This is a genomic window from Zoogloea sp. GW822-FHT05C07, from assembly GCF_058800215.1.
In genome coordinates this window covers 4,076,898-4,134,568 of record NZ_CM179510.1, presented here as the reverse complement: position 1 = coordinate 4,134,568, position 57,671 = coordinate 4,076,898, and the positions used below count along the sequence as shown (strand labels likewise).

The 57,671-nt window shown below is 64.9% G+C and carries 46 protein-coding genes, 3 tRNA genes, 2 rRNA genes and 1 pseudogene (2 of these 52 cut by a window edge); 37 read left to right on the top strand and 15 right to left on the bottom strand.

The window, feature by feature from the left end; translation table 11 throughout:
* From AC3QL2_RS19050 to AC3QL2_RS19025, 6 genes are all read right to left on the bottom strand, one after another.
* Window positions 1-2,517: ribosomal RNA gene (locus tag AC3QL2_RS19050) — 23S ribosomal RNA — on the bottom strand; it reaches 366 nt to the left of the window's first position.
* A gap of 236 nt (window positions 2,518-2,753) precedes the next feature.
* Window positions 2,754-2,829 (bottom strand) — tRNA-Ala (locus AC3QL2_RS19045).
* 10 nt (window positions 2,830-2,839) lie between these two features.
* Window positions 2,840-2,916: transfer RNA gene (locus AC3QL2_RS19040), tRNA-Ile, on the bottom strand.
* A 137-nt stretch (window positions 2,917-3,053) separates the two neighbouring features.
* Window positions 3,054-4,591 (bottom strand): 16S ribosomal RNA (locus AC3QL2_RS19035).
* The 16S and 23S rRNA genes sit together here with 2 tRNA genes alongside, the layout of an rRNA operon.
* 386 nt (window positions 4,592-4,977) lie before the next feature.
* A protein-coding gene (locus AC3QL2_RS19030) for an IS5 family transposase (RefSeq protein WP_493240282.1) occupies window positions 4,978-5,798 on the bottom strand; the annotation gives its coding sequence in 2 pieces (ribosomal slippage) (window positions 4,978-5,450 and window positions 5,450-5,798; 822 coding nt in all).
* 109 nt (window positions 5,799-5,907) lie between these two features.
* Window positions 5,908-6,534, bottom strand: a complete 627-nt coding sequence (locus AC3QL2_RS19025) for a pseudouridine synthase (protein WP_493236252.1) — start codon at window positions 6,532-6,534, stop codon at window positions 5,908-5,910.
* A gap of 330 nt (window positions 6,535-6,864) precedes the next feature.
* Between AC3QL2_RS19025 and AC3QL2_RS19020 the strand changes: the two genes are divergently transcribed.
* The 3 genes from AC3QL2_RS19020 to AC3QL2_RS19010 all read left to right on the top strand — a co-directional run bounded on the left by AC3QL2_RS19020 (window position 6,865) and on the right by AC3QL2_RS19010 (window position 9,366).
* The gene (locus tag AC3QL2_RS19020; protein WP_493236251.1) at window positions 6,865-8,283 is read left to right on the top strand and encodes a circularly permuted type 2 ATP-grasp protein; all 1,419 of its coding nucleotides are present in this window, start codon (window positions 6,865-6,867) and stop codon (window positions 8,281-8,283) included.
* A gap of 2 nt (window positions 8,284-8,285) precedes the next feature.
* Window positions 8,286-9,236 carry an alpha-E domain-containing protein gene (locus AC3QL2_RS19015; RefSeq protein WP_493236250.1) on the top strand — a complete coding sequence of 317 codons (951 nt, stop codon included), beginning with the start codon at window positions 8,286-8,288 and terminating at the stop codon, window positions 9,234-9,236.
* Window positions 9,237-9,289: 53 nt separating this feature from the next.
* A tRNA-Pro gene (locus AC3QL2_RS19010) sits at window positions 9,290-9,366 on the top strand.
* Window positions 9,367-9,452: 86 nt separating this feature from the next.
* On the opposite strand, the gene AC3QL2_RS19005 is transcribed toward AC3QL2_RS19010, so the two are convergent.
* Window positions 9,453-10,601 carry a TIGR03088 family PEP-CTERM/XrtA system glycosyltransferase gene (locus AC3QL2_RS19005; protein WP_493236249.1) on the bottom strand — a complete coding sequence of 383 codons (1,149 nt, stop codon included), beginning with the start codon at window positions 10,599-10,601 and terminating at the stop codon, window positions 9,453-9,455.
* Between the two features lie 131 nt (window positions 10,602-10,732).
* Between AC3QL2_RS19005 and AC3QL2_RS19000 the strand changes: the two genes are divergently transcribed.
* Window positions 10,733-11,329: a DUF938 domain-containing protein gene (locus AC3QL2_RS19000; RefSeq protein WP_493236248.1), complete on the top strand. Its 597-nt coding sequence runs from the start codon at window positions 10,733-10,735 to the stop codon at window positions 11,327-11,329.
* Window positions 11,330-11,386: 57 nt separating this feature from the next.
* Here AC3QL2_RS19000 and pyrF read toward each other — a convergent pair whose 3' ends face one another.
* Window positions 11,387-12,205 carry an orotidine-5'-phosphate decarboxylase gene (gene pyrF, locus AC3QL2_RS18995; protein WP_493236247.1) on the bottom strand — a complete coding sequence of 273 codons (819 nt, stop codon included), beginning with the start codon at window positions 12,203-12,205 and terminating at the stop codon, window positions 11,387-11,389.
* Between the two features lie 443 nt (window positions 12,206-12,648).
* Here pyrF and AC3QL2_RS18990 point away from each other — a divergent pair, with 443 nt between their 5' ends.
* Window positions 12,649-13,875 carry a porin gene (locus tag AC3QL2_RS18990; RefSeq protein WP_493236246.1) on the top strand — a complete coding sequence of 409 codons (1,227 nt, stop codon included), beginning with the start codon at window positions 12,649-12,651 and terminating at the stop codon, window positions 13,873-13,875.
* 125 nt (window positions 13,876-14,000) lie between these two features.
* Here AC3QL2_RS18990 and AC3QL2_RS18985 read toward each other — a convergent pair whose 3' ends face one another.
* Window positions 14,001-14,501, bottom strand: coding sequence for a hypothetical protein (locus AC3QL2_RS18985; RefSeq protein WP_493236245.1), 501 nt, complete (start codon window positions 14,499-14,501; stop codon window positions 14,001-14,003).
* A gap of 307 nt (window positions 14,502-14,808) precedes the next feature.
* On the opposite strand from AC3QL2_RS18985, the gene AC3QL2_RS18980 reads away from it, so the two are divergent.
* On the top strand, window positions 14,809-16,911 hold the full coding sequence (locus AC3QL2_RS18980) for a TonB-dependent receptor family protein (RefSeq protein ID WP_493236244.1): 2,103 nt from the start codon (window positions 14,809-14,811) through the stop codon (window positions 16,909-16,911).
* Between the two features lie 101 nt (window positions 16,912-17,012).
* Here AC3QL2_RS18980 and thrC read toward each other — a convergent pair whose 3' ends face one another.
* Both thrC and AC3QL2_RS18970 read right to left on the bottom strand, forming a co-directional pair.
* Window positions 17,013-18,452 (bottom strand): threonine synthase, encoded by a 1,440-nt coding sequence (gene thrC / locus AC3QL2_RS18975; protein WP_493236243.1) that lies wholly within the window; start codon window positions 18,450-18,452, stop codon window positions 17,013-17,015.
* Window positions 18,453-18,508: 56 nt separating this feature from the next.
* The gene (locus tag AC3QL2_RS18970) at window positions 18,509-19,621 is read right to left on the bottom strand and encodes a hypothetical protein (protein ID WP_493236242.1); all 1,113 of its coding nucleotides are present in this window, start codon (window positions 19,619-19,621) and stop codon (window positions 18,509-18,511) included.
* 100 nt (window positions 19,622-19,721) lie between these two features.
* Here AC3QL2_RS18970 and AC3QL2_RS18965 point away from each other — a divergent pair, with 100 nt between their 5' ends.
* Window positions 19,722-20,906, top strand: a complete 1,185-nt coding sequence (locus AC3QL2_RS18965; protein ID WP_493236241.1) for an HPP family protein — start codon at window positions 19,722-19,724, stop codon at window positions 20,904-20,906.
* 6 nt (window positions 20,907-20,912) lie between these two features.
* Here AC3QL2_RS18965 and AC3QL2_RS18960 read toward each other — a convergent pair whose 3' ends face one another.
* From AC3QL2_RS18960 to AC3QL2_RS18950, 3 genes are all read right to left on the bottom strand, one after another.
* A complete protein-coding gene (locus AC3QL2_RS18960; protein WP_481114977.1) occupies window positions 20,913-21,179 on the bottom strand; it encodes a DUF2249 domain-containing protein in 267 nt (88 codons plus the stop codon).
* A 231-nt stretch (window positions 21,180-21,410) separates the two neighbouring features.
* Window positions 21,411-21,824, bottom strand: coding sequence for a c-type cytochrome (locus AC3QL2_RS18955; protein ID WP_493236240.1), 414 nt, complete (start codon window positions 21,822-21,824; stop codon window positions 21,411-21,413).
* 139 nt (window positions 21,825-21,963) lie between these two features.
* Window positions 21,964-22,863 carry an alpha/beta fold hydrolase gene (locus AC3QL2_RS18950; protein ID WP_493236239.1) on the bottom strand — a complete coding sequence of 300 codons (900 nt, stop codon included), beginning with the start codon at window positions 22,861-22,863 and terminating at the stop codon, window positions 21,964-21,966.
* 118 nt (window positions 22,864-22,981) lie between these two features.
* Between AC3QL2_RS18950 and pqqA the strand changes: the two genes are divergently transcribed.
* The 13 genes and pseudogenes from pqqA to AC3QL2_RS18885 all read left to right on the top strand — a co-directional run.
* Entirely contained in the window at window positions 22,982-23,056 is a 75-nt protein-coding gene (gene pqqA, locus AC3QL2_RS18945) for a pyrroloquinoline quinone precursor peptide PqqA (RefSeq protein ID WP_139379539.1), read from the top strand.
* 119 nt (window positions 23,057-23,175) lie between these two features.
* Complete coding sequence (gene pqqB, locus AC3QL2_RS18940) at window positions 23,176-24,093, top strand: pyrroloquinoline quinone biosynthesis protein PqqB (protein ID WP_493236238.1); 918 nt, start codon at window positions 23,176-23,178, stop codon at window positions 24,091-24,093.
* On the top strand, window positions 24,090-24,818 hold the full coding sequence (gene pqqC / locus AC3QL2_RS18935) for a pyrroloquinoline-quinone synthase PqqC (protein ID WP_493236237.1): 729 nt from the start codon (window positions 24,090-24,092) through the stop codon (window positions 24,816-24,818). The genes pqqB and pqqC overlap by 4 nt, the downstream gene beginning before the upstream one ends.
* Window positions 24,815-25,099, top strand: coding sequence for a pyrroloquinoline quinone biosynthesis peptide chaperone PqqD (gene pqqD / locus AC3QL2_RS18930; RefSeq protein ID WP_493236236.1), 285 nt, complete (start codon window positions 24,815-24,817; stop codon window positions 25,097-25,099). Before pqqC ends, pqqD begins: the two co-directional genes overlap by 4 nt.
* On the top strand, window positions 25,096-26,226 hold the full coding sequence (pqqE, locus tag AC3QL2_RS18925) for a pyrroloquinoline quinone biosynthesis protein PqqE (protein WP_493236235.1): 1,131 nt from the start codon (window positions 25,096-25,098) through the stop codon (window positions 26,224-26,226). Before pqqD ends, pqqE begins: the two co-directional genes overlap by 4 nt.
* Window positions 26,227-26,373: 147 nt before the next feature.
* Window positions 26,374-26,853 (top strand): hypothetical protein, encoded by a 480-nt coding sequence (locus AC3QL2_RS18920; RefSeq protein ID WP_493236234.1) that lies wholly within the window; start codon window positions 26,374-26,376, stop codon window positions 26,851-26,853.
* A 42-nt stretch (window positions 26,854-26,895) separates the two neighbouring features.
* On the top strand, window positions 26,896-27,402 hold the full coding sequence (locus AC3QL2_RS18915; RefSeq protein WP_493236233.1) for a GNAT family N-acetyltransferase: 507 nt from the start codon (window positions 26,896-26,898) through the stop codon (window positions 27,400-27,402).
* Between the two features lie 128 nt (window positions 27,403-27,530).
* Entirely contained in the window at window positions 27,531-33,077 is a 5,547-nt protein-coding gene (locus AC3QL2_RS18910; RefSeq protein WP_493236232.1) for a CHAT domain-containing protein, read from the top strand.
* An 84-nt stretch (window positions 33,078-33,161) separates the two neighbouring features.
* On the top strand, window positions 33,162-34,733 hold the full coding sequence (locus tag AC3QL2_RS18905) for a peptide chain release factor 3 (protein ID WP_493236231.1): 1,572 nt from the start codon (window positions 33,162-33,164) through the stop codon (window positions 34,731-34,733).
* 287 nt (window positions 34,734-35,020) lie between these two features.
* Window positions 35,021-35,662 (top strand): hypothetical protein, encoded by a 642-nt coding sequence (locus tag AC3QL2_RS18900; protein ID WP_493236230.1) that lies wholly within the window; start codon window positions 35,021-35,023, stop codon window positions 35,660-35,662.
* Between the two features lie 431 nt (window positions 35,663-36,093).
* Entirely contained in the window at window positions 36,094-37,359 is a 1,266-nt protein-coding gene (locus AC3QL2_RS18895; protein ID WP_493236435.1) for an IS256 family transposase, read from the top strand.
* A gap of 251 nt (window positions 37,360-37,610) precedes the next feature.
* A complete protein-coding gene (locus AC3QL2_RS18890) occupies window positions 37,611-38,051 on the top strand; it encodes a hypothetical protein (protein ID WP_493235154.1) in 441 nt (146 codons plus the stop codon).
* Window positions 38,052-38,087: 36 nt separating this feature from the next.
* Window positions 38,088-38,228 (top strand): annotated as a pseudogene (locus AC3QL2_RS18885) (hypothetical protein); the annotation flags it as partial.
* Between the two features lie 147 nt (window positions 38,229-38,375).
* Here the strand turns inward: AC3QL2_RS18885 and AC3QL2_RS18880 are convergent.
* On the bottom strand, window positions 38,376-40,142 hold the full coding sequence (locus AC3QL2_RS18880) for a PQQ-dependent methanol/ethanol family dehydrogenase (RefSeq protein WP_493235155.1): 1,767 nt from the start codon (window positions 40,140-40,142) through the stop codon (window positions 38,376-38,378).
* A 544-nt stretch (window positions 40,143-40,686) separates the two neighbouring features.
* Here AC3QL2_RS18880 and AC3QL2_RS18875 point away from each other — a divergent pair.
* The 17 genes from AC3QL2_RS18875 to cysE all read left to right on the top strand — a co-directional run.
* The gene (locus AC3QL2_RS18875) at window positions 40,687-41,472 is read left to right on the top strand and encodes a quinoprotein dehydrogenase-associated SoxYZ-like carrier (protein WP_493235156.1); all 786 of its coding nucleotides are present in this window, start codon (window positions 40,687-40,689) and stop codon (window positions 41,470-41,472) included.
* Window positions 41,469-42,428, top strand: coding sequence for a quinoprotein relay system zinc metallohydrolase 1 (locus AC3QL2_RS18870; RefSeq protein ID WP_493235157.1), 960 nt, complete (start codon window positions 41,469-41,471; stop codon window positions 42,426-42,428). Before AC3QL2_RS18875 ends, AC3QL2_RS18870 begins: the two co-directional genes overlap by 4 nt.
* On the top strand, window positions 42,425-43,237 hold the full coding sequence (locus AC3QL2_RS18865) for an energy transducer TonB (protein WP_493235158.1): 813 nt from the start codon (window positions 42,425-42,427) through the stop codon (window positions 43,235-43,237). Before AC3QL2_RS18870 ends, AC3QL2_RS18865 begins: the two co-directional genes overlap by 4 nt.
* Window positions 43,234-44,694: a HAMP domain-containing sensor histidine kinase gene (locus AC3QL2_RS18860; RefSeq protein WP_493235159.1), complete on the top strand. Its 1,461-nt coding sequence runs from the start codon at window positions 43,234-43,236 to the stop codon at window positions 44,692-44,694. Before AC3QL2_RS18865 ends, AC3QL2_RS18860 begins: the two co-directional genes overlap by 4 nt.
* Entirely contained in the window at window positions 44,691-45,332 is a 642-nt protein-coding gene (locus AC3QL2_RS18855) for a response regulator (RefSeq protein ID WP_493235160.1), read from the top strand. The genes AC3QL2_RS18860 and AC3QL2_RS18855 overlap by 4 nt, the downstream gene beginning before the upstream one ends.
* A 50-nt stretch (window positions 45,333-45,382) precedes the next feature.
* Window positions 45,383-45,901 (top strand): SRPBCC family protein, encoded by a 519-nt coding sequence (locus AC3QL2_RS18850; protein WP_493235161.1) that lies wholly within the window; start codon window positions 45,383-45,385, stop codon window positions 45,899-45,901.
* Between the two features lie 8 nt (window positions 45,902-45,909).
* Entirely contained in the window at window positions 45,910-48,036 is a 2,127-nt protein-coding gene (locus AC3QL2_RS18845; RefSeq protein ID WP_493235162.1) for a 4Fe-4S binding protein, read from the top strand.
* Window positions 48,037-48,132: 96 nt separating this feature from the next.
* Window positions 48,133-49,290 (top strand): ABC transporter permease, encoded by a 1,158-nt coding sequence (locus AC3QL2_RS18840; RefSeq protein ID WP_493235163.1) that lies wholly within the window; start codon window positions 48,133-48,135, stop codon window positions 49,288-49,290.
* Window positions 49,287-50,009, top strand: a complete 723-nt coding sequence (locus AC3QL2_RS18835; RefSeq protein ID WP_493235164.1) for an ABC transporter ATP-binding protein — start codon at window positions 49,287-49,289, stop codon at window positions 50,007-50,009. The genes AC3QL2_RS18840 and AC3QL2_RS18835 overlap by 4 nt, the downstream gene beginning before the upstream one ends.
* On the top strand, window positions 50,006-50,989 hold the full coding sequence (locus AC3QL2_RS18830; RefSeq protein WP_493235165.1) for an efflux RND transporter periplasmic adaptor subunit: 984 nt from the start codon (window positions 50,006-50,008) through the stop codon (window positions 50,987-50,989). The genes AC3QL2_RS18835 and AC3QL2_RS18830 overlap by 4 nt, the downstream gene beginning before the upstream one ends.
* Entirely contained in the window at window positions 50,986-52,494 is a 1,509-nt protein-coding gene (locus AC3QL2_RS18825) for an efflux transporter outer membrane subunit (protein WP_493235166.1), read from the top strand. The genes AC3QL2_RS18830 and AC3QL2_RS18825 overlap by 4 nt, the downstream gene beginning before the upstream one ends.
* Before the next feature lie 122 nt (window positions 52,495-52,616).
* Window positions 52,617-53,429, top strand: coding sequence for a peptidyl-prolyl cis-trans isomerase (locus tag AC3QL2_RS18820; RefSeq protein WP_493235167.1), 813 nt, complete (start codon window positions 52,617-52,619; stop codon window positions 53,427-53,429).
* Window positions 53,430-53,690: 261 nt separating this feature from the next.
* Window positions 53,691-54,014 carry a HesB/IscA family protein gene (locus AC3QL2_RS18815; RefSeq protein ID WP_374480880.1) on the top strand — a complete coding sequence of 108 codons (324 nt, stop codon included), beginning with the start codon at window positions 53,691-53,693 and terminating at the stop codon, window positions 54,012-54,014.
* Between the two features lie 15 nt (window positions 54,015-54,029).
* The gene (gene nifU, locus AC3QL2_RS18810; RefSeq protein WP_493235168.1) at window positions 54,030-54,944 is read left to right on the top strand and encodes a Fe-S cluster assembly protein NifU; all 915 of its coding nucleotides are present in this window, start codon (window positions 54,030-54,032) and stop codon (window positions 54,942-54,944) included.
* Window positions 54,945-54,949: 5 nt separating this feature from the next.
* A complete protein-coding gene (gene nifS / locus AC3QL2_RS18805) occupies window positions 54,950-56,167 on the top strand; it encodes a cysteine desulfurase NifS (protein ID WP_493235169.1) in 1,218 nt (405 codons plus the stop codon).
* Window positions 56,160-57,353, top strand: a complete 1,194-nt coding sequence (gene nifV, locus AC3QL2_RS18800) for a homocitrate synthase (protein WP_493235170.1) — start codon at window positions 56,160-56,162, stop codon at window positions 57,351-57,353. Before nifS ends, nifV begins: the two co-directional genes overlap by 8 nt.
* A 109-nt stretch (window positions 57,354-57,462) precedes the next feature.
* A protein-coding gene (gene cysE, locus AC3QL2_RS18795) for a serine O-acetyltransferase (RefSeq protein WP_493240416.1) crosses the window boundary here: on the top strand, window positions 57,463-57,671 show its start. Its footprint extends 472 nt past the window's final position; only the first 209 of its 681 coding nucleotides appear in the window; the start codon lies at window positions 57,463-57,465; its stop codon lies off the right edge, out of view.

Genomic DNA, 57,671 nt, shown 5'->3' with positions numbered 1-57,671 from the left:
GACCGGCTACAGCCCCAGGATGTGATGAGCCGACATCGAGGTGCCAAACTCCGCCGTCGATGTGAACTCTTGGGCGGAATCAGCCTGTTATCCCCAGAGTACCTTTTATCCGTTGAGCGATGGCCCTTCCATACAGAACCACCGGATCACTATGACCTGCTTTCGCACCTGCTCGACTTGTCGGTCTCGCAGTCAAGCCTTCTTTTGCCATTGCACTATCAGTACGATGTCCGACCGTACCTAGAAGACCTTCGTACTCCTCCGTTACCTTTTGGGAGGAGACCGCCCCAGTCAAACTGCCTACCATGCACGGTCCCCGATCTGGATTCACAGACCTAGGTTAGAACCTCAACGACACCAGGGTGGTATTTCAAGGACGGCTCCACCAGAACTAGCGTCCTGGTCTCAGCGCCTCCCACCTATCCTACACAAGTCCCGTCAAAGTCCAATGCAAAGCTACAGTAAAGGTTCATGGGGTCTTTCCGTCTAGCCGCGGGGAGATTGCATCTTCACAAACACTTCAACTTCGCTGAGTCTCAGGAGGAGACAGTGTGGCCATCGTTACGCCATTCGTGCAGGTCGGAACTTACCCGACAAGGAATTTCGCTACCTTAGGACCGTTATAGTTACGGCCGCCGTTTACCGGGGCTTCGATCAAGAGCTTGCACCCCATCACTTAACCTTCCGGCACCGGGCAGGCGTCACACCCTATACGTCCACTTTCGTGTTTGCAGAGTGCTGTGTTTTTAATAAACAGTCGCAGCCACCGATTCTCTGCGGCCTCTTCGCCCTTCGGATGTACTCCTACAAGCTACCGAGGCATACCTTCTCCCGAAGTTACGGTATCAATTTGCCGAGTTCCTTCTCCTGAGTTCTCTCAAGCGCCTTAGTATCTTCTACCTGCCCACCTGTGTCGGTTTGCGGTACGGTCACTCTATGACTGAAGCTTAGAGGCTTTTCCTGGAAGCAGGGTATCAATCACTTCGGTCTCAAAGAGACCTCGTCGTCACGCCTCAGCTAAGCTCTCCGGATTTGCCTAAAGAGCACGCCTACACGCTTAAACCGGGACGTCCAACACCCGGCTGACCTAACCTTCTCCGTCCCCCCATCGCATCATAGAGCGGTACAGGAATATTGACCTGTTTCCCATCGACTACGCATTTCTGCCTCGCCTTAGGGGCCGACTCACCCTGCGTCGATGAACGTTGCGCAGGAAACCTTGGGCTTTCGGCGAGGGTGCTTTTCACACCCTTTATCGCTACTCATGTCAGCATTCGCACTTCTGATATCTCCAGCATCCTTTACAAGACACCTTCACAGACTTACAGAACGCTCCCCTACCATCTCTTACGAGATCCGCAGCTTCGGTTCATGGCTTGAGCCCCGTTACATCTTCCGCGCAGGACGACTCGACTAGTGAGCTATTACGCTTTCTTTAAAGGGTGGCTGCTTCTAAGCCAACCTCCTAGCTGTCTATGCCTTCCCACCTCGTTTTCCACTTAGCCATGTATTTGGGACCTTAGCTGGCGGTCTGGGTTGTTTCCCTCTTGACGATGGACGTTAGCACCCACCGTCTGTCTCCCGTGTATCACTTTCCGGTATTCGGAGTTTGCTATCGCGGGGTAGATCGCAATGACCCCCCCAACGATTACAGTGCTCTACCCCCGGAAGTGTCCGCACGAGGCACTACCTAAATAGTTTTCGGGGAGAACCAGCTATTTCCAAGTTTGTTTAGCCTTTCACCCCTATCCACAGCTCATCCCCTAATTTTTCAACATTAGTGGGTTCGGACCTCCAGTGCGTGTTACCGCACCTTCATCCTGGCCATGGATAGATCACTTGGTTTCGGGTCTACGCCCAGCAACTGAATCGCCCTTATCAGACTCGCTTTCGCTACGCCTCCCCTATCCGGTTAAGCTTGCTACTGAACGTAAGTCGCTGACCCATTATACAAAAGGTACGCAGTCACCCCTTGCGAGGCTCCCACTGTTTGTATGCATGCGGTTTCAGGATCTATTTCACTCCCCTCCCGGGGTTCTTTTCGCCTTTCCCTCACGGTACTGGTTCACTATCGGTCGATCACGAGTATTTAGCCTTGGAGGATGGTCCCCCCATCTTCAGACAGGATTTCACGTGTCCCGCCCTACTTGTCGCACGCTCAGACCCGCCGGCTACTTTTCACATACGGGGCTATCACCCACTATGGCCAAGCTTTCCAGCTTGTTCTGTTAAGTAACCGGTTTAGTCGTGCAGGCTCATCCCCGTTCGCTCGCCACTACTTGGGGAATCTCGGTTGATTTCTTTTCCTCGGGGTACTTAGATGTTTCAGTTCTCCCGGTTCGCTTCCACTGACCTATGAATTCAGTCAGGGATACCTCAAAAGAGGTGGGTTTCCCCATTCGGATATCGGGGGATCAAAGCTCCATTGCCAGCTCCCCCCCGCTTTTCGCAGGCTTGCACGTCCTTCATCGCCTGTGATCGCCAAGGCATCCACCACATGCACTTTGTCGCTTGATCCTATAACGTTGCACTCTGATTGCTCAGAGACAAAGCTATCGACGAACTCGCGCTTGTGCGCATCACCACTGTGCTGGTTCAAAGCCAGCAGTGATGCAAATGCAATCACACAACCCATGTAGCCTCTGTCTCATCAACAGACGCTACACACTTCTTCCACTTTGTTAAAGATCGAACAGTCTTACTGGCAAAAACCAGAACAAAGCACACGCACCGTGCTGCTTTGTTCTGATCTCTGGTGGAGGCAGTCGGGATCGAACCGACGACCCCCGGCTTGCAAAGCCGGTGCTCTCCCAGCTGAGCTATGCCCCCTTTGATCGCTTGGTGGGTCAGGTAGGAATCGAACCTACGACCCCCGCCTTATCAAGACGGTGCTCTAACCGACTGAGCTACTGACCCCCATTACTGTTTCGAGGATCAGCCCAGACAGCCCGACATCAGCCCGCGATGTCTCACTGCCTGACGCCCAGCCTCTCACTGTTCTTTAAAAAACAACCGATAGGTTGTGGATACTCGATTCAGAGGTTTTTCTCTAGAAAGGAGGTGATCCAGCCGCACCTTCCGATACGGCTACCTTGTTACGACTTCACCCCAGTCATGAAGCTCACCGTGGTAAGCGCCCTCCTTGCGGTTAAGCTACCTACTTCTGGTAAACCCCACTCCCATGGTGTGACGGGCGGTGTGTACAAGACCCGGGAACGTATTCACCGCAGCATGCTGATCTGCGATTACTAGCGATTCCGACTTCATGGAGTCGAGTTGCAGACTCCAATCCGGACTACGATCGGCTTTCTGGGATTGGCTCCACCTCGCGGCTTGGCAACCCTCTGTACCGACCATTGTATGACGTGTGAAGCCCTACCCATAAGGGCCATGAGGACTTGACGTCATCCCCACCTTCCTCCGGTTTGTCACCGGCAGTCTCATTAGAGTGCCCAACTTAATGCTGGCAACTAATGACAAGGGTTGCGCTCGTTGCGGGACTTAACCCAACATCTCACGACACGAGCTGACGACAGCCATGCAGCACCTGTGTCCAGGCTCTCTTTCGAGCACCAAGCCATCTCTGGCAAGTTCCTGGCATGTCAAGGGTAGGTAAGGTTTTTCGCGTTGCATCGAATTAATCCACATCATCCACCGCTTGTGCGGGTCCCCGTCAATTCCTTTGAGTTTTAACCTTGCGGCCGTACTCCCCAGGCGGTCAACTTCACGCGTTAGCTGCGTTACTCAATGAGTCTCCTCACCGAACAACTAGTTGACATCGTTTAGGGCGTGGACTACCAGGGTATCTAATCCTGTTTGCTCCCCACGCTTTCGTGCATGAGCGTCAGTACTGGCCCAGGAGGCTGCCTTCGCCATCGGTGTTCCTCCGCATCTCTACGCATTTCACTGCTACACGCGGAATTCCACCTCCCTCTGCCGTACTCGAGTGATGCAGTCACAAACGCAGTTCCCAGGTTGAGCCCGGGGATTTCACATCTGTCTTACATCACCGCCTGCGCACGCTTTACGCCCAGTAATTCCGATTAACGCTCGCACCCTACGTATTACCGCGGCTGCTGGCACGTAGTTAGCCGGTGCTTCTTCTGTCGGTACCGTCATCCCCCCGAGGTATTAACCCGAAGGATTTCTTTCCGACTGAAAGAGCTTTACAACCCGAAGGCCTTCTTCACTCACGCGGCATGGCTGGATCAGGCTTTCGCCCATTGTCCAAAATTCCCCACTGCTGCCTCCCGTAGGAGTCTGGGCCGTGTCTCAGTCCCAGTGTGGCGGATCATCCTCTCAGACCCGCTACGGATCGTCGCCTTGGTAGGCCTTTACCCCACCAACTAGCTAATCCGACATCGGCCGCTCGTATAACGCGAGGTCTTACGATCCCCCGCTTTCCCCCTCAGGGCGTATGCGGTATTAGCGTAACTTTCGCTACGTTATCCCCCATTACACGGCACGTTCCGATGCATTACTCACCCGTTCGCCACTCGCCACCAGGCCGAAGCCCGTGCTGCCGTTCGACTTGCATGTGTAAAGCATGCCGCCAGCGTTCAATCTGAGCCAGGATCAAACTCTTAAGTTCAATCCAAAAACTCCAGAAACCTGACGATTTCTGCAGATACTTCAATTTCTTTGTGGCTTCTGATATAAATCAGTCACCCCTCAAAACCGAGCACCCACACCTATCGGTTGTTCATCTTTTTAAAGAACTGCTGCAGAAGCAGCGAAGAGGTGCGCATTATACAGAGCCTTTTAACCCTGTCAAGCAGTTTGTTTCAGCACTTCGAAACAAACTGCTTAACGCGCCAGCACCGAAACACACAAACCGCTTCAGCACCGCCTCCTCACCCCGTAGCGCCTACTTCGTAACGCGCTGCAGCGAAAGAGCTGCGCATTATAAAGAGTTATCGGAATGCGTCAACACTATTTGGAAAAATAATTTCACGTACAGGATCGCACTAAGAAGACCTAACAAAATGAGTTTTCCGCGCAGTTCAGTTTTCGCCAGCAAATAAGGCTGCAGGCGATCTTGATAAAGGCTTCGTGAATGACGGCCAATCGCTCGAATCGAACCCGCAGGCGTCGGTAATTGTGGAGCCAGCCGATGGTTCGCTCGACCACCCAGCGGGTTTTGCCCAAGCCGCTGCCGTGCGGCGTGTTGCGCCGGGCGATCTCGGTCTTGATGCCTTGAGCGTGAAGGGGCCGGCGGTACTTGTCGTGATCGTAGCCACGGTCGGCCTGGATGATGCGGGGCTTGGAGAGTGGGCGCCCCCGCTTGCCACGAATAGGTGGAATGGCTTCGACCAAGGGCAAAAGTTGGGTTACGTCGTTGCGATTGGCGCCGGTCAGGATGACCGCCAACGGAATGCCCTGCGCTTCGGTGATCAGGTGGTGCTTGGAGCCGGGGCGTGCGCGATCGGTGGGATTGGGTCCTGTTTTTGACCCGCACCCACAGCACGAATGGAGGAAGAATCGACGATGCAACGGGACCAATCGATCCTGTCGGCCGTGCGTAAGCGAGCCAGCAGTACCTCATGCAGCCTGTCCCAGACACCCGCTTCCTGCCAGGCACGCAGGCGCCGCCAGCAACTCATGCCCGAGCCGCAGCCCATTTCCTGGGGCAGCATCTCCCAAGGGATGCCGCTTTGCAGGACGAACAGGATGCCGGTCAGAACCGCTCGATCATCGAGCGGCTTGCGCCCCGGATACTTGTTCCGACGGGGCTTGGCGGGAGGTAGCAACGGTTCGATCAAGGCCCACAGATCGTCGTCGAGAAGTGCTTTGGCCATGTCCTCTATTCAAAGAAACAAGGCCGAGGTTAACGAAATTCGACCATCGTGAACAGGGGCGAATGGGTCTTTTTGTTAGAGCTTCTAAGAAGCTGGCGATCGAACGACCTCAAAACGGCGGCTCACTCGCAAAACGTAAGAGCTGGCCATTCACCGGGTGCGGAACGGCAAGGCCAGCCGCATGTAGCAGCAAACGCGACGTCGCCGTTCGCTCAGCTACGCCGGCATACAGATCATCGCCAAGAATGGGGTGCCCGATTGCCATCATATGTACACGTAGCTGATGAGATCTCCCCGTGACAGGAGTAAGTTCAACACGACTTGTGCCGGATGCAATATCACGCCCCAGAACTAGGTAGTGCGTTAACGCGGGCTTACCCAGTTCCCGATCAATTTTTTGCCTGGGCCGGTTCGGCCAATCCACGATGAGGGGGAAGTCCACTACCCCCTCATCCTCATCCAACCCGCCCGCAACAACCGCAACATACCGCTTGCCGACCAGCCGCTGCTGAAACGCGATACTCAGCTGTCGCTCCATATCCCGCCCCATTGCCATGACAACCAACCCTGACGTTGCCATGTCCAAACGATGAACAATGCGAGCGGCGGGATAGACAGCCTGCACGCGAGACGCAAGACAATCCATGCGTTCAGCCCCACGCCCGGGCACCGTAAGCAACCCAGCCGGTTTGTCCAGCACGAGGAGGCTTTCGTCCTGAAATACAACCCTCGGCATCCCGAGGGGAGGAGCATAGACGACGGGGGAAGGCGACAACGCAGCACTACACATCAAGATCCACCCTCTTTAAGCGGGAGCTGGATTCTGGCACACCTCGCCTTCACGACGCGCCCAGCACGACCCAAAACCCCCTCGAACATCCACCTGGAACATGCGCACCGAATTGCGGCACAGGCAAATCCCCATGACAGTGCCAACGCACCGAAGCAGTGCATTTTGTTTGAGTCGAACTGTAAACCCTTTTGTTTACTATGATTTTTTATTTGGCATGCTTTTAGCTATACCAAAAGTGGTATCTCTGCTTCACAACACAATAGGCGAGCGCTAATGGCCATCACAAAATTCTTCAATGAAATGACAGCGGATGATGGGAGTGTCCGCGCGCATTACGCTGGCTATGCCGCGTGGTTGAAAGATACTCCGGCGGACCGCATTGAACGCAAGAGAGCAGAGGCGGACGCCCTCTTCCACCGATACGGCATCACCTTCGCTGTTTACGGCGAAGAGTCGGGTACGGAGCGCCTGATCCCATTCGACATCATTCCCCGCATCATCCCGGCAAAGGAATGGAAGAGCCTGGAAGCGGGCCTGCGTCAACGCGTCAAAGCGCTGAACACCTTCATTCACGATATCTACCACGACCAGGAAATCCTGAAAGCCGGGCACATTCCCGCCGACCAGGTACTGAAGAACGCACAGTACCGCCCGGAAATGCAGGGCGTTAACGTCCCTTGCGACATCTACGCACACATTGCGGGCGTCGACGTCGTACGCGCCGGTGCCGGCGAGTTCTACGTACTTGAAGACAATCTGCGGGTGCCGTCGGGCGTGTCGTACATGCTCGAAGACCGCCGCATGATGATGCGCCTCTTCCCCGAGCTCTTCGCGAGGCACCGCGTAGCCCCGGTCGAGCACTATCCGGACATGCTGCTGCATACCCTGCGTAGCGTTGCTCCGGTTGGCGTGGCAGACCCCACAGTAGTCGTGATGACGCCCGGCGCATATAACAGTGCGTATTTCGAGCATGCCTTCCTGGCACAGCAGATGGGCGTGGAACTGGTGGAAGGACAGGACCTCTTCGTCGAGGACGAGCAGGTCTTCATGCGCACAACCCAAGGCCCGCGCCGCGTTGACGTGATCTACCGCCGCGTGGATGACGACTTCCTGGATCCCCAAGCATTCCGCAAGGACTCCATGATCGGCGTTCCCGGCCTGCTGAAAGCCTATCGGGCCGGTCGCGTCACCCTCTCCAACGCCATCGGCACAGGCGTGGCGGACGACAAGTCCATCTATCCTTACGTTCCCGAGATGATCCGCTTCTACCTCGGCGAAGAGCCCATCCTCAACAACGTTCCGACCTACATGTGCCGCAAGCCCGAGGATCTGGCCTATACCCTCGCCCACCTGCCCGAACTTGTCGTGAAGGAAGTGCACGGCGCCGGCGGCTACGGAATGCTGGTCGGCCCTGCGTCCACCAAGGAGCAGATCGAGTCGTTCCGCAAGCACCTCGAAGCCAATCCTGAAAAGTACATTTCACAACCCACACTGGCTCTTTCGAACTGCCCGACCTTCGTCGAAAGCGGTATCGCACCACGTCACCTGGATCTACGCCCGTTTGTGCTGTCCGGCACCGAGATCCAGATGGTCCCGGGTGGTCTGACTCGTGTCGCCCTGCGCGAAGGATCGCTGGTGGTGAACTCCTCGCAAGGCGGGGGCACCAAAGACACCTGGGTACTGGAGGCCTGACAATGCTGAGCCGCACCGCTGACCACCTGTTCTGGATGGCGCGCTATATGGAACGCGCCGAAAACACCGCCCGTATTCTGGACGTCACCTACCGGTTATCACTCCTTCCCCGGAACGGCGAGGACGTGGAGCCCATGTGGGCGGGCATGCTGAAAATCATGGAGCTCCAGGACACCTTCCTGGCCAAGCATCCGCGCCACACCACCGAGGCCGTCCTCGAATTCATGATTTTCGACAGGGACAACCCCGGCAGCATCTACCGCTGTCTGCGTGCGACCCGCGAGAACGCCCACGCCGTTCGCGGCACACTGACTTCCGAGCTCTGGGAAACATCCAACGAGACCTGGCTCAAGATGCGGGATTTCAATCCAGCCAAGCTCTGGGAGAACGGCCCTGGCGCATTCTTCGAATGGGTGAAATACCGGTCCCATCTGTCGCGCGGCGTCACCATCGGAACCATGCTGCAAGACGAGTCGCTACGCTTCATCCGGCTCGGGACCTTTCTCGAACGAGCAGACAACACCGCACGGATCCTGGAGGTCAAGTATCTCAACCTGCTGCCTGGCTCCGACGAGGACACCACACAAACCAACGACTATTACCAGTGGAGCGCCCTGCTGCAGTCCGTCTCGGCCTTCGAGGTGTATCGAAAGGTCTACCGTGACCAGATCACGCCGCTGCGGGTTGCCGAACTCCTGATCCTGCGCGCCGACATGCCCCGCTCGCTGGCCCGCAGCATGAAGGAAGTCTACTCAAACCTGACGCGCGTCTCGAACGCACGCTCGGCGGAAACCGAAAGACTTGCCGGCGAACTGGAGTCCCATCTGCGCTTTGGCCGCATCGAGCGCATCTTCGAAGTCGGCTTCCGCAATTACCTGGAAGACTTCCGCGATCGCATCTTTGATCTTGGCTGCCGCATTTCCGAAGACTTCCTCATCCCGGCATGCGCATGAATGCAATTAGGGCTTGGCAAAGCCAGAATACATGTCTATAATGCGCAGCTTGTCGGGGCGTAGCGCAGCCTGGTAGCGCACTTGCATGGGGTGCAAGGGGTCGCGAGTTCGAATCCCGCCGCCCCGACCATTGATTCAAACAAAAAGCCAATCTTTCGAGATTGGCTTTTTGTTTTTCTGCGCAGGATTTTCGCTCACGCAGAAACCCTGCGCCGCTCAGCGATCCTCGGTGAGCTTCCCTTCGTAAAGCGCGAGGTAGTTGCCCATCATCGCATCCATGCTGAAATTGGCGAGGACGCGTTTGCGTCCGGCAGCTCCCATCACACGCGCACCGGCAGCATCCTTGAACAACGCATCGAACGCTGCCCCCATCTTTTCCGGATCGAGCGCAGGGACGAGCAGGCCGGTTTGCCCATCGACGACGAGCTCCGGATTGCCTCCGACTGCCGTGGCGATAACGGGCAAACCGGAGGCCATGGCTTCCAACAAGGTATTGGAAATCCCTTCCGCCTGGGAGGGCAGCACGAAAACGTCGAGGCCGCGCATGATCTCTGGCACATCGGAACGCTCGCCCGCCATCCAGACGACGTCCACCACTCCCTCGCTCTTCACCAATTCCGCAAGATTTGCCGCCAGCGGCCCATCGCCAACGAGAATCAGACGCGCACGCCGGACAGCTTCCGGATTCGCCCGCACGAACGCCGCAAAGGCGCGAACGAGGGTCGGCTGATCCTTTACAGCCTGCTGCCGGCCAACGGTTCCGAGCACAAACAGCTCGGGATCGTTGAAAGGCGAACCGGCAATCTCCCGCCGCGCCACCGCAGGCACGAAACGGTCGGCATTCACCCCGTTGCAGATGCGCCGGATTCGCCCGGCCTGGATGCCAACCCGGTCGACGAGATAGGACTCAATCGTCCGCGACAGCGCAATATACTTGCTGACGAACGGAGAATAGACCTTGCGCAGGAGCTGGTATTTGCGACTCCGGCCATCAGGGTCGGAGTTATCCCAGCCGTGCTCCCCGTGCAGCCTCAAGGGCACGCCAGCCAGCCAGGCTGGGATGACCATCTCGAGCGCCGCAAGATTGCGGGTATGAACGACGGCCGGCTTGAGTTGCCGAAGCATCCGGTAGATTTTCGGATACAGCTTGAAACCGTGCCCCGCCCCCTTGTTGATCGACACGAATTCCACATCGCTGCGCTGTATGCGCTGGCAGAAGGACGGGGAGCAATAAGCCAGAGCAACGATCATGTGCCGGAAGCGCTCGACCGGCATCCGGTTGATCAGGTTTACGATACCGTTCTCGAGACCACCGACATCGAAACTGTAGACAATGTGAATAATCAGGGGGCGACTGTCGCTCATCTTTTCAGGCCTGGATACTCTCCGAATCAGGCGCCGACTATAGCAGGTCGCCCGCAGCCTATTCCGGACGGATTTCCTGAAAATCGGCAATTAGCGCCAGCCGGCCCCTGCGCCAACGGACACCAGAACAAATGATCAGCGACAAACCCTATGCGCCCGCATGCGACCGCAACCGTGACCCCATCCTTGACGTATTACGCATCCGCTTTGCCGGCTGTCGACATGTCCTGGAAATCGGTTCGGGAACAGGCCAGCATGCGGTCCACTTTGCCGCAGCGCTGCCTCAACTGATCTGGCAGACCAGCGATCGGGCCGAGAATCTGCCAGGCGTCCTGCAATGGCTGGCCGAGGCCGCCCTGCCGAACACCCCTGCACCGCTCGAGCTGGACGTGTGCGGGCCGTGGCCGGCAAGCCGGTTCGACGCCGTATTCACCGCCAACACGCTGCACATCATGAGCTGGGACAGCGTCCAGGCCTTCTTCCGGTCGCTTCCCCGTGTGCTCACGCCGGACGCACGACTGAGCATCTACGGCCCGTTCAACTATGGCGGGCAGTTCAGCAGCCCGAGCAACGCCGAATTCGACGCAAGCCTGAAGGCCATGCATCCCGAACGCGGCATCCGGGACTTTGAAGCGGTCAACGCCCTGGCCGAGGCCGCTGGCCTCGAACTCATTGCCGACGAGGTGATGCCCGCCAACAACCGCTGCCTGAGCTGGCAGCGGCGCTGATACTCACGGCCCCGCGGCCACCAAGCTCGGCGGCCGTCACATGGATGCGTGCAGTGCTCAGGACCGGTACTGGTTGACCTCGTCCCGCGTGGCCAATGCCACCTGGCGGGCCTGGGCCGCATAGTCCTCACCACTCCCCGCATACAGGATGGCCCGCGACGAGGAGATCATCAGCCCCGTACCGACAGCCGTCCGGCCGGCCTTGACGGTCGCCTCCACGTCTCCGCCCTGGGCGCCGATGCCCGGCACCAGCAGCGGCATGTCACCGACGATGCGGCGCACGTCAGCCAGTTCCTGCGGGAAAGTGGCGCCCACGACCAGCGCATTCTGCCCATGCACGTTCCACTTGCCGGCGACGAGTTCGGCCACGCGCTGATAGAGCCTGGCCCCACCTTCCACGGTGAGGTTCTGCAGGTCCGATCCGCCCGGATTCGAAGTGCGGCACAGCACGATCAGGCCTCGATCGGGATACTCAAGGTAAGGCTCGACGGAATCGAAGCCCATATAGGGATTCACCGTCAGCGCATCCGCCGCGTAGCGCTCGAAGGCTTCCCGTGCGTACTGCTGGGCCGTCGCGCCGATATCGCCACGCTTGGCGTCGAGCACCACCGGCACCTCCGGGTATTTCTCGTGAACGTAGGCGATCAGGTCCTGCAGCTGGTCCTCGGCCCGCAGCGCCGCGAAGTAGGCGATCTGGGGCTTGAACGCACAGGCCAGATCCGCCGTCGCATCGACGATCCCCTTGCAGAACTCCAGGACCGCGTCGGCACGCCCCTGCAGATGAGCCGGAAAGCGCTTCACGTCCGGGTCGAGGCCGACACAAAGCAGGGAGTCGTGACGCTGCCAAGCGGCAGCCAGTTTTGAACGGAAATCCATAGGTGCACGGGCCTGGATGGCCCGGGGAAGTGAAATCTGGGAAGGGATTTTACCAGCGCCATCCATTTTTTCTGTGCCGGCTGCCATTAGCACCAGACCCCCGTGTTGCGTTACAGCATGCTCCACCCCTGTCACGAACTGCACCAAGGCTTCCGTTACGTCACAACCACATGTTCATTTTTTGAACAGGACAACTGTCCTACCCCAAGCACGCCCCTCGCCCACCCATAAAAAACATTTCTTTCAAAAACAGTAGCTTGAATGAAAATTCAATCCTCCAGGGTGCGTACACCGCCGTTCTGGCACAGCCCTCGCACAGGGATTGTTGCTCCGTCACGGCGAGTTTCCCCAAGGAAGCCCGACCAAGGGAGGACGAAGTAGCGGTGCTCGATAGCCTGCGCTTCGCTGGTGACATCAACGACAAAATTCCGGAGACAATCGTTATGAAGAAAACCCTTCTGGCCCAATCCGTCGCCCTCGCCTGCCTGGCTGCAGCTGCCGGCGGCGCTCAAGCAGTCAGCTTCACCCAGAACGACGTGACCGTGGATATCAACGGCACGATCAACGGCTTTTACGTGAACCGCGACTCCAAGACTTCGGTCGCTGGCGGCCCTGAGACCAAGACCCAGAACAGCGCTCTGTCCAACGGCCTGTTGCCTGGCTGGATCAACTTTGTCGTCACCACCAAGCAGGGCGACCAGGACATCAAGGCGCACTTCAGCTTCGCTCCTGGCATCAATGATTCCTCCAACGTGGTCGGCCTGCCCACCGCCCCTGGGGCCGGCGCAACCGGCGGCAAAAACAGCCCGTTCTCGCAAATCGACGTGCGTAACGTCTATTTCCAGTTCGGCAACAACGACTGGGGCACCATCAAGTTCGGTCGCGACATCGGTCTGTTCGGCCAGAACATCATCCTGTCCGACATGACCCTGCTGGGCGTCGGCGGCACGTCCAATGCCAGCATCCCGTTCAACACCACGTTTGGCATGATCGGCCACGGTTACATGTACACCGGCTTCCAGGCCCAGATCACCTACACGACGCCGAACTTCAACGGCCTGCAGGCTTCCGCCGGGATCTTCCAACCCAGTTCGTTCGCTGGCGACCAGACCAAGACCCCGGGTTTCCAGGGCAAGGTCGACTACGACTGGAAGGGTGACATGCCCGGTAAGGTCTGGGGCGGCCTTGTGACCCAGAGCACCAGTTGCTCCAAGGGCTCCACCTGCGACGGCATTGGCTCCAACCCGGGCAAGAGCTTTACCGCCACTGGCTACGAAGTCGGTACCAAGGCCAACGCCGGCAACTTCGGTGCCGTTGCTTACGGCTTCGCTGGCAAGGGCCTGGGCCTCTCCACCGTTGGCGCCCAGTTCTTTGGTGGTAGCGATGGCCTCGGCAACAAGACCGACTCCAAAGGCTACTTCCTGCAAGGCACCTACCAGCTGAACAAGACCAAATTCGGCATCAACTTTGGTCAGAACAAGGACACCGACGGTGCTCTCGGCCAAGGTAACGAGCGCAAGAACAAGTCCTACACCCTGGGCGTCTATCACAGCCTGAACAAGTTCGTGACCCTGGTCGGCGAACTGAATCAAGAGAAGATCACCGCGACTGCGGATGACAGCGAGACCAAGAACCGCACCCTGTCCGCTGGCGCCATCCTGTTCTTCTAAGCCCTTCCAGGCGACACAGTTTCGGTGGGCATCGAAGGAGATGCCCACCAACCAACCTGTTGTGTTTCTCCCTCCTTCAGGCGCCCTTCGGGGCGCCATTTTTTTGGCTGGGAAACGCCGTAGCCTCAGTCGTCGCGACCGCCGCGGCCGTGGCCCCGCCCGTGACCGTTGCCGCGGTCTCCATCGCCACGATCCTGCCAGCCGCCGCCGCGCTCGTCCCTCCGCTCGTCCCGCCGCTCCTCGCGGTGCTCATGACGATCCTCATGACGCTCCCGCGGACGATAGTCCGGACCCGACCGGTAACGGGGCGCATAGACGTCGTTGTACCAGCGGTCCTGCACGAAATAGACCGGGTAGCCACAGGCGTTGTAGCGCGCGCAGTGCTTGCCCCAGTTTTTCGCATGGCCGGGCGGCACACGCAGATACAGGGGCTCCCGCACCACGCCACGGGGGGCCTGCTGGATCACCATCGGCTGCGCATACAGCAGGGCCGGACGCGGGTAGTTGCCGATGTCTATGCGGCCATAGAAGTTGGGATCGCCGATGCTGATGGATACACCCACATCGGCAGCCATCGCGCCTTGGGCCAAGGCGCCCAGCGCAGCTGCAACAAGAATTCGTTTCATTTGATGTCCTCCAACTCGACTTTATGGGAAACGCCGCAAGCGGCCTGTAAGCGACTGTAAGCCAATACGACAGGACATCGGGCAGGAAAACCGCACATTCGCAGCGCATCGGCATGCCCGATACGCATGGATGACATCGTACGGCACAGACTGGCAAGCCACTGCCCCCCATGAGAACACACTCTGCCCTCCCTGAATATCGCACCTGAATCATGATTTTCTTGAGGCGGCCAGCCCCTCAAACAGGTATCTTCGGCCAGCTTCCGGCCACCTCCCGGACCCAAAGAACATCGGAGACAAACAACAAATGCCCGCCCGCTTCGCCCGTAGCCCGCTGTACGCCGCCCTGATGTCTGCCCTCGCCGCCGCCCACGCACCGGCCATGGCCGCCGACACCCCGACCGTGACCCTAAACCCGGTCGTCGTCACCGGCAGTCGCGCCGAGGCTGCCAGCTTCGACCTGCCCGCCTCCATCGATGTGCTGAACCGCCAGGAGATCACGTCCGGCCAGCCCCGCGTCAATGCGTCCGAAGCCCTCGTCGCCGTCCCCGGCGTGGTTGCCAACAACCGCCAGAACTACGCTCAGGATCTGCAGATCTCGAGCCGCGGCTTCGGCGCCCGGGCCGCCTTCGGCGTGCGCGGCGTCAAGCTGATCGCCGACGGCATCCCCGCCAGCATGCCCGATGGCCAGGGCCAGGCCGCCACCTTCAATCTGGACGTGGCCGAGCGCATGGAAGTGCTGCGCGGCCCCTTCTCGGCCATCTACGGCAACCACTCCGGCGGCGTGATCCAGCTGTTCACCATCGAACCCCGCGACAACCCCAGCGTCGATGCCGGCTTTGCCGCCGGCAGCTACGGCACCCGGAAAGAGGACATCACGGCCCAGGGCAAGCTCGATGGCCTCGGCTACGTGCTCAACACCTCCCGCTTCAGCACCGAAGGCTACCGCGACCACAGCGCCGCGACCCGCGAACAGGCCTTCGCCAAGATCACCGGCAAACCCGACGACGACAGCAAGCTGACCTTCACCATCAACGGCCTGTGGCAGCACAACACCCAGGATCCCCTCGGCCTGACCCTGGCCGAATACAAGAGCAACCCGCGGAGCGTCGACCCGGTCGCCACCCAGTACAACACCCGCAAGAGCATCGACCACCTGCAGGGCGGCGTCGCCTACGAACGCCGCTTCGGCACCGACCTGCTGCAGATCTCCGCCTACAGCGGCCAGCGCAGCGTGACCCAGTACCAGGCCATCCCGCCGTCCGCCCTCGCCGTCACCAAGGGCTCCGGCGGCGTTGTGGACTTCGACCGGACCTTCTACGGCTACGGCGCCCGCTGGATCGCCATCGGCCAGGCCCTCGGCGGCAAGATCACGACCACCACCGGTTTCGAATACGACGTCAGCAAGGACATCCGGAGCGGCTTCGACAACCTCAACGGCACCAAGAGCACTCTGAGGCGCAAGGAAGCCGACAACGTCGAGAGCACCGGCGCCTACGTGCAGAGCGAATGGCAGCGCGGCCCGTGGAGCCTGACCGGCGGCCTGCGCTACAACACCGTCAAGTTCGACATCACCGACCAGTACCTGCTCAACGGCAACGACAGCGGCGGCCGCAACTACACCAAGACCACGCCGGTCCTGGGCGTGGTGTACAAGCTAAACCCGGCCGTCAATCTGTATGCCAGCGCCGCCAAGGGCTTCGAAACGCCGACGCTCAACGAGATGTTCTACTCCGGCAGCGGCGGCAGCTTCAACTTCGGCCTCAACCCGGCCCGCAGCAATCACTACGAAGTCGGCGCCAAAGCCCTCATCGGCGAGAGCAGCCGCCTGAACGTCGCGCTGTTCCAGATCAGCACCGACGACGAGCTGGTCGTCGACACCGCCACCGGCGGCCGGACCAGCTACAAGAGCGTCGGCAAGACGCAACGCCAGGGCATCGAAGCCTCCTTCGACACCGCCTGGCGGCGTGACCTGAGCAGCCGCTTCGCGGTTTCCCACATCCGGGCGATCTACGACGGCAGCTTCACCACCGGCACGGGCGCCAGCGCCAAGACCATCAACGACGGCAACTACATTCCCGGGATCCCGCGCAGCACCGTGTTCGGCGATCTGGCCTGGAAAGTCACGCCGGGCATCACCACCGCCGTCGAAGGCGTCTATCGCAGCAAGATCTACGTGGAAGACACCAACACCGCCACGCCGGCCTCGTCCTACGCCATCGCCAATCTGCGCGTCACCGCCGAACAACGCCTGAACCACTGGCGCCTCAGCGAGTTCGCCCGCCTCGACAACCTGTTCGACCGCAACTACGTCGGCTCGGTGATCGTCGGCGACACCAACAGCCGCTATTACGAGTCCGCTCCCGGCCGCAACTGGATGGCCGGCGTCAACGCCCGCTACACTTGGTAAGCACTTGCGGGGGGGCTCCATCCGCCCCCGCGCAAACGCCAGCCCAGAATGAAAAATGGCCCCGGAATCCGGGGCCATTTTTCATGGGCGGAACGTGCTGGTCAGCCGGCTTCGACCGTACGGGCAACCAAGGCCTTGATGGCCTCCGCATCCACATCCATCACCTCGACGCGCTGCGGCAGTGCCTCGATGTTGTCCAGACCGGCCGGGCGCGCGGGCTTGCGGCCCAGGGCTTCGACGATGGTGTCCTCGAACTTGGCCGGCTGGGCGGTTTCCAGCACCAGGGTCGGCACGGACGGGTCGCGCAGTTCCAGCGCGACCTTCAGGCCGTCGGCGGTGTGGGTGTCGATGACCGTGGCGTAGTCCTTGTCGGCGCGGCGGATCGTCGCCAGGCGCTCGGCGTGGTTGCTGCTGCCGGAGACAAAGCCGTATTGGCCGATGGCGACGAATTCCGGCGTGCCGGACAGATCGAAGGCACCGCCCGCATCCACCTTGCTCCACAGCTCGCGTACCGTGTCGCCGTTGCGGCCGACCAGGTCGAAGACGAAGCGCTCGAAGTTGGAAGCCTTCGAGATGTCCATCGACGGACTGGAAGTGGCGTGTGTCTCAGCGGTGCTGCGCGGGCGATAGACGCCAGTGCGGAAGAACTCGTCGAGCACGTCGTTCTCGTTGGTGGCGAGGATCAGCTTGGCCACCGGCAGGCCCATCTGGCGGGCGATGTGGCCGGCGCAGATGTTGCCGAAGTTGCCGGACGGCACCACGAAGGCGACCTGCTGGTCGTTGTTCTCGGTAGCCGCGAAGTAGCCCTTGAAGTAGTACACCACCTGCGCTGCAACGCGCGCCCAGTTGATCGAATTGACGGCGCCGATCTTGTACTTGGCCTTGTAGGCGTGGTCGTTGGAGACCGCCTTCACCACGTCCTGGGCGTCGTCGAACATGCCGCGCACGGCGATGTTGTAGATGTTGTCGTCCTGCAGCGAATACATCTGCGCACGCTGGAAGGCACTCATCCGGCCGTGGGGCGACAGCATGAAGACGCGCACACCGTGCTTGCCGCGCATCGCGTATTCGGCAGCGGAGCCGGTGTCACCGGAGGTGGCGCCGAGGATGTTGATCTGCTCGCCGCGCTTGTCGAGCACGTACTCGAACAGGTTGCCGAGGAGCTGCATGGCCATGTCCTTGAAGGCCAGCGTCGGGCCGTTGGACAGTTCCAGCAGGCCCAGCTTGCCGGCTTCCAGCCAATGCACCGGGGTGATCTCGGCGGCCTTGGCGTCGTCGCGCACGTAGCCGTACACCTCGGCGGTGTAGGTCTTGTCGCAGATCGCCTTCAGGTCGGCAGCGGGGATGTCGTCGATAAAGCGCGACAGGATCGCAAAAGCCAGCTCGGCGTAGGACAGCTTGCGCCACGCGTCCAGATCGGCACGGGTCACCTGCGGGTAGGTCTCCGGCAGGTACAGGCCGCCGTCCGGCGCCAGGCCGCCAAGAAGGATGTCGCAGAAGGATTGGGGAGCAGACTGGCCGCGGGTGGAGATGTAGCGCATGGTTCTCGCCGAGTTGAAAACGAAAACCCCGGAAGATAGCACACCCGCGGGCCCTTTCAGGCGCGCTGCACCAGGGCATGCACGAGGACGCCGGCGAACAGCGCGATCCCCGCCGCCAGCAGCGCCGCCCCTGCCGCCACACCGCCCAGCAGCAGGCCGCCACCGCTCAGAAACAGCACGGTCCGCAAGCCGCCAAAGCGCACCAGCCGCGCCCGCATTGCCGTACGCTGAGGCGTCAACGGTCCGGGATGGCGCCACACCGGCAACAGCTGGGACAACGCTCCCGTCACCAGCGGCAGCAGGAACAGCGCGAAGAAACCGACGATCGCCGGACGGGCGACCATGCCGCCAAGACCGTGCACAGCGCCGGCAGCGATGACCAGCAGCAGGCCGCAGGTCGCCCCGGTCAGCGTCACCGCCGCGCCATCACCGAGCAGCCGCGCCAGGCCGTAGGTCCGCCACCAGCCATGCAAGGTGTGGATCAGCACGCCACCGATCACCAATCCCCCCACAACTGCCAACAACGGGATAAGCCCCGCCGCCGCACTGGCCGCGACACCGCCGAGCGCCCACGGCAACTGGCGCCGCAGCCGCATCGCCGCCTGCGGGTCCGGCTGGCCGAGAGCGGTCGGCATCAGCACATGCAGGGTTCCAATGGCGGTCAGGCCGATGAAGCCGAGGGTATTGAGATGCAGATGGGCCAGGCGCAACACGGCATACGCCGCCGGCCACAGCAGTCCAGCGAGGATAGCCACCAGCGCAACGGCCAGACAACCCAGCGCCGCCTTGTACCAGGCCAGCCCCGGGTGCGGGCGCCCCAGAGCGGCCCGGCCACGCCGCCACTGCCAGGCCAGGAAGCCCAGGGCCGCCACGATGCCGATGCTCGCCGCCAGATGCAGGCTCCAGCCGGGCAACACGCCGGCCAGCGCGGCCACCACCAGCACACCAGCCAGTTGCAGCGCCAACGGCAGGAAGTGGATTGGCTTTTCCGCCGCGCCACTGCGCGTCAGCACCGGCACGAAATGCCCCATCGCGGCGAAGATCAGCGGCATCGCCCCCAGCGCGAAGGCCGCATGGGCCGCCGCGGCCGGCGAAGCCCCCGTCACCGCCAGCCCGACGGCCAGCCCGAACGCCGCCACGACGCTCGCCCCCAGATAGATCAGCAGCACTTTTCCCTCCTACCAATCACAGATCAAGGCTCATGTCAGGAATCGTCCCTAAGCTGCATGCCTGCCGGCATGCCAGAACAAGAAAACAAGATTCAACCCCATGGAAACCATTCGTCTCGCCCTGCTCCGTTTTTCCCGCCGCTACCTTTTCGCCGACGCCGCCCCCCTGTCCCGCGCCGAACGCTGGCGCAGCGCCCTCGCGGCAATCATCGGCGTACTGATCTATGAAAGCGTGTTGTTTGTATTACCCGCACCGGCCGAAGCCAAGCGGCAGCTGGCGCCCCTCGGCGCCACCTCGGTGATCCTGTTCACCTTACCGCACTCCCCGCTGGCCCAGCCCTGGTCCGTGGCCGGCGGCCTGCTGCTACCGGCGCTGGCCGGCTTCGCCTGCGGGCACTGGATCGCCTCGCCGTTCCTCGCCGGCGCGCTGGCGGTGGCCATCTCGGTATGGTTCATGGGCCAACTGCGCTGCATCCACCCGCCTGGCGGCGCGATGGCGCTGGTGATGGTTGGCGCCGCGTCCCAGGGGCTCGACGCGCTGACCAGCCTGACCGCGGTCGGCTGGAACGTGATCGCCATGCTGCTGGCCGCCACCACCGTCAATAACCTGATTCCCGGCCGGCGCTATCCGCTGTGCTCGCCCGCCGTATCCACGCCCAAGCTGCCGGAGCGCAGCCCCGCCGGCATCCGCCAGCCGGACCTCGCCGCGGCCCTGGAAGAGATCGACGCCTACCTGGACATCAGCGAGGAAGACCTGACCCAGGTCTTCCAGCGCGCAGCGCGCCACGCCTTCCACCGCCATGTGCTGCTGACCTGCGGTGATGTGATGGGCCCGGCGACGCAGCGCGTGGACTTCGCCACCGAACTCAACGACGCCTGGCGCCTGATGAGCCGCCACGCCCTTTCAGTGCTACCGGTGGTGGATCGGGCCGAGCGGGTCATCGGCCTGTTGACGTTGAAGGACTTCCTGCACCACGTGGAACCGGACAACGGCCAGCGCATCGGCGACAACGTGCGCCGCCTGCTGCGTCCGACCCCTGGCCCGCACACCGACAAGCCGGAGGTCGTCGGGCAGCTCATGCTGACGCCCCGCAGCGGCCTGCGCACCGCCAGCCTGACCGACGGCATCGCCGTCGCCGCCGACATCCTCGGCCAGCGCGGTCAAGGGGCGCTGCCGGTGGTGGACGAAGCCGGCAAACTGGTCGGCCTGATCACCCCGACGACGATGACCGCCGTGCTGTTCCAGCACGAGGCCCTCGATTACGTGCGGGGCGACCAGACCTGAACGTGCTCAGCCGAGCTTGGCGAAGTCGATGACGATCGCGCCGGGCTCGCGCTGCTGGTAGGTGATGGACACCGTCTCGCCGTAGCGTTGCTGCAGTTGGCCGAGCAGCGGCAGCGGATCGTGGTCATTGCAGAAGCGCATCGTTTCGCCCGGCACCAGTGCATCCAGCGCGCCGAAGATGGCCGCGTGGCGGAAACGCTTGGCGATGCCGCGGGCGTCAAAGGGGTAGATGGCTTCGGGGGTGGTGTGGTTGCAGACGTGGATGGTTTGCATGCTGGCTCCAAGGTATCGATAAATCCGACTGAATCTGTCGGGTATCGTCAGTGTGCCGTCGGCCAAACCGGCTTTCCTTGATCTGCATCGGGTTTGCGCGCGGTGCTGCAGGGCTCGTACATTCAAGCACCCGCGCTCCAATCAGCAGGCAAAAAAAACCCGGCCGCAGATTGCCCGGCCGGGCTTTGGCGCGCGGGGGGTGCGCGCTGAGGTCAAAGGAGAATCGAACGCTTACTGGCCCTTGGAGACGATGTAGTCGACAGCGGCCTTCATCTCTTCATCGGACAGGGACGGGTTGCCGCCCTTGGCCGGCATGGCACCCTTGCTTCCATTGAAGCCCTCGATGGCGTGCTTGTACAGGACGTCTTTGCCCTGCGCGATGCGCGGGCCCCAGTCGGCCTTGTCGCCGAGCTTGGGCGCGCCGGCGACGCCGGTCTGGTGGCACATCACACAGGTCTTCTTGAACACGTCGAGGCCCTTGCCGCCATCGGCTGCCGCGTCGGCCACCGGCGCCGGAGCTGCGGCCGGCGCAGCAGCGGCAGCAGGCGCTTCAACCTTCGGCGCCTCGGACTTGGGAGCTTCGGACTTGCCGCAGGCGGCCAGCAGGGCAACGAGAAGCAGGGGGAGGAGTTTTGTTGTACGCATGAACGGTCTCGGTAATCTAATGGGGATTGGGGGTTCCACGGAACACTTCAGGAACACGGTGCGATGCTAGCCCTCAGCACCTTCCCGTCTCATTGACCCGCATCAATTGGCACCGGCCGATGCGCGCTCCGACCATTTTTCAGCCCTTTCCGCCCCCCAGCGCCGCCCGCCACGCCGCCGCCATCCCCGGATGAAAGGGGTCGTGGGCACACCCGTTGATCCGTACCAGCCGGCTGCCGGCAATCCGGGCGTGGATGCGCTCGGCGTTCGATGGCGGACAGACCACATCGTCACTACCGTGGATCAGCCAGACCGGCACGCCGGACAGTCCCGCGCAGGCATCCAGGAAGTCCTCTTCATAAAGAAAGCAGCCGAACTGCAGGTAATGGGCCTGCAGCCGGTACTTGCCCACCAGGCGGTCGAGCTCCTCCACCGTCGGCGATGGCAGCGGCGCGGCCGGATCGTTCACTGCCTGCTCATAAGTAAGCCAGGCCAGCGCCGTGTCCCGTGCAAGCTCCCGGTCATCCCCACTGAGACGGAAAGCCAGTTCGGCCAGCAGATCCGGCGCACCGCCCAGCGCCGCGGACAAGGTCCGCCAGGCCTCCGGCCGCAGCGTCGCCAGCCCTTCGAAGAACCAGCGCACATTGCCATCGCCCGGCATGAAAACGCTGCGCACCACCAGGCCGTCCACCACCTGCGAATAGGCCGCCGCATAGGCCAGCGCCAGCGTCGCCCCCCACGAGCCGCCACTCACCCACCAGCGCACAATGCCGAGATGGCGGCGCAGGCGCTCGATGTCGTCGACGAGATGCGCCGTGGTGTTGGCGCGGATCTCGCCAAACGGCAGCGAACGCCCGCAGCCTCGCTGGTCGAAGAACACCACGTGATGGCGCCGCTCGTCATAGAGCTCGCGCAGACGCGGGCTGAAGCCGCTGCCCGGCCCGCCATGGAGCACTACCACCGGCACACCGGCCGGGTTGCCCCAGGTCTCGTAATACAGCCGGTGGTCGTCGCCCACGTCGAGCAATCCGTTCGCCATTCCAACCTCGAAATAATGATTTTCGTGAGGCGCAAGTATGCCGCCCCCGCAACAATGCATTCCACGGATTCGCCTTCCGGCGGACCGTAACCATCAATCAAAAAATTGGAGACTCATCATGACCTGGACCACCCCCCAAGCTTGCGATCTGCGTTTCGGCTTCGAAATCACCATGTACATCGCCGCCAAGTGATGGCATCCGGATAGGCCGCCAGCGGCCTGTCCGTCCATCTCGCCTTGGCGAGTCGGCGTTGCGGCTCGGCCCCCCGGTGCCGCAACGCCCCACACAGCACCAGCGGTCACGTCCAAGCCATGAAAATCCGAGTTCTCGGCTCCGCCGCCGGCGGTGGCTTTCCCCAGTGGAACTGCAACTGTGCCAACTGCCGGGGCGTACGTGCCGGCCAGGCGGGCCTGCAGCGCCGCACCCAGTCGTCCATCGCAGTGAGCGCCGACGGCGCCAAATGGACGCTCGTCAATGCCTCGCCGGACATCCTGCAGCAATTCCAGCAATTTGCCGGCACCTGGCCCAGCGAAGGCCTGCGCGGCTGCGGTATCGAATCGGTCGTCCTGGTGGACGCCCAGATTGACCACACCACCGGCCTCTACATGCTGCGCGAAAAGGGCAGCCCATGGCCGATCTGGACCACCGACCCGGTGTTCGAGGATCTGACCCGCGGCAACCCCATCCTGCACCTGCTCGAACACTATTGCGGCGTGGACCGCCAGCCGGTTCCGCTCGACGGCCGCAGCTTCCATCCGCAGGGCTCCGCCACCCTGGATTGGCGCGCCATGCCGCTGCTGTCCGCAGCACCGCCTTACTCGCCGCACCGCGGCAACCCGGTGCCCGGCGACAACATCGGCCTCACCGTCATCGACCCGGCCAGCGGCAAGCGGGTGTTCTACGCGCCCGGCCTGGCCGAAGTGGACGACGCCGTCTTCGACGCGATGAGCGGCGCCGACTGCGTGATGGTGGACGGCACCTTCTGGACCGACGACGAGATGATCAGCCTGGGCCTGTCGAAGAAGCGCGCCCGCGACATCGGTCACCTGGCCCAGAGCGGCCCCGGCGGCATGATCGAACAGCTCAGCCGCCTGCCGCGCCACGTGCGCCGCGTCCTCATCCACATCAACAACACCAACCCGATCCTCGACGAAAGCTCGGCAGAACGCGCGGCCCTGGCCGCCGCCGGCATCGAGGTGGCCTACGACGGCATGGAGATCGCACTGTGAGCCAAGACCAGCTTCGCCCCTGGACGCCCGAAGAGTTCGAAGCGCAGCTGCGCGACAAGGGCGCCGCGTACCACATCCACCATCCCTTCAACGTCATGCTCAACACCGGCAAGGCGACGCGTGAGCAGATCCAGGGCTGGGTGGCCAACCGCTACTACTACCAGATCATCATCCCGCAGAAGGACGCCGCGGTGATGTCCAACTGCCCGGACCGGGAAGTGCGCCGGGAATGGATCCAGCGCATCCTCGACCACGACGGCCACGGCGACGACGCCGGCGGCATCGAAGCCTGGCTGCGCCTCGGCCAGGCGGTCGGCCTCAGCCGCGAGGAGATCGTCGACCAGCGCCACGTGATCCCCGCAGTGCGCTTCGCCTGCGACGCCTACCTCAACTTCTGCCGCCAGCGCCCGTGGCAGGAATCCGTGTGCTCCAGCCTCACCGAGCTGTTCGCCCCCACCATCCACAAGCAGCGCCTGGCCAACTGGCCCGAGCACTACCCGTGGATCGAGTCCGACGGCCTGCAGTACTTCCGCAACCGGGTCACCCAGGCCCGCCGCGACGTGGAACAAGGCCTGGCGATCACCCTCGGCTACTTCGACACCCGCGCCGCCCAGCTCCGCGCGCTCGACATCCTCAAGTTCAAGCTCGACATCCTGTGGTCGATGAACGACGCGATGATGGTCAAGTACGGCCTGGAAGGCGGCGTGCAGGACGCAGCCCAATGAGCACCGGCAGCACCGTCGGCGCCCGCCCGGCCATCAACCGGCTGTTCCGCTTCCAGTGGGAACCGGCCCAGCAGGCCCACGTGCTGCTGTACCCGGAAGGCATGGTCAAGCTCAACCAGAGCGCCGGCGAGATCCTCAAACGCTGCGACGGTGAGCGCAGCGTGGCGGAGATCGTCGCCGACCTGGAAGCGGCCTTCAAGGCCAGCAACCTGACCGCCGACATCGAGGCCTTCCTTCAGATGGCTGACGCTCAAAACTGGATCGAATGGAAGGACGAATGATGGAGCCGCTGCTCGTCCCCCGCCGCCCCGGCCCCCTGTGGCTGCTGGCCGAGGTCACCTACCGCTGTCCGCTGCACTGCGCCTTCTGCTACAACCCGGTGGATTTCGCCCAGGCCGGACCGGAGCTGGCGACGGAGGACTGGCTGAAGGTGATCCGCGAGGCGCGGGAGATGGGCGCCGCCCAGTTCGGCATCTCGGGCGGCGAGCCGCTGCTCCGCGACGATATCGAGATCCTCGTCGGCGAGGCCCGCAAGCTGGGCTTCTACACCAACCTGATCACCTCCGGCGTGGGCCTCACCGAAGCGCGCCTGGCGGCCCTCAAGGAAGCCGGGCTGGACCACATCCAGCTGTCCTTCCAGGACGCCACCCGCGAAGCCAACGACCTCATCACCAACACCCGCACCTTCGAACTGAAGCGCAAGGTGGCGGCAATGACCAAGGCCGCCGGCTACCCGACGGTGATCAACTGCGTGCTGCACCGGACCAACATCGACCACCTCGACCGCATCATCGAGATGGCCGTGGAGATCGGCGCCGAATACCTGGAGCTGGCCAACACCCAGTACCACGGCTGGGCCTTCCTCAACCGCGAGGCGCTGATGCCCACCGCCGCCCAGCTGGCCGAAGCCGAGGCCGTCACCGAGCGCTGGAAGGCCAAGCTCGGCAAGAAGATGCGCATCCTCTTCGTGACGCCGGACTACCAGTCGAAGAAACCCAAGAAGTGCATGAATGGCTGGGGCGAAGTCTTCCTGTCCGTGACCCCGGACGGCCTGGCCCTGCCCTGCCACACCGCCCGCATGCTGCCGGGCCTCGAATTCCCCGACGTGCGCGAGCACGCGCTGGACTGGATCTGGCACGAGTCGCCGCTGTTCAACCGCTTCCGTGGCACCGCCTGGCTGCCGGAAACCTGCCAGAGCTGCGAGGACAAGGAGAAGGACCACGGCGGCTGCCGCTGCCAGGCCTACATGCTGACCGGCAACGCCGACGCCACCGACCCGGTGTGCCCCAAGTCGCCAGACCACGCGCTGATCGACACCGCGCTGGCCAAGGCCGAGCAGGCCGCCACCGTCAAGCCGCTGGTCTTCCGCGACCCGAAAAACTCCCGCGCCCTCGATCGCGCATTTTGATGCGTCCGGGAGCGGCTTCCCCAAGCGAGCACTGACAACCGTTTCCCGACAGCCCCAACCCGGACTCATCCCGAGGGGCCGTGCCCCCGCCCCGGCCAGGCCGGGCCCCCATGTTAGAATCCCGCCGATTCCGGCCGCCGATTCGTCATGCATTTCTCCCACTTTCGTCCTTCCCTGTTCGCCGTGCTGGCTGCCTGCACCCTGGGCGCCTGCTCCACCCTGAAACCCGATGCGCCGGCGGAAAAGAGCACCCCATCCCGGCACGAGGCCACTGAGGACGCCACCGGCAGCAAGCCGGCACCGACTCCGGCACCGCGCCCGCGGCCCGCGCGGAGCGACAAGCCAAAGCAGGACAAGACGGACCGGGCCGCCCCCAAGGGCGAAACCACCGTGGAAGAAGCCCCCGCGGCGCCGGCCGCCGAAGCCCCGCTCAACGGCCCCCTGTGGCTGACCCTGTGCAAGCAGCGCCAGACCGAGGGCGGCATCATCCTCTGCGATTCTGACGAGCTGCTGGTCCGCCCGTCCGCCCAGGTCAAGATCTTCACGCGCGACCCGGCCGCCACCGGGCGTGGCATCCAGCTGCGCAAGGGCCTGCCCAGCAAGTACCGCTTCTTCGTCGTTCCCTAAGCACCTCCTCCCGCAACACCCCTGCAACACGGCGCAGGTTGAATGGCGGCCACGGCGCACCTCCGGCGCCGCCACTCGGGAGGATGCGCCACGGAACCGATCACCATCGACCTGCTGCTGCCCGACGACCACGCGGGCCGCGAAGCCGCCGCCGCCGTGCTGCTGGCGTCCTTCGACAATCCGCAGCGCTATGACGGCGCCCGCATCGCCGCGCAGTTGGTCTCCGCCGAAGCCCCGTTCTACCGCCACTTCTTCATCGCCCGGCGCGGCAACGAGATCGTCGGCGCGGGCGGCATCAAGGCTGCCGACTGGGCCATCGACACCCACATCCTGTACATGTCGGCAGTCGCCGAGCACGTGCGCGGCCAGGGCATCGCCCGCGGGCTGATCGCCGCGCGCATCGCGTGGGTCATGGAGAACTTCCACAGCGGCCGCCTGCTGGTGTCCACCGCACGGCCCCGGCGCTTCAACCGGCTGGGCTTCCGTGTCGTCGGCAAATACGAAGCCGACGGCCGCCGCCTGATGATGATGGAGTTCCGGCGCCCCTGACATCCGCATGAAAATGCATTTCGAATCTTGATTCCGCCTCCCTGAAGGCTATCCTTCCCCGGAATGGCTGCGCGCGCCGACGCGACAGCCGCCGTCGGCTACGACAACAACAAGGGGGGAGGAAAATCATGTCCGGCAAGCTCAAACTGCGCGTCAGCGGCAAGAAGGCCGACGACGCCACGCTGTGGCTGACCCGTCAGGGGCGCACCGCCGATCTGTTCGCCGGCATCGAGGCCTCGGCCATCGAGATCGCCGGCAGCGCCCGTGGAACCGGCGAGGATCTCGTGCAGGAGATTCCCAACGGCGCACTGGTCGAAGTCGAGCTGGAAGGCGGCCTGCGCTTCTGGACCGCCGCCGAAGACCTGCGCGCCCGCCTCGGCGATCCCCATGCCGGCGAAGCGCGCGGGCTGGGCGACGACGAATCCTGGTCCCTGCCCACGTCCCTCGGCCTGCCCGCCGCCCAGCGCGGCTTCGTCGGCCAGCTCGCCCTCAAGGCCCTGCGCTGGCTCAACATCAAGCCTGACGACGCGCTGCGCAACACCATCGTGGACAAGGTCCAGAACCGGGCCATTCCGGTGGAAGGGGTGTTCCCCCTGCGCGCCGACGGCAGCCTCGGCCCGCGCCTCACCGCCCCCATCCCCGACGGCGGCCCGACGCTGCTGCTGCTGCACGGCACCGGCTCGAGCACCGCCGGCAGCTTCGGCCGCCTGTGGCAGGACCAGAAAGAGCGCTGGCAGGCCCTGCGCGAGCACTACGGCGAACGCATCTACGCCCTCGAACACTGGACGCTGACCCGCAGCCCCATCGAAAACGCCCTCGACGCCGCCCGCCTGCTGCCGCAGAAAGGCCGCATCAGCTTCCTGTCCCACTCCCGCGGCGGCCTGGTCGGCGAACTGCTGTGCCTCGACCCGGACGGCTTCGACCTGGCCGAAGCCCAGCAGGCCCTCGGCCCGCGCGCCTCCGACGACGCCGACCTGCAGGACGCGATCAAACGCCACCGGGACGCCCTCGGCAAGCTGGTGAATGAACTGCGCAGCCGCCCGGAGCTCGCCATCGAGCGCTTCGTGCGCGCCGCCTGCCCGGCCCGCGGCACCAGCCTGGCCGGCGACAAACTGGACCAGTGGGGCTCGCTGACGGTGCTCGCCGCCATCGGCCTGGAGATGAAGGCCAGCGAGAGCCGCGGCTTCGGCGTGCCTGAACTGCTGCAGGCCGGCCTCGACATGGTCACCGAAACCGTCGCCTCGGTGCTGGCCAGCCGCCGCCGCGTGGATCAATTGCCCGGCCTGCAGGCCATGATGCCCGGCGCGCCGCTGCTCGGCGTCATCAACGCGGCACCGGCCCGCGGCGAGCTCTACGTGATCGCCGGCGATGCTGCGCCGATGGAGGGCGACCGCCTCGCCGCGCTGCGCATCTGGCTCGCCGACCGCTTCTACGAGCGCGACCACGACCTGGTGGTGGACACCCGCTCGATGCTCGACGGCGCCATCCGCCCGACGCCGGCCAGTGCTCCGCGCTGCCGCGTGCAGTTCCGCAGCGGCGGCGACGTCAATCACTTCCGCTATTTCCATAACGACGACAGCGCCGCCGCCGTCGTTGCCGCCCTCGTGCAGTCCCCCGACGCCGACAGCCTGTTCCGCGACTACCACGGGGACTGGCCGCTGCCCGACGCCACCGGCGAGCAGGCCCGCGGCCTGTTCGGCCCACGTGCCCAGCCCGACCCCGCCCAACCGCGCGGCACCGTGGTGGTAGTGCCCGGCCTGTGCGGCAGCCAGCTGCTGGTGAACAAGAGCGAAGTGTGGGCCAGCATCCTGTCCCTGGCCGGCGGCGCCTTCCGCGACAAACTCGCCATCGACGACGACGTGCAACCCGGCCAGCCCCTCGCCGACACCTACGTGCCCCTCGCCAACAGCCTGCGCCAGCGCGGCTACAAGGTGGACATGTACGGCTACGACTGGCGCAAGCGGCTGGCCACCTCGGTGGACGGGCTGGCGCAGCGGATCAAGGACGCCATCGCGGCGATGGCGCCCGAACGCAAGCCCGTGCACATCGTCGTCCACTCCATGGGCGGCGTGCTGCTGCGCGCTACCTTCGCCGCCCATCCCGAGCTGTGGAACGCCTGGAACGGCCACCCTGGCGACCCGAGGGTACTGATGCTCGGCACACCGAACCAGGGCTCCCATTCAATCACCCTGCTGCTCACCGGCCGCGACAGCTTCTTCCGCCAGCTGGCCCTACTGGACCTGTGCCATTCCCAGGAGGAACTCCTCGCCACCGCCGGCCAGTTCCCCGGCGTCATGGAGCTCCTGCCCTGGGCCGCTGGCGGCGACGACCAGAACATCCGCAAGGTCGATACCTGGAGTGCCTTCAGGCAGGCCGACGCCAACGCCAAGTGGCCGCTGCCGCCGGCCGACGTGCTGGGCCAGTCGGCGACGCTGTGGGAAGCCCTGGACCAATCCGACCCGCTGCTCTCCAGCCCGCGCCTAGTGTATGTCGCGGGCCTCGCCGACCAGACCCCTGAGAAGGCCGTCGTGGACACCTCCGGTCGTTTCCAGATCCTCTGCACCCCCGAGGGCGACGGCCGCGTGCCCTGGTCCACCGGCATTCCCGACAGCTGCCGCAAGGGCGGCCGGGTGTATTACGTGCGCAGCGTGCACGGCGACATGCCGAAAGCCACCGAAGCCCACGACGGCTACCTGGACCTGCTCGAGAAAGGCCGCAGCGACCGCCTGTCCGCCCAGCCGCCGGTCTCCCGCGGGGCGGTGGCACTTCAGCCTTGGCGCAGCGACGCAGCCGATGCGGCCCTGTACCCGAGCCGCGGCGAACTGCTGGCAGCCGCCACCGGCGGCGCCCTGCGCTCCGCCCGCAAGGCCGCACGGGGCGGCTACCGTACCGAAGTGCGTGTGCTCCACGGTGACGTCATGTACGCCGAATCGGCCGTGCTGGTCGGCCACACCTGGGGCGCCAACGCGCTGGAGTTCGCCGAGAAGCTGCTCGACCAGGCCCTCGGCGGGCGCATGCAGAAACGCCTCGACGCCGGCCTGCATGCCGGCGCCCTGGGCAGCTTCTCGATCTACCGCAAGCGCCCGAACGAGCACTTCGCCAACGGCGCCATCGTCATCGGCATCGGGCGCATCGGCCAGCTGTCGGCCGGCGAACTCGCCCAGTCGGTCGCCAAGGCCGTCGCCACCTACGCCACCGAAGAGCTGGAAGCCGAGGAGTTGAAAGACCCCGCCGAGCGGCAACAGCCCCTCGGCGTCGGCATCAGCGCGCTGCTGATCGGCGCCGGCATCGGCGAGCTGAGCCTCGCCGACTCGGTGGCCGCCACGCTGCGCGGCCACCGGGACGCCCGCCTGCGCCTGGAGCGTGCCGGCCTCGCCGGCAAGCTGCGCCTCGACCGGCTGGACTTCATCGAGGTCCTGGAAGACCGCGCCATCAACGCGCTGCGCGCCGCCCAGGACGCGGTCGGCGTGGACCGGGCGCTGGCCCGTGCCTTCTTCGTGGATGCGGCGATCCGGCCTCACCAGGGCGGCCAGCGGCGCGCCAGCAGCAACACGGACGAAGGCAGCTGGCAGCGCATCGCCATCAGCGCGGTGGGCGGCACGAGCGACGGCGCACCACGCCTGATGTTCGACGTCTACGGCGAACTGGCTCGTGCCGAGCGCACCTACAACGCGGTCCCGTTCAAGGACATCGAACGCTTCACCGACAGCCTGATCGGCACCACCACCGACCAGGAGCAGGTCGGCCGCGCATTGTTCGAACTGCTGATCCCCAACTGGCTGAAGGACCTGGCCCCCGACCGCCGGCGCGTCCAGCTCATCGTGGACAAGACCGCCGCCGCCTACCCCTGGGAGCTGCTGCGCGACCGGGCCACCAAGGACGACAGCGACAGCGGCCAGCCCCTGTCGGTGCGCAGCGGCCTGATCCGCCAGCTGTCCACCGGCCAGTTCCGCCTCAATGTCCGGCGTAGCAACGAGTTCAAGGCCCTGGTGGTCGGCAATCCGGATCTCGGTGCCTGGCACCGCTACCTGCCGTCCCTGGGCGGGGCCGAGAAGGAAGCCCAGGGCGTGACCGGCCTGCTCGACGGTGCCGGCATCGAGACCAGCCTGCACATCCAGGACGAATCCCGGCAGATCCTCCTCGACCTGTTCAGCGGCGAGTGGCGCATGCTGCACCTGTCGGGCCACGGCCTGTACCAGCAGGACATCCCCGCCACCGACGGCCTGCCGGAAGTCCGCAAGGCCACCGGCATGGTGATCGGCGGCGGCGACCTGCTGACCCCCGCCCACATCGCGCAGATGCGCGCCGTCCCGGACTTCGTTTTCATCAACTGCTGCAGCCTCGGCCGCATAGAAGAAAGGCCGGACGGCGCCCCCACAACGGCCCGCCCCGGCAGCCCGGGTCTGGCCGCCAACCTGGCCACCGAGCTCATCGAGATCGGCGTGCGCTGCGTGATCGCCGCCGGCTGGGAGGTGCTGGACGACGCCGCCCAGCTGTTCGCCGAGACCTTCTACGAACACTTCCTGGACGGCACCAACTTCGGCGAATCGATACTGGCCGCCCGCAGCGCCACCTTCGACGCCTTCGGCAGCTCCAACACCTGGGGCGCCTACCAGTGCTACGGCGATCCCGGCTTCGTGCTGCCGCGCCCGCAGCACAGCGTCACGCCCAAGGCCAAGCCCGCCAACTACGACCACTACCTGGCCGCGTCGGAAGTCCTGTGCGAACTGGAACGCCTCACCCTGCGCGCCCGCCACGCGCTGGCCCTCGACAAGGACGCCACCGCCTACGCCGAACGCCACGCCAAGGCCCTGCAGGCCCTGTGCGAACGCCAGGGCTGGATCGGGCAAGGCAACATTCTGGAAGCCTTCGGCGCCCTCAAGGCCGAATACAACCGCCACGACGACGCCATCGACTTCTACCGGCGCGCCCTCGCCGCCCCCGACGCCAGCGCATCGCGCAAGGCCGAGGAGCAACTCGCCAACATGCTGACGCGGCGCGCCAAAGTGCTTGCCGACACGGGTGACACTGCCGGCGCCCTGGCCCTCCTCGACGAGACGGCGGCCATCCTCGCCGTGGACAGCCGCTATCGCCCCGTCAGCGCCGAACGGCTCAGCCTGCAGGCCGCGGCAGACAAGCGCCGTCTGGTCTGCCAGCTGCAGGCCGGCGACAAGGATGCTGCCCTCAAGGCCCTCAGCGGCATGCAGGACGCCTACCAGCGGGCCACGGTGCAGGCACGCCAGGAAGGCGGCGACATCCACTACCCGGGCCTCAACGCCGCCAACGCCAGCGCGCTGCTCGGGCTCACCGCCGGCTTCCCTGACGGCGAACCGGCCGCCACGCGGGCCCTGCTCAAGTCCCTGCGCACACAACCCGCGGCGCCCGCCAAGGACTTCTGGGCGCGGGCCAGCCAGGCCGACCTGCAACTGGCCGACGGACTGCTCGAACTGGCCGCCGGCGGGCGGGGCGGCGCCAAACGGCTCGGCGACGCCAAGGCCGCCTATGTGGAACTGGCCAGCAGCAGCGCCACACCACGGGAGCGGGAATCCGTCGCGTCCACCATCGACATCCTGCTGCAGGCCCTGCAGAAGCTCGATGCGGCGGCCGGGCGGGAACAGGCCGTGGCGGATGCCGCCGCCGTGCTGGGCGAGATCCGGACCGCGCTGTCCACCTAGTCCGCACGCCAGCCGGCGGTCGCCCCCGGGGTGGCCGCCGGCTGCCTGTATAATCGCGGCCTTTCCGTCTTACCGCACCGCATCATGTCCGCCACCCAGGAAATCGCCCGCCGTCGCACCTTCGCGATCATTTCCCACCCCGACGCGGGTAAAACCACGCTGACCGAAAAGCTGCTCTGGTTCGGCGGCGCCATCCAGGTGGCCGGCGAAATCCGCGCCCGCAAGGCCGCGCGACACGCCACCTCCGACTGGATGGAGCTGGAAAAGCAGCGCGGCATCTCGGTCACCTCGTCGGTGATGCAGTTCCCGTACCGCGAATGCGTCATCAACCTGCTCGACACCCCGGGCCACGAAGACTTCTCCGAAGACACCTACCGCACCCTCACCGCGGTGGACTCGGCGGTGATGGTCATCGACTCGGTGAACGGCGTCGAAGCCCAGACCATCAAGCTGCTCAACGTGTGCCGCCTGCGCGACACGCCCATCGTCACCTTCATCAACAAGCTCGACCGGGAAGGCCGTGAGCCCATCGACCTGCTCGACGAGATCGAATCGGTGCTGGGCATGCAATGCGCCCCGATGACCTGGCCGATCGGCATGGGCAAGCGCTTCCGCGGCGTGTATCACCTGTACAACGACACCATCCAGTTCTTCGACCCCAAGGCCGAAAAGGGCACCTCGGAAATCATCCAGGGCCTCGACAACCCGCGCCTCGACGAAGTGATCGGCGACCAGGCCGATGAGTTGCGCATGGACATCGAGCTGGTCCGCGGCGCCTCCCACACCTTCGACCGCGAAGCCTACCTGGGCGGCAAGCAGTGCCCGGTGTTCTTCGGCTCGGCGGTGAACAACTTCGGCGTGCAGAGCCTGCTCGACGCCGTGGTCGATCTTTCCCCCGCCCCGCTGGCCCGCCCGGCCAAGACCCGCCAGGTGGCACCCGACGAAGACAAGTTCTCCGGCTTCGTCTTCAAGATCCAGGCCAACATGGATCCGAAGCACCGCGACCGCATCGCCTTCATCCGCGTCTGCGCCGGCCGCTTCGAACGTGGCGGCAAGCTCAAGCAGGTGTCCACCGGCAAGAGCCTGGCCATCAACAACGCCATCACCTTCATGGCGCAAGACCGCAACACCACCGACGAAGCCTGGGCCGGCGACATCATCGGCATTCCCAACCACGGCACCATCCACCTCGGCGACACCTTCACCGAGGGCGAGGACCTGCAGTTCACCGGCATCCCCAGCTTCGCGCCGGAATACTTCCGCCGCGCCCAGATCAAGAACCCGCTGAAGATGAAGCAGCTGCAGAAGGGCCTCGAACAGCTCGCCCAGGAAGGCGCCACCCAGCTGTTCCGCCCGACCACCACCAACGAGCTGATCCTCGGCGCCGTCGGTACCCTGCAGTTCGACGTGGTCGCCCACCGGCTGGAGTTCGAATACGGCGTGGACGTGATGTTCGAATCCTGCAGCTACGCCACCGCCCGCTGGCTGCGCGGCTCCGACGCCGACCTCAAGGCCCTCGCCGACAAGTCCCCCGCCAACATGGCGCTGGACGGCAACGGCGACTACGTCTACCTCGCCCCCAACCGGGTCAACCTGCAAATGGCCCAGGAACGCTTCCCCGACATCAAGTTCCTGGAAACACGGGAAATCTACTGACCCTCCCCTCCGCCGCCGTCGGCCCCGACGGCGGCCCCCCCGCCCCGCACGCCAGCCCCGCATCCCGCCCGTCCATCCTCCAGCAGCACCGCTTGTCATAGCCAACGCAGGGGATCCGCCTTGCAGAACGGCAACTCAATGCGCGCCGACGTCGGGTGTCATCGCCTTGCCCCCGTACTTGCAAGGTGGCGTGCCTGATAACGGGATGCCTCCCGTTCATAGCCTTCCGATTCGCCATTGGCATGCTCATTGCAACTGTTGTGAGCATCTGAAACCGGAGGCGCAACATGCTCATCCAGGCCGCGTCACGCCTTGCATTCACCACCGAAATGGCGCGTACGGCCTCGGGCCGGCAGGCCCCGGCCATTTCTGCGGCAAACACTGCCGATACCGTCCGCATTTCCCAGGCCGCACGGGATGCACTTGCCGCCTCGGCCTCTTTCCCTGCCACCAATGACGACAGGGTCGTCGCCGTCCGGCTGGCAGAGATCCGGTCCAGCGGCCCGATCAACCGCTCAGCGGAAGATCAGGCCTACCTGTTCGCCAACGACAAGCGGCTCGCCGCGATCGCCGCCCAGGGCAAATCCCCCGACGAGCTGAGCGCAGACGATCTCGATTACATGCAAAAGGCCACCGGGCTCGTCAATACCATGGCGAATCTCAGCCCGGCCGAAAAGGCGCTGTACGACAAGGCCGTGGCAAGCGGCGACAAGGCCGCCGCCGCCGGCCTCGGCCAGATTGCCTTGACCCGGATGATGGGGCACACGGCGGGCGGCGCCAGCGGCACGACCTACGATCCACTCGACACGGCCATCACGGCGGCCAACATCGAGAAATACTTCAGCCGCAGCATCGTCGATCCCAGCGGCAAGGCCGCCTCCAATTTCCAGGCCTTGATCCGGTTCCTGCAGGCCAATCCAGCGGCTTGACGCAAGACGGTTGCAACCGCGATGCCCAGCCCCCAAAAGCCGAGCTGCTCCGCACACGCGACCCGCCTCACCCGACACGCCCCGCAACCGATCCGGCAATCCCCGAGCTCATCCCGACTATCCGGAAGCTCCTCACGAGGAGCCCGGCGAATGTCCTGTCCTGTCCGCGAATCCCTCGCGAGCCCCTCCGGGACAGACCGCCCCTATCCCGCCGATACTCCCGCCCTGTCCGAAAGCCCCTCGCGAGGAGCTCAAAGCTGCTCACGAGGCCCACCGGGATAGGGACCGACTGTCCGGGTGCTCCTTGCGAGCAGCTCCGAGACAGCCCCGCCCTATCCCCCACACCCAAGCGAGGGCTTCTGATATAGGACGGACGAGCCTGTCAGAATTTTTGTGTTTGAGGCATAACGTAAGCCCTGAAAGGGAAGGTTATGCCAAGGAAGAAACAGAAACAGCCCCTGCCCGCCGTTGCGGAGTTGCCGGAAGAGGCGAAGCGATGGCTGGAGCAGATGGTGACAGGTCCGATGACGGCAGAGGCGGTCGAGGACGTGATGCGCGGTTTCAAGAAGGCGCTGATCGAGCGGGCGCTGCAGGCCGAGATGAGCCATCACCTTGGCTACGCAGCGGGCGAGGAGAAGCCTGAATCGAGCGCCAACCAGCGCAATGGCACGAGCGGCAAGACGGTGCTCACCGACGAGGGGCCGCTGCGCATCGACGTGCCGCGGGACCGTGCCGGACAGTTCGAGCCGAAGTTGATCGGCAAGCACGAACGGCGCTTTACGGGTTTCGACGACAAGATCATTGCGATGTACGCCCGCGGGATGAGCGTGCGCGAGATCCAGGCATTTCTAATGCAGATGTACAACACAGAGGTGTCGCCGGACTTCATCAGCCAGGTCACCGACTCGGTGATGGAAGAAGTGCGGGAGTGGCAGAGCCGGCCACTCGAGGCGATGTACCCCGTGGTGTTCTTCGATGCTTTGCGGGTGAAGATCCGCGAGGATGCGGTGGTGTGCAGCAAGGCGGTATTCCTGGCGCTGGGCGTGCGCTCGGACGGTAGCCGGGACATCCTGGGCCTGTGGATCGAGCAGACCGAAGGAGCGAAGTTCTGGCTGAAGGTCTTCAACGACCTGAAGCTGCGCGGCTGCGACGACATCCTGATTGCCGTCACCGACGGTCTGAAAGGCATGGCCGAGGCGCTCGAAGCGGTGTATCCGCGCACGACGCTACAGACCTGCATCGTGCATCTACTGCGCAACAGCCTGGGCTACGCCGGCTATAAGGACCGTCAGGGGCTCGCCGATGCCTTGAAGCCGATCTACCAGGCGGTGAGCGTCGAGGCGGCGGAGGCGGCGCTCGAGGCGTTTGCAGAAGGGGAATGGGGGCAGCGCTTCCCGACCATCACGCTGTCGTGGCGACGGGCCTGGGAGCAGGTGATCCCGTTCTTTGCCTTCCCACCCGAGGTGCGCCGGGTCATCTACACGACCAATGCTATCGAGAGTCTTAATGCGCGGGTACGCAAGATCATCAAGACGCGGGGCCACTTCCCGACGGACGAGGCGGCGACCAAGTTGATCTGGTTGGCGCTGCGCAACATTACGGCCGAGTGGAAGAAGCCGATGCTGTACTGGAGGCAGGCGATGAACCAGTTTGCCATCCTCTACACCGATCGTTTCATCCCGGCGATGACACGATGAGCCGATTCTTCCTGCCCTGCCGCGGCAGGGCAGGAAGAATCGAACCGCCTTGAACACAAAATATCTGACACTCCCGGACGGACCACCCCGGCGGGGGTCGCGAGGCCCTCCGGGATAGTCACGAGTACCTCTGAGATGGTCGCGAGCCCATGCGAGGGCGCAGCGATTGATTGGCTCCTGCAATCGCGAGACTATTCGATCTGAATCATCAGCTTTATGTAAGTCGCATTCATTTGCATTAAAAGCCAACCATGACGACACGCCTTCGGCTGCTGGCTGTCCTCACCGGCTATGCATGGTCCGACAAAATGCAGAGCACACCGCAGCAGAGCTCATCCATGAAGAGACGTCAGCCGCGTCCCGAAGCCATCGGTCTGCCCGACCGTCTGCTCGCGGCGGTCCTCGCGCCCTTGTTCTTCAATGTTTCCGTTCTGATCGTGATGCTCGTCATCTTCCGGCACAGTCCCGGACTGCCGAGGTTTCTCCTTGCAGGAGCGGACATTCCGGCGAGCCTGTTCGTCATGGTCCTGGCGCCGGCCCTGACGGGCTTCCTGGCCGGGACGGACAGGATGGTGAAGTTGCTGGGGCACTGCTTCTACACGCACCTGGAGCGCGAGCAGAACATCGTTGCCACCCTTTTCATCTGGCTGGTGTTGCTCGGATCGACCTACGGCGTGTCGCAGTTGGTGTGATTTCCCAAACCGCACTCATCCCCTGCACCAAGCGCCATGCCAACCATCATTTCTCACGCCGCTGTTCCCCTCGCGATAGGGATCGGGCTCGGTCAGCACAGGATTGCTTCCCGACTCCTTGTGGCCGGCGTATTGGCTGCGATCGCGCCAGATCTGGAGGTCCTCGCTTTCAAGCTCGGCATCGCGTATGCCTATGCATTCGGGCATCGCGGTGCAAGCCACTCGTTGCTGTTCGCAAAAGAAAAACGGCACGGAGCCCCCAAAGCATCCGTGCCGTTTTCCGTTCGTGGGGCCCGCTTGCGCGGGCGCCACGAGGGAGTGCGATTACTTGGCGGTCTGCAGCTTGAAGACCCACACGGAACCGCCCTGCTCGAGGAAGTTCACGCGACGGGCCACGTCGCCGCCCCACAGGGGAACCGCACCGCCCCAGCCGGAGACGACGGCCACGAACTGCTCGCCGCCTTCTTCCCAGGTGATCGGGGGGGCCACCACGCCGGAGCCGGTCTGGAAGGACCAGACTTCCTTGCCGGTCTTGGCGTCCAGCGCCTTCAGGTAGCCTTCCGGCGTACCGTAGAAGCTCAGGTTGCCGGCGGTGGTCAGCACGCCGCCCCACAGCGGAGCGAAGTTCTTGTTCTCCCACACGATCTTGCCGGCGACCGGATCGACAGCGCGCAGCGCGCCGATGTAGTCGTCATGCAGGGCCTTGATGGTGAAGCCAGCGCCCAGGTAGGCCGCGCCACGCTTGTAGGAGACGGGCTCGTTCCAGATGTCCATGCCCCACTCGTTGGCCGGCACGTAGAACAGGCCGGTCTTCGGGTTGTAGGCCATCTGCATCTGGTTCTTGCCGCCCAGGAAGGACGGGGCCGCGAACACGGTCTTGCCCTTCTTGCCGTCTTCGCCGGCGGCCGGGTTGCCCGGACGGTTGTCGTCGTTGTAGATCGGACGGCCGGTGTTCAGGTCGATGCCCTTCGCCCAGGTGATGTCCTTGACGAACGGGAAGGCGTTGATCAGCTTGCCGTTGGTACGATCGATGACGAAGAAGAAGCCATTGCGGTCGGCCTTGCCGCCCGCCTTGATGACCTTGCCGGTCTTCGGATCCTTGTAGTCGAAGGACACGAACTCGTTCACGCCGTCGAAGTCCCAGCCGTCATGCGGGGTGGTCTGGTAGTGCCAGACGATCTTGCCGGTGTCCGGGTTGATGGCCACGGTGGCGGACGAGAACAGGTTGTCGCCGGGGCGCAGGTGGCTGTTCCACGGGGACGGGTTGCCGGTGCCCACGAAGATCAGGTTGGTGTCGGGGTCGTAGGTGGCACCGTTCCAGGTGGCGGCGCCGCCGGTCTTCCACAGGTCGCCGGTCCAGGTGGCGTTGAGGGTGCCGGAGATGCCGTTGTCGGTCTTCTCGCCGTTCACCCACTTGTAGCCCATGTGGCCTTCAACGGTCGGGCGGATCCAGATCAGCTTGCCGGTCTTGGCATCGCGGGCTTCCAGGCGGCCTTCAACGCCGAATTCGCCACCGGACACGCCGGTCACGACCATGCCCTTGACGATCAGCGGGGCAGCGGAAGCGGAGTAGCCGGCGGCGTAGTCGTCGATCTTCTCCTTCCAGACGACCTTGCCGGTGTCCTTGTTCAGGGCCACGAGCTGGGCGTCGAGGGTCGCGAAGATCACCAGGTTGTCGTACAGTGCGGCGCCGCGGTTGATCACGTCACAGCAGGGCATGATGCCTTCCGGCAGACGGTGCTCGTACTTCCACAGCTTCTTGCCGGTCTTCGCGTCCAGCGCAAAGATACGGCTGTAGGAAGCGGTCACGTACATCTTGCCGTCGAAGACGAGGGGCTGGGATTCCTGGCCGCGTTGCTTCTCACCACCAAAGGAGAAGGACCAAACGGGCACCAGGTTCTTGACGGTCTTGGTGTTGATCTTGTCCAGAGTGCTGTAGCGCTGGCCTTGCTGACCGAGGCCGAAGTGGACGACGTCACCGGTGGTCTTGGCATCGTTGGAGATGTCAGCGTCGGTGACTTCCTTGGCCTGGACGGAACCTGCAACCATCAGTGCTGCCGCAATGAGGGACAGCGCAAACGGTTTTTTCATTGTTTTGCTCCTTTGGATCATTGAGTGTCTCCTTTGAGAAGGTGCTGAAGCACGATCCGGGACGGCCACCTCCCGGCCCAACCGAAACGTGCTGCGGGGGTAAAACCGCAAGAGCTGTGCCATCCATCCCCGCCGTGTGCGCCGTTTTTTGTGGCCGGGAAAAATTCCCGATACAAAACGGGTAGTTGGCGCTGGGGAAAACCCGTCGTCAAAACGCGACATCTGTCGCGCCGTCTCAGTCTGTCGATACATCTGCTTCATTCCACACCAAGTGCTCCAAGTTGGAACAACCCGAAGCAGAACATGCTGCAGCGCATGAAAAGCAGCCCCGATTCACACTGGCTCACCTGGTAATCAGCCCGCCCCACCACCGGGGCCATGCAGCCTGCCTGAAACACGACAGATCACCCCCACGGAGTGAGGATAGGAGGCCAGACGCCCGCGCGAAACCCCGGATTTTGCTGGCACAGCTCTTGCAGCCGTCTACCTACATATAGAGCGCGCCGACCCGGGTCAGGCCGCCGACAAGGAGACAGATTTGAGAATGCATCGCGTACATGGCGCAGTGGCCCTTCTACTGCTCGCCTGTAGCCTCACCATTGGTACTGCCCACGCCGCTGGCGACCGGCAGACCGATCCCCTCGACTCGCCCCGCTGGGGCGACATGCGCAAGGAGTTCTTCCCGGCCAAGGCACGGGTGGTCTTCGACAGCCGCGTGAAGGTCAGCGCGCCGCTGACCGCCGAAAACGCCCTCAACGTACCGGTCAGCGTGGATGCCGGTGCGCTGCCCGATGCCACCGAAATCCTGGTCTTCGCCGACTTCAATCCGATCACCCGCATCGTCCGCTTCCGTCCGGAAGGCGCACACCCGGGCCTCGGCTTCCGCATCAAGCTGCAGCAATCCACGCCGGTCCGCGCCGCGGTCAAGACCCGCGACGGAGTGTGGCACGTGGGCGGCACCTGGGTGAATACCACCGGCGGCGGCTGCACGCTGCCCTCTGCCGGCAGCGGTTCGCCGGAATGGCAGAAGCGTCTCGGCGAAGTCAGCAGCCGCGTGTGGGACCGCAAGGAAGGTGGCGAACGGATCCGCCTCCGCATCATCCATCCGGAAGACACCGGCCTCGCCGCCGGCGTGCCGGCCTTCTACATCCAGGAACTGAAGCTCACCGACGAGCAGGGCGCGCCGCTGCTGCAGATCGAGGGCTTCGAGCCGCTGGCCGAGAACCCCGTGTTCTCGGTAGATATCCCCTCCGCCCGGACCGCCGCCGGCTACCGCGTCAGCGGCCGTGACAACAACGGCAACGCCATTTCGGCCGTGATCGAAAAATGAGCCTCCTGAGCCGCGCCTCCCGTTCCGCCATCGCCCTGTTCACCCTCGGCTGGGCCCTGCTGCTGGCCGCCGCCGACATGGACTACGGCCTGCAGCCGGTGGCCATCGCCGACGGCACCTGGGTCCTGGTCGGGCGCAGCGAGGACTTCAGCACCGCCAACGGCGGCAACATCGTCAACACCGGCTTCATCGTCACGCCGGCCGGCGTGCTGGTCATCGACAGCGGCCCGTCGCGGGCCTACGGCGAGCAGCTCAAGCGCGCCATCGCCCGCGTCACCGACAAGCCGGTAACGATGGTCGTCAACACCCACCACCACCCGGACCACTTCCTCGGCAACCAGGCCTTCGCCCCGGAAACCCTGGCCGCGCTGCCCGGCACCATCAGCGGCATCCATAGTGAAGGCGGCGCCTTCAACGAGAACATGTACCGCCTCGCCGGCGACTGGATGGCCGGCACCGAACCGGCCGCCCCGGCCAGACCGCTGACGGCCGGCCCCCTCGAGCTCGGCGGCCACCACCTCGAACTGATCGCCCTCGATGGCCACACCGGCGCCGACCTGGCGATCTTCGACCGGAGCACCGGCGTGCTGTTCGCCGGCGACCTGGTCTTCAACGAGCGCGCGCCCACCACGCCCCACGCCAACCTGGCGGCCTGGCAGAAGGCCCTCGACCGCCTCGAAAGCCTTGGCTTCAAGCAGATCGTCCCCGGCCACGGCCCGGTGGCCCAGGACGCCGCACCGATCCGCCAGACCCGCGCCTGGCTCGGCTGGCTCGACGGCAATCTGCGCCAGGCCGCCGAAGACGGCCTCGACATGACCGAAGTGCTGGCCATCCCGCTGCCTGCTGAATTTCGTCGCCTGGCAGTAGTCGAAGCGGAGTACCGCCGCTCCGTGGGCCAGCTGTATCCGGCCTACGAGCAGCACGCCCTGGCTCGCCCCGGGAGAAACGCCCGATGAGCACACTGCCCTTGTTGCCCGAAACCCCGTGGCCGCGCCCGACGGCGCTGCCACGCCCGCTCAAGCTGGCCATCGGCCTGTCGGTCGGCCTGCATCTGGTGCTCCTCGCCCAGCGCGGCTGGACGCCGGAACAGACCGCCGCCCTGCCCCGCCCGCTGCAGGTGATGCTGCGCGCCCCGCAGCCCGCACCGGAAGCCCCGCCGCCGCCACGCCCCGCCGTGGCCGTACCGCTCGAAGCGCCGCCCGTGCATCGGACGCCCCCGCCGGTCGCCATCCAGGCGCCCAAGCCGACACCGATCCTGACCCGCCCGGCCCGCCCCGACTCACCGCCGGCGCCGGTGGTCCGCGCAGCGGAGCCCGTCGCCCAGGCCAGCACGCCGGCACCGGCTGCGCCCCCTGTCGTCGCCGACAGCACGCCACGCACGCCCGTGCCTGCCGCCTCACCGGCGCCTGTCGCCGCCCGAATGGACGCCGCACCCGCGCTTGCCGCCGACGAGCCGCCCGATCCGGCGCTCCTCGAACGCTACGGGCGCAGCCTGTCGTCCCTGTTCGCCCGCCACCAGCAGTACCCGCGCCTGGCCGCCATGCGCGGCTGGGAAGGTGAAGTCCAGGTGCGCATCACCATCGCCCGCAAGGGCAACATCGTTGCCACCCAGGTGGTGCGCTCCAGCGGCTTCGAGGTGCTCGACCAGAACGCCGTGCAGTTGGTCACTACCGCCGGCACGCTGCCGCGCCCACCGGAGGCGCTGCAGAACAAGGAGATCCAGATCGTCGTTCCGGTCCTGTTCAAGCTGGACAAGCCCACATGACCGCACCTGCCTGCGCCCTGGCGTCCGAAGGAGCCACCGACGTGACGCCCGCCAGCCCGCCCCGCCGCCTGTCCCTGCGCCTGCGCGTCAGCCTGGTGCTCACCGCGCTGGCCGCCGCCTTCGTGCTGACCGGCGCCGCGCTGTGGATCCGCGATGCCCGCGTCGCCATCGCCGAAGAGATCACCGCCGCCAACCGGGTCGCCAGCCAATGGCTGACGGTCTCCGCCCAGGGCACCGCCGCCGGCGACCCGGCATGGACCGAGGCCCGCCTGATCGCCCACCTCAACGCGGTCGGGCGCATCCGCGCCCACCAGTTGGAGGTCCGCGACACCGACGGCAAGCTGCTGTACCAATCGCCGCCTTCGGCCTACAAGGCCGGCCGCGATGCGCCGGGCTGGTTCTTCGACTGGCTGAAGCCCGAACTGCCGGCCCTCAAGCTGCAGGCCGGCACGCTGACCCTGAGCCTGCAGCCGGATGCCTCCCGCTCCGTGCTCGACCTGTGGGACGACCTCACCGCCGCCGCAACCCGCGCGCTGCTGGCGCTGGCCGGTCTGTTCCTCGGCTGCTGGTTCGCCATCGACCGCGCCCTCAAGCCCCTCGGCACCGTGATGGCGGCCCTCGACCGGGCCGGCGAAGGCAACTTCGACACGCGCCTGCCGGTGGACGGCCCCATCGAGCTGGCCCACCTGGCTGAAGCCTTCAACTCCATGGCCTTGCGCCTCGACCGGGCCGTGGCCGAAAACGTGCGCCTGAACCACGAGCAGGCCATGGCGCGGACCATCACCGAAAGACTGGAAGCCGATCGCAAAGCCATCGCCCGCGAACTCCACGACGAACTGGGCCAGAGCATCACCGCGGTAGCCGCGCTGGCCGGCGCCATCGTCCAGCGCAGTGACAACACACCAGCCATCCGCCAGAGCGCCGAGGTGATCCGCGACGTCACCTCACGCATGCAGGGCGATGTGCGCGCGCTGCTCACCCGCCTGCGCCCGCCGCGCAGCGGCGGCCCGGAAGAAACCCTCGACGACGCGGTGCGCAGCTACCTCGCCGCCTGGAGTCAGCGCCACAATGACGTCGAGCTCAGCACTGAGCTGTTCGCCGGCCCCAGCCCGTTGCCCGACGAAGTAACACTGACCGCCCTGCGGATCGTTCAGGAGTCGTGCACCAACATCGTCCGCCACGCCCTGGCCAGCAAAGCCCGCATCCGCCTGCTGCGGGAAGGCGACGCGCTGACCGTCGAGGTCAGCGACAACGGGCGCGGCATCATGCCGGCCTCCGGCCAGGCCGGCTTCGGCCTGGCCGGCATGCGCGAGCGCGTCGCCGAACTCGGCGGCAGCCTCGACATTTCCTGCCCGTCCGCAGGCGGCACGCGCATCCGCGCCCGTCTGCCGATCGGCCTGCCGGCAGGCCGAGCCGACGACCTTATCTCCCCCAGCCCGGAGCCCGACGCATCATGAACACTCAGCTCGATCGCCTCCGCATCATCCTCGCCGACGACCACGCCATCGTGCGCATGGGCTTTCGCCTGCTCCTCGAAGGCGCCGGCGCCCAGGTGATCGCCGAAGCCGACAGCGGCGAGGCTGCCCAGCAACTGATGGCGGGCGAGGATCCGGACGTGCTGGTGATGGACCTGTCGATGCCCGGCTGCGGCGGCCTCGCCGCCCTGGAGCGGATCATGGCCAGGAAGCCCCGGGCCCGCGTGCTGATCGCCTCCGCCCACGCCGACGCGATCACCGCCGAGCGGGCCCTCAAGCTCGGCGCCGCCGGCTACCTGTGCAAACGCAGTCCCCCGGAAGAACTGCTGCAGGCCGTTGGCCAGATCGCCGCCGGCCAGCGCTACATCGACCCGGAAATTGCCAGCGCGCTGCGCCGCGCCGACCGCCCCGAGCACCCGGCCGAAGCCCTCACCGACAAGGAATTCAACGTCTTCCTGCAGCTTGCCCAAGGCCGCTCGGTGGCAGAGGTCGCCAGTGACTTCCATCTCAGCCCCAACACCGTCGGCACCCACCTGTATCACATCAAGCAAAAGCTCGGCGTGCAGAACATGGCTGAGCTGGCGATGGCCGCCGTGCGCTCCGGCTTGATCCAGGTGTAGGTCCTTCCCTTTCCTCCTCCTTTCCTTTTCCCTCAACCAGCGAGACCTCCATGACCTACCGCAGCAAGTTCCTCGTCGCCGCTCTTGCCGTTGCCGCCGCCGCGCCGGCCCTCGCCGCCCGCCCCGAACTGAAGGTGAAGGAACAGATCGACATCGCCGCACCGCCGGCCAAGGTCTGGGAAGTCATCGGCAACTTCGACAACCTCGGCTGGCACCCGGTCGTCGGCAGCACCACCCTCGACAAGGGCAAGAACAACACCAAGGGTTCGGTACGCACCGTCACCACCAAGGACGGCGCCAAGCTCGTCGAGGAACTGGTCGCCTACAAGGCCGCCGCCCACAGCTACACCTACCGCATCATCGACTCCCCGCTGCCGGTCAGCGGCTACGTGTCGACGCTCACCATCAAGCCGGCCAAGGGCGGCAGCCACGTGGAGTGGTCGTCCACCTTCCGCCGCAAGGACGAGAAGCCGGCCGAAGGCGCCGACGACGCCGGCGCCCGCAAGGCCGTGAGCGGCATCTACACCAGCGGCCTCGACGCCCTCAAGAAGCAGCTCGAAGCCCACTGAGCGCCGCCATGCCCACGGGGATCGCGCGCCACCTGCTCCGCCGCATCCTCGCGGGCCTGTTCACCCTCCTGCTCGCCGGGCTGGCCTTCCAGGCCGAGGCCGGCGAGTTGAGCCATTCCGACATCGCCCGCCGCTTTCCGCCACCGCTGCACGTGGGCGAGAAGCTGCGCGACATTCCCGCCTGGCCGATCACTTCGGAGCTCGAACCCGAGGCCGGCCCGGTAGCCTACGCCTTCGAATCCATCGACCTGGCGCCGATCCCCGGCTTCGAGGGCACGCCGCTGAACCTGCTGGTCAGCCTCGACCGCAAGGGCGGCTTCATGGACGTGGAGCTGATCCGCCAGCACGAGCCGGTCTTCCTGTCCGGCCTCGGCGAAGGCCCGCTGCGCGACTTCCTGCTCCAGTACCGCAACAAGAGCCTCAAGCAGGAGATCACCGTTTCCAGCCTGTACGGCAACACCCGCAGCGGCGCCGGCAGCAAGCGCGTGGTCCTGGACGGGGTCAGCAAGGCCACCGCCTCGGTGCGCATCGTCAACCAGACCGTGCTCACTGCCGGACTGGCCGTGGCCCGCGCCCGCCTGAGCTTTGCCGCGCCGACCACCGACAAGGGGCCGATCGCCGAAGTAAAGACGGATCTCTTCGAGCGCCGCAGCTTTGCCGAACTGGTGAAGTCCGGCGCCATCGGCCGCCTGCACCTCAGCAACGCCGACGTAGAGAAACAGTTTGCCGGCAGCGACGGCGCCGGCGTGGATGCCGACGCGCTGGCCCGGCCGGACGACACCTTTACCGACCTCTACGTCGCCTACCTCAACGCGCCGACCATCGGCCGGGCGATCCTCGGCGACGCGGGCCACGCCGACCTGCTGCGCCGCCTGGAACCCGGCCAGCAGGCCTACTGGGTGGCCAGCGCCGGGCGCGACGCCTTCATCGACGACGGCTTCACCCGCGGCACCGTGCCGGCCCGGCTGGCCTTCAGCCAGGCCGGCGGCCCGGTGGAGCTGCGCGACCTGGACATCTCACCGCGCCCGCCGGCCGGCACGCCGCCCCTCAACGCCGCGCTGGTGCTGCGCGTACCGCCCATGTCCGGCGTAGATCCAGCGGCGCCGGTGCGCTTCGAGCTGACTATCACCCGCGCCAAGGGCTCGATGCTGCCGATCCTCACCCAGCGCAGCGTGAACCTGGACTACCAGGCGCCGGAGGAACTGTTCTCACGGCCGCCGGCACCGCTGCCCGACTGGCTGATCGCCTGGAAGGACCGGGCCGTAGAGCTGGCCATCATCGCCGCCGCGCTGATCCTGCTGTCCGTGGTGCTCGCCCGCCCGCGCTGGATCTCCGTGTCGGCGCGCCGGCTCAAGGTCTTCCGGCTGGCCTTCCTGGCCTTCACCCTCTGCTACATCGGCTGGTACGCCCAGGGCCAGCTGTCCATCGTGCAGATCACCGGCGCGATCAAATCGGTGGCCGCCGGCGCCGGCCTCAAGAGCTTCCTGTACGACCCGGTGAGCCTGCTGCTGATCGCCTTCACCGCGATCAGCTTCGTGGTGTGGGGCCGCGGCACCTTCTGCGGCTGGCTATGCCCCTTCGGCGCGCTGCAGGAATTTGCCGCGCTGCTGGCCCGCGCGCTGCGCCTGCCGCGGCTGCGTCTGCCGGCCACCGTCGCCCGCATCCTCGACCGCGGGCGCTACGCGATCCTCGCCGCGCTGGTGGCCGCCGCTGCCTTCGCCCCGCGGCTGGCCGAGACCGGCGTCGAGGTCGAGCCCTTCAAGACCGCCATCACCGTCGGCTTCGACCGCTCCTGGCCCTACGTGGCCTACGCGGTCGTGCTGCTCGTCCTCGGCGGGCTGTACTACAAGTTCTTCTGCCGCTACCTGTGCCCCCTCGGCGCGGCGATGACCCTCGGCGGCAAGCTGCGCCTCCTCGACTGGCTGCCTCGCCGCCAGGAATGCGGCCAGCCCTGCCAGACCTGCCGCCACCGCTGCGCCTACGACGCCATCGAAAAGAGCGGCGCGATCCGCTATGACGACTGCTTCCAGTGCCTCGACTGTGTCGGCATCTACCACGACGAGAACCGCTGCGCGCCGATCATGCTGTATCGCAAGAAAGGCCTGTCCCCATCCGGCGAGGCACAACGCCCCTGAAACGGTCCGCGCAAGGCATTCCTTTGATCTAGGACGCATCCTCCCCGGCCCAGGGGAGCACAATGACCGCTCCGCTCCTGTCATGACGGTGCCCGGATGTTCCGCATAGCGCTGAAGATGCTCCTCGGTGATCGTGGCAAGTATTTCGGCATCATCACCGGCATCGCCCTCGCCTCCCTGCTGATGATCCAGCAGCCGGGCATCCTGATCTCCATCTTTTCCCGCACCTACAGTTTCATCTCCGATGTCGCACTACCGGACATCTGGGTGATGGACCCGATGGTCAAGTATGTGGACGACTCGCAGCCCATGCTCGATACCCAGCTGTACCGGGTGCGCGGCGTAAAGGGCGTGGAATGGGCGGTGCCCCTCTACAAGGGCAATCAACGAGTCCGGCTGGGCGACGGCCAACTCGTCAGTTCAAACCTGATCGGCCTGGATGACGCCACCCTCATCGGCGGTCCGGCGGTCATGCTGAAGGGCCGGCTGGCCGACCTGCGCCTGCCCGACGCGGTGATCGTCGACGAGGCCGGCGCCACTGGCCGTCTCGCCAAACCCGCCAGCCCCGGTAAAAGGGCAGAGCCGCTGCAGGTGGGCGATATCCTCGAGATCAACGACAAACGGGCGCGGGTCGTTGGAATCGCCCGCGCCAGCGCTACCTTCCAGTCCCAGCCGATCATCTACACGACCTACACGCGGGCCACCAGCTTCGCCCTGTCGGAACGCAAGCTACTGTCCTACATCCTGGTCAAGGCCAAGGCCGACGAACCACTTGCAAAGGTAACGGCGCGCATCCGCCACGACACGGGCATGGCGGCCCGCAGCGCAGACGAGTTCAAGGACATGACCTTCCAGTACATCCTCAACAACACGTCGATCCTCACCAACTTCGGCTTCGTGGTGATCGTCGGCTTCATCGTCGGCGCGGCGGTGACCGGCCAGATCTTCTACAACTTCACCCTCGACAACCTGCGCTATTTCGCGGTCTTCAAGGCCATGGGCGCCACGGACCGGATGCTGCGCCGGATGATCCTGCTGCAGGCACTGCTGGTCGGCTTTGTCGGCTTCGGGCTGGGGGCCGGTGCCACGGCGGTATTCGCTGCCATCACCCGCGAACGACCGGGACTATCGATGACACTGAACTGGCAGCTGCTCCTCGGCAGCGGTATCGCCGTGGCGATCATCGTGCTGTTCGCGGCACTCATCAGCGTACGCAAGGTGCTCAAGCTCGAACCCGCGGTGGTGTTCAAATGAACGGATATGCATCCGCCGTGCAATGCACGGGCGTCGTCAAGCGCTACGGCAGCGGCGAAGCCGAGGTGCTGGCCCTGCGCGGCATCGATCTGGAAGTGCGGATGGGTGAGCTGCTGATGCTGGTCGGCCCCTCCGGTTGCGGCAAGACGACGCTGATCTCGGTCATCGCCGGCATCCTCGATCAGGACGACGGCGAATGCCTGCTGTTCGGGCAGGACATCACGCACCTGCCGGCCAACGAACGGACCCTCTACCGGGGCCAGACTATCGGCTTCGTGTTCCAGTCCTTCAACCTGATCCCCACCCTGACCGCTGCCGAGAACGTGGCGATCCCCTTGCTCATCAATGGTGTGCCCTTCGAGACCGCCGTCGCGGAAGCTCGCGACCGGTTGCGCGATGTGCAACTGGAAGGACGGGAAGATGCGCTGCCGACCCAGCTTTCCGGCGGCCAGCAACAGCGTGTGGCCATTGCCCGCGCCATCATCCATCGGCCGCGCCTGGTGGTCTGCGACGAGCCGACCAGCGCCCTCGACGGCGAAACCGGCTACAAGGTGATGCAGGTTCTCAAGAACGTGGCCGTCGGCAGCGACCGGGCGCTGGTGATCGTCACCCACGATGCCCGCATTTACGAATTCGCCGACCGCATCGCACGCATGGAAGACGGCCGCATCGTCAGCGTGGAGCAGACGGACAGCGGCGCCACGGAGAATGCCCCATGAAACTCAAGAACCGGATCCTGCCCGGCCTGGCCGCCTTGGGCCTGGTCGTTGCCATCATCGTGGCCGTCCAGGCCGAACGCAGACCCCCGCCCGCCCAACCGGTCGCCCAACCGGCCCAGGCACCGTTCAAGTCCTACATCGGCGGCGCCGGGCTCGTGGAAGCAAGCAGCAACAACATCGATATCGGCACCGGCGTGGCCGGCATCGTCCAAAAAATGCTCGTCAAGGTCGGCGACCACGTGGCGGTCGGCACGCCGCTGTTCCAGATCGACGACCGGGACTTTCGGGCAGTGTTGCTCGTCAAACAGGCCAACGTCGTCAAGGCCCGGGCAGCGGTCGAAGAGGCCAAGGCGACCCTTGAGGATGCCCGCTCCCAGTACGCGCTGGTGAGCAGCGCCGGCGACCAGCGCGCGGTGAGCCTGGATGACGTACAGAAACGCCGCAATGCCGAACTGCTGGCCAAGGCAAGGCTGGAAAGCGCACATGCGGCGGTCACGGCCGCCGAAGCCGACGTCAAATCCACTCAGATCGAGATAGAACGCCTGACGGTGCGCGCGCCCATCGACGGGGAGGTCATGCAAGTGAACATCCGCCCCGGCGAATTCGCGCAGGCGGGTGTCCTCACCACCCCGCTCATCAAGATGGGCAATCTCGACCAGCTCTATGTCCGCGTCAATATCGACGAGAACGACGCCTGGCGCTTCAAGCCGCAGACCGCCGCAGCGGCCTCCCTGCGCGGCAACCGCGAATTGAAGACGCCGCTGAGCTTCGTTCGGGTCGAACCCTACGTGACGCCCAAGCAGTCCCTTACCGGCGCCAGCACCGAGCGGGTCGATACCCGGGTGCTGCAGGTCCTCTACAGCTTCCCGCGCGATGCGCTGCCAGCCTTCGTGGGCCAGCAGATGGACGTGTTCATCGAGACACCGGAGATCGCCCCCGTAGCCCCCGCGGCGACGCATGCCAGCGGAGTTACGCGATGACCTCCTATCGACACCGACGCCGGGGCATGGCCAGGCCCCTGGCGATGCTGCTTGCGGCGAGCCTGTGCGGCTGCAGCGCCGTCGGACCGGATTATGTGCAGCCTGATCTGGGCGCACCACAGCAATGGTCCGCTGCGCAGGAGCCCCCATCCCCGGCCCCCGGTTTGGCGCAGAGCCGTTGGTGGCAGGCCTTCGGCGATCCTGTACTGGATCGCCTGATCAACGAGGCCGACCGCGGCAGCCTCGATCTCGCTCAGGCCCAGGCCCGCGTACGACAGGCGCGGGCAGCCTGGCTGACGGCGGACGCTGCACGCCTTCCGAACGTCAATGCAAGTGCCTCGGTTAACCGCAGCGACAGCAGCAACAACACGGCGGCCGCAGCCCTCGCGTCCAACAAGGGACCGACCAGCGTGTATCTGACGGGCTTCGATGCCAGTTGGGAAATCGACGTATTCGGCGGACTCCGCCGGGCCGAGGAAAGCGCCCGGGCGAGCCTCGAAGCAAGCACCGCCAACCTGGATGCGACCCGTCTCAGCCTGCGCGGTGAGCTCGCCCGCAACTACATCGAGCTCCGGGCCAACCAAGCCCAGCTCGACATCGTCCGTGCCAACACCGAGAGCCAACGGCAAACCGTCGACGTCACCCGCGAACGCTATCGACTCGGCCTCACCAGCTATCTGGATGTCAGCCAGGCCGACGCCCAACGCGCCGCCACCGAGGCCAACATCCCCGTACTGACCGCCGCCATAGCCCAGTCCATCCACCGCCTGGGGATCCTGGTCGGCCGGGAGCCGACGGCACTGATGGCCGAACTGAGCACCTCGGCACCGCTGCCCGCCGACACGGGCCTCAGCGCCGTGGGCCTGCCCGCCGAACTGCTGGCACGTCGCCCCGACCTGCAAGCGGCGGAACGCAACCTGGCAGCCGCATCGGCGGACATCGGCGTCGCCACCGCCAATCTGTACCCGAAATTCGACCTGACCCTGGGCCTCGGCCTGCAAAGCAACCAGGCATCCCGCTTCGCCGAACAATCGAGCCGCTATTGGTCCATCGTGCCCGGCCTGTCGCTGCCGGTCTTCAACGGGGGGAGGACGCAAGCGCAGATCGCCAGCCGGCAAGCCGTTTTCGACGAAGCCCTGGCCCGCTACCGGGCCGCCTACCACAGCGCGCTCGAAGACGTGGAGAACGCGCTGACCAACTACTATGCAGAAAGATCACGGCAAGTCGCCCTCGCCGAAGCAGTCAGCGCCAACCTGCAGGCCGTCAGCCTGGCCAGGGACCGCTATCGGCGCGGCCTCACGACCTTCCTCGATGTGCTCACGGCGGAAGGCACGCTGTTCAATGCGCAACGCAACCTGAGCCAATCCCAGTCCACTCTGCTCACCGATCTGGTCGCACTGCACAAGGCTTTGGGCGGCGGATGGCGACCGGCAGCAGACCCGCAGGCCGACAACTCCGAACCGGACAGCCTTGCATCCGGCTTGCAGGCGTATCCAGCACGTTGACGAGACTGCATGCCCTTCGGAATACTGCGTGGCTCAACACAAAACAGTTGTCTCTTGCGCTTGGACAGCATGACTCACCCTGCCGCCCGGCCACACCAGCAGCCCATCAACAAGGAATCCCCATGAAGTTTCTCCGGCCCCTTCTCCCCCTCACCCTGATCGCCGGCCTGCTGGCCCAGGCCCCCGCCTTCGCCGCCGAGCCGGCCAAGGCCGCCGCCGGCAAGAATGTGGTGGCCACGGTCAATGGCGTGGGCATTCCCCAGGGCGCCTACGACCTGCTGGCGGAACGTGCCAAGGCCCAGGGCGCCACCGATGGCCCGCAACTCACCAACGAGATCCGCGGCCGCCTGATCCAGACCGAACTGCTCAACCAGGCCGCCAAGAAGAAAGGCCTCGACCGCAAGCCCGACGTCGCCCTGCAGGCCGACCTGGCCCGCCACCAGATCATTGCCAACGCCTACGTGGCCGACTACGTGCAGAGCCATCCGGTCACCGAAGCCGCCGCCAAGGCCGAATACGACCGCCTGGTGGTCCAGACCGGCAACAAGGAATACAAGTCCCGCCACATCCTCGTGAAGGAAGAGAAGGAAGCCAAGGACATCATCGAGCGCCTCAAGATGGGTGAGAAGTTCGACAAGCTGGCCAGCCTGTCGACCGACCCCGGCACCAAGGACAAGGGTGGCGACCTGGGTTGGACCGTGCCGGGCAGCTTCGTCGAGCCCTTCGCCAAGGCCCTCTCCGGCCTGACCCCGGGCAATTACACCCAGACGCCGGTGCAGACTCCGTTCGGCTACCACGTGATCCAGCTCGACGAAATCCGCGATCTCAAGCTGCCCAGCTTCGAGGAAGCCAAGCCGCAGATCACCCAGCGCCTGCAGGGCCAGCTGGTGGAACAGCACCTCCAAGAACTGGCCAAGGCCGCCAAGATCAACTAAGCGCCGCCGCCAGCCTGTACGACAACGGGAGCCTTCGGGCTCCCGTTTTCTTTGTGCGCCACCTTTTCCGTGGTGGAGCGGCCGCCCTCTGTAACGAACACGACAATCCCCTTGTCGCGTCGCCTATCCCACACCGTAACGTACGCCACAACGCACAAAACAATCCTTATATTTCAACGCACTGCATGAATTTTCGGGCCTGGCACACGGGTTGCAACACTGAGTTGCGCTCACAACCCAATCACCCCCCAGGAGAAAACCATGATCACCCTCACCCCCAATGCGTGTAAGGCTGTTTCCCGCTTCATTTCGACGGCTGCCGATCCGGTGGCGGGACTGCGCATCGTGGTGTCGGGCGGAGGTTGCGCCGGCCTGCAATACAACATGAAGCTCGAAGCCGAAAAGCAGGACGACGACAACGTGCTCGTCATCGATGGCCTCACCGTTCTGATCGACCCGTACTCCGCACCGCTGATCGAGGGCACCACCATCGACTTCGTCGATTCCCTGTCCGGCAGCGGCTTCAAGTTCGAAAACCCCAAGGCGGCCAAGTCCTGCGAATGCGGCCAGTCCTTCGCAGCCTGATCGAAGGAGACTGTCATGTGGGATTACACCGAAAAAGTCAAAGAGCACTTCTACAACCCGCGTAACACGGGTCCGCTGGAAGGCGCCAACGCCACCGGCGACGTCGGCTCCATCTCCTGCGGCGACGCGCTGCGCCTGATGCTCAAGGTCGACCCGGTCACCGAGATCATCCAGGACGCGCACTTCCAGACCTTCGGCTGCGGCTCGGCGATCGCCTCCTCCTCCGCGCTGACCGAGATGGTCAAGGGCAAGACCCTCGACGAAGCCAAGCAGATCAGCAACCAGGACATCGCCGACTTCCTCGACGGCCTGCCGCCGGAAAAGATGCACTGCTCCGTGATGGGCCGCGAAGCCCTGCACGCCGCCATCGCCAACTACCGCGGCGAAGAATGGAGCGACGACCACGAGGAAGGCGCGCTGGTCTGCAAGTGCTTCGCCGTCGATAGCCAGATGATCGAAGACACCATCCGCGCCAACAACCTGAGCACGGTGGAAGAAGTCACCAACTACACCAAGGCCGGCGGCGGCTGCTCCACCTGCCACGAGCCGATCGAGGAAATCCTCACCAAGGTGATGGCCGAACGGGGCGAGACCTTCGTGCCCGCCGGTGCCAAGAAAGCCAAGCCGGCCGTCGCCGAAGCGGCACCCGCCAAGCTCGGCACCCTGGCCCGCATCCGCAAGATCGAGGAAGTCATCGCCGCGGTGCGCCCGACCCTGCTGGCCGACCGGGGCGACATCGAGCTGGTGGACATCGAAGGCAAGAACATCCTGGTGAACCTCACCGGCGCCTGCTCCGGCTGCCAGATGGAAGCCGCCACGCTGGCCGGCATCCAGACCAAGATGATCGAAGCCCTCGGCGAGTTCGTCCGCGTCGTGCCCGCTGCCAAGGCCCAGGCCCACGCCTGCGCGTCCCACGCTCACGGAGGCTAAGCAAAATGAGCACCCCCACCCCGATCTATCTCGACAACAACGCCACGACGGCCTGCGACCCGAAGGTCGTGGAAGCGATGCTGCCCTATTTCACGGAGCAGTTCGGCAACGCATCCAGCATGCACAGTTTCGGTAACAAGGTCGGTGTGGCGCTCAAGGCTGCCCGTACCAAAGTGCAGAAGCTGCTGGGCGCCGAATTCGATTCCGAGATCGTGTTCACGTCCTGCGGCACCGAATCCGACAGCACGGCCATCCTGTCCGCCCTCAAGGCCCAGCCGGACCGCAAGGAAATCATCACCACCGTGGTCGAGCACCCGGCCGTCCTCAGCCTGTGCGAGCAGCTGGAGAAGGAGGGCTACACCATCCACCGCCTGAAGGTGGACAACAAGGGCGGCCTGAACCTCGACGACTACGCCAAGGTGCTCAGCGACAAGGTCGCCGTGGTGTCGGTGATGTGGGCCAACAACGAGACCGGCACCTACTTCCCGGTGGTCGAGATGGCCGAGATGGCCAACGCCGCTGGCGTACTGTTCCACACCGACGCCGTGCAGGCGGTCGGCAAGATCGACATCAACCTGGCGGCCACCAAGATCGACATGCTGTCGGTGTCCGGCCACAAGCTGCACGCGCCCAAGGGCATCGGCGTGCTCTACGTGCGCCGCGCCGTACGCTTCCGCCCGCTGCTGCGCGGCGGCCACCAGGAGCGCGGCCGCCGGGCCGGCACCGAGAACGCGCCAAGCATCATCGGCCTGGGCGTTGCCGCCGAGCTGGCGATGGAAGCCATGGAGCACGAGCGTACCCACGTGAAGGCCCTGCGCGACAAGCTCGAGGCCGGCATCCTGGCCGTGGTGCCCCACGCCTTCGTCACCGGCAACCCGGATAACCGCCTGCCCAACACCGCCAACATTGCCTTCGAATACATCGAGGGCGAGGCGATCCTGATGCTGCTGAACAAGCAGGGCATCGCCGCCTCCAGCGGCTCGGCCTGCACCTCCGGCAGCCTGGAGCCGTCCCACGTGATGCGTGCGATGGGCATCCCCTACACCGCGGCCCACGGCACGGTGCGTTTCTCCCTCAGCCGCTACACGACCGAGGAGGAAATCGAGCGGGTCATCACCGCGGTACCGCCGATCGTCGCCCAGCTGCGCAAGCTGTCGCCCTACTGGGGCGAGAACGGCCCGGTCGCCGATCCGGCAAAAGCCTTCGACCCCGCATATGCTTGATTTCATCCAGCCCTCCGTCCCCGCCAGCGCGCCGCGTGTCGTCATCAACGACACCACGCTGCGCGACGGCGAGCAATCCGCCGGGGTGGCTTTCACCCTCACCGAGAAGCTCGCCATTGCCCGCGGCCTCAGCGACATCGGTGTGCCCGAACTCGAAATCGGCATCCCGGCGATGGGCGCCGTCGAGCGGGAGAGCATCCAGGCCTGCGCCCGCGCCGGCCTCGCCTCCCGCCTGGTGGTGTGGTGCCGGATGCGGCTGGATGATCTGGCAGCCTGCAGCGGCCTCGACGCCTGGATGGTGGATCTGTCCATCTCCGCTTCCGACCAGCAGATCCGCCACAAGCTGCGGCGCGACCGGGAGTGGGTGCTGGAACAGATCGCCAGCCTGGTGCCGCGGGCCCGCGACATGGGCTTCGAAGTACTGGTCGGCTGCGAGGACGCATCCCGCGCCGACCCCGCATTCCTGCTGCAGATCGCCGAGGCCGCCCAGCAGGCCGGCGCCCGGCGCCTGCGCTTTGCCGACACCCTCGGCGTGATGGAGCCCTTCGGCACCTTCGAACGCTTTGCCGACCTGCGCGCCAACTGCGACCTGGAGCTGGAGATGCACGCCCACGACGACCTGGGTCTGGCCACCGCCAACACCCTGGCCGCCGTGCGTGCCGGCGCCACCCACGTCAATACCACCGTCAATGGCCTCGGCGAGCGCGCCGGCAACGCGGCGCTGGAAGAGGTCGCCCTCGGTCTGGTCAAGCTCCATGGCTTCTCCACCGGGCTCGACCTAGCCGGCATCCAGGCCCTGTCCCACCAGGTGGCCCGCGCCGCCGGCCGGCCTGTGGGCTGGCAGAAGAGCGTGGTCGGCGAAGGCGTGTTCACCCACGAAGCCGGCATCCACGTGGATGGCCTGCTGAAGGACCCGGCCAACTACCAGGCCATCGACCCGGCTGAAGTCGGCCGCGAGCACCGCATGGTGCTCGGCAAGCACTCCGGCAGCGCCGGCGTGATCGCCGCCTACGCCCGCATGGGCGTACCGATCCGCAACGACGAAGCCGCCGACCTGCTGCCGCGCATCCGCGGCTTCGTCGAACGCACCAAGCGCACGCCCCGCCCGGCCGACCTGCGCCGCTTCATCGCCGAACTGCACTCCCTGTCGTCCGACCGTCCGCACCATGTCCGCACCCCTTCGTAAGGATCCGAACATGCCCCCCGCCGCCAACGTCTCCCTGCCCGCCGTACCGGTTGCCAGCGAAGCACCCCAGGGTCTCTTCGCGCTGCTGAAGGAAGACATCGATTCGGTGATGAGCCGCGACCCAGCCGCCCGCAGCCGCTGGGAAGTGCTGACCACCTACCCCGGCGTGCACGCCATCATGGCCTACCGCGTCGGCCATGCCCTGTGGAGCCGCGGCCTGCGTTATCCGGCCCGGGTCCTCCAGTTCTTTTCCCGGATGCTGACCAATGTGGATATCCACCCGGCTGCTGCAATCGGCCGCCGCCTCTTCATCGACCA

Bases quoted from the DNA above. Each gene is read 5' to 3' on its own strand.
- AC3QL2_RS19025 (WP_493236252.1), bottom strand. From the start codon at position 6,534: ATGCCGAGGGTTGTATTTCAGGACGAAAGCCTCCTCGTGCTGGACAAA.
- AC3QL2_RS19020 (WP_493236251.1), top strand. From the start codon at position 6,865: ATGGCCATCACAAAATTCTTCAATGAAATGACAGCGGATGATGGGAGT.
- AC3QL2_RS19015 (WP_493236250.1), top strand. From the start codon at position 8,286: ATGCTGAGCCGCACCGCTGACCACCTGTTCTGGATGGCGCGCTATATG.
- AC3QL2_RS19005 (WP_493236249.1), bottom strand. From the start codon at position 10,601: ATGAGCGACAGTCGCCCCCTGATTATTCACATTGTCTACAGTTTCGAT.
- AC3QL2_RS19000 (WP_493236248.1), top strand. From the start codon at position 10,733: ATGATCAGCGACAAACCCTATGCGCCCGCATGCGACCGCAACCGTGAC.
- pyrF (WP_493236247.1), bottom strand. From the start codon at position 12,205: ATGGATTTCCGTTCAAAACTGGCTGCCGCTTGGCAGCGTCACGACTCC.
- AC3QL2_RS18990 (WP_493236246.1), top strand. From the start codon at position 12,649: ATGAAGAAAACCCTTCTGGCCCAATCCGTCGCCCTCGCCTGCCTGGCT.
- AC3QL2_RS18985 (WP_493236245.1), bottom strand. From the start codon at position 14,501: ATGAAACGAATTCTTGTTGCAGCTGCGCTGGGCGCCTTGGCCCAAGGC.
- AC3QL2_RS18980 (WP_493236244.1), top strand. From the start codon at position 14,809: ATGCCCGCCCGCTTCGCCCGTAGCCCGCTGTACGCCGCCCTGATGTCT.
- thrC (WP_493236243.1), bottom strand. From the start codon at position 18,452: ATGCGCTACATCTCCACCCGCGGCCAGTCTGCTCCCCAATCCTTCTGC.
- AC3QL2_RS18965 (WP_493236241.1), top strand. From the start codon at position 19,722: ATGGAAACCATTCGTCTCGCCCTGCTCCGTTTTTCCCGCCGCTACCTT.
- AC3QL2_RS18960 (WP_481114977.1), bottom strand. From the start codon at position 21,179: ATGCAAACCATCCACGTCTGCAACCACACCACCCCCGAAGCCATCTAC.
- AC3QL2_RS18955 (WP_493236240.1), bottom strand. From the start codon at position 21,824: ATGCGTACAACAAAACTCCTCCCCCTGCTTCTCGTTGCCCTGCTGGCC.
- AC3QL2_RS18950 (WP_493236239.1), bottom strand. From the start codon at position 22,863: ATGGCGAACGGATTGCTCGACGTGGGCGACGACCACCGGCTGTATTAC.
- pqqB (WP_493236238.1), top strand. From the start codon at position 23,176: ATGAAAATCCGAGTTCTCGGCTCCGCCGCCGGCGGTGGCTTTCCCCAG.
- pqqD (WP_493236236.1), top strand. From the start codon at position 24,815: ATGAGCACCGGCAGCACCGTCGGCGCCCGCCCGGCCATCAACCGGCTG.
- pqqE (WP_493236235.1), top strand. From the start codon at position 25,096: ATGATGGAGCCGCTGCTCGTCCCCCGCCGCCCCGGCCCCCTGTGGCTG.
- AC3QL2_RS18920 (WP_493236234.1), top strand. From the start codon at position 26,374: ATGCATTTCTCCCACTTTCGTCCTTCCCTGTTCGCCGTGCTGGCTGCC.
- AC3QL2_RS18915 (WP_493236233.1), top strand. From the start codon at position 26,896: ATGGCGGCCACGGCGCACCTCCGGCGCCGCCACTCGGGAGGATGCGCC.
- AC3QL2_RS18910 (WP_493236232.1), top strand. From the start codon at position 27,531: ATGTCCGGCAAGCTCAAACTGCGCGTCAGCGGCAAGAAGGCCGACGAC.
- AC3QL2_RS18905 (WP_493236231.1), top strand. From the start codon at position 33,162: ATGTCCGCCACCCAGGAAATCGCCCGCCGTCGCACCTTCGCGATCATT.
- AC3QL2_RS18900 (WP_493236230.1), top strand. From the start codon at position 35,021: ATGCTCATCCAGGCCGCGTCACGCCTTGCATTCACCACCGAAATGGCG.
- AC3QL2_RS18895 (WP_493236435.1), top strand. From the start codon at position 36,094: ATGCCAAGGAAGAAACAGAAACAGCCCCTGCCCGCCGTTGCGGAGTTG.
- AC3QL2_RS18890 (WP_493235154.1), top strand. From the start codon at position 37,611: ATGACGACACGCCTTCGGCTGCTGGCTGTCCTCACCGGCTATGCATGG.
- AC3QL2_RS18880 (WP_493235155.1), bottom strand. From the start codon at position 40,142: ATGAAAAAACCGTTTGCGCTGTCCCTCATTGCGGCAGCACTGATGGTT.
- AC3QL2_RS18875 (WP_493235156.1), top strand. From the start codon at position 40,687: ATGCATCGCGTACATGGCGCAGTGGCCCTTCTACTGCTCGCCTGTAGC.
- AC3QL2_RS18870 (WP_493235157.1), top strand. From the start codon at position 41,469: ATGAGCCTCCTGAGCCGCGCCTCCCGTTCCGCCATCGCCCTGTTCACC.
- AC3QL2_RS18865 (WP_493235158.1), top strand. From the start codon at position 42,425: ATGAGCACACTGCCCTTGTTGCCCGAAACCCCGTGGCCGCGCCCGACG.
- AC3QL2_RS18860 (WP_493235159.1), top strand. From the start codon at position 43,234: ATGACCGCACCTGCCTGCGCCCTGGCGTCCGAAGGAGCCACCGACGTG.
- AC3QL2_RS18855 (WP_493235160.1), top strand. From the start codon at position 44,691: ATGAACACTCAGCTCGATCGCCTCCGCATCATCCTCGCCGACGACCAC.
- AC3QL2_RS18850 (WP_493235161.1), top strand. From the start codon at position 45,383: ATGACCTACCGCAGCAAGTTCCTCGTCGCCGCTCTTGCCGTTGCCGCC.
- AC3QL2_RS18845 (WP_493235162.1), top strand. From the start codon at position 45,910: ATGCCCACGGGGATCGCGCGCCACCTGCTCCGCCGCATCCTCGCGGGC.
- AC3QL2_RS18840 (WP_493235163.1), top strand. From the start codon at position 48,133: ATGTTCCGCATAGCGCTGAAGATGCTCCTCGGTGATCGTGGCAAGTAT.
- AC3QL2_RS18835 (WP_493235164.1), top strand. From the start codon at position 49,287: ATGAACGGATATGCATCCGCCGTGCAATGCACGGGCGTCGTCAAGCGC.
- AC3QL2_RS18830 (WP_493235165.1), top strand. From the start codon at position 50,006: ATGAAACTCAAGAACCGGATCCTGCCCGGCCTGGCCGCCTTGGGCCTG.
- AC3QL2_RS18825 (WP_493235166.1), top strand. From the start codon at position 50,986: ATGACCTCCTATCGACACCGACGCCGGGGCATGGCCAGGCCCCTGGCG.
- AC3QL2_RS18820 (WP_493235167.1), top strand. From the start codon at position 52,617: ATGAAGTTTCTCCGGCCCCTTCTCCCCCTCACCCTGATCGCCGGCCTG.
- AC3QL2_RS18815 (WP_374480880.1), top strand. From the start codon at position 53,691: ATGATCACCCTCACCCCCAATGCGTGTAAGGCTGTTTCCCGCTTCATT.
- nifU (WP_493235168.1), top strand. From the start codon at position 54,030: ATGTGGGATTACACCGAAAAAGTCAAAGAGCACTTCTACAACCCGCGT.
- nifS (WP_493235169.1), top strand. From the start codon at position 54,950: ATGAGCACCCCCACCCCGATCTATCTCGACAACAACGCCACGACGGCC.
- nifV (WP_493235170.1), top strand. From the start codon at position 56,160: ATGCTTGATTTCATCCAGCCCTCCGTCCCCGCCAGCGCGCCGCGTGTC.